Here is a 57,671-nt window from a genome sequence, read left to right on the forward strand (position 1 = left end):
TTTATTATGAATATAATAAAATTTATAATGTACAGTTAAGGAAATATTTATAGATATTTACATATAAATGTAAAATTGATATAATTAATATGTTTATCTATGTATTGGGGGGCGTCAAAGATGAGAAATCAGACGAGAAAAATAATTGTATTACTTGTTGCTATTGGTATTATCTTTTCACTAGGAGGATGTAAAAAATCTAATAGCATTGTAGGAAAATGGCAAGATAAAAAGGATATAGTTGAGTTTAAAAGTGATGGAAGCTTCAAATCACAGTATTATTGGGGTGGTGGGGCTTACACTGTAAGTAAAAATAAGCTTACATTGTCACCAACTATGCTTAATAAGGAAGATTATACATATGAAATTGATAATAATGGTGATTTAATTTTAAAGGGTAAACAATCATATCATTTTACAAGTGTTAAATAATGAGAACAAATGTATAATTAATGGTTTTTATTGATTTGGTAAAAATAACGATAAACTTATGTTTATTGTTATTTTTTTACCATAGGATATAATTATAAAATGTAATAGATTGAAAAGAAATGTTAATAAAATTTTGGGGGTGTAAAAGTGGACATAAAGGGAAAAAAGGTTCTATTAAAAACCTTAACAAGAGAATTATGCCATGAAATATACAAGAGCTATGTAGCAGATCCGATAAAAATTCGAGGTGAAGGTTTGAAGTGAAAAAGCCTATAGAAATTGATTTTAAATTTAAGCAATTAAAAAATTTCATAATAGGACTTCTAAAAGATTTGATAGTTACAATTATAATAATTTTATTGATATATGAATTTAGTCCTATGCTTGTTAATAGATTTATCCCTTCGGATTTGTGCTGGACATATTTAAGATATAACAACAAATTGTACGTAATATGCTCTCCTGCTGCTGCAGATCCACAAGAGCTAAAAGGTATTAGATTAACTAAAGCTGGCACTGTTAGGAAAGAGATATTATTTTTCTTAAAACCAAAAGCTAATGGGGTATCTAATGGGATAAAAAGAGGGACAGAAATATTTACTTCTAATAGTGGGAGGGTGGCTGTAAAATTTAAAAATAAATATTATATTTTAGAAGATACTGCAGAAGCTGACGGCTGGGGAAATGGGGCGTCATTGCGTTTAGAGTGACTGATTTTATCTATTCTTACAATTCTTCAAATGGAATGTCAAATCAAGTATTCAATATTGTAAAATCTTCAGCCCTTAGTATTGTTAGTGACTTTGATAAAAATGAAATAAAAGAAGTAAAGTGGATTTCTGTAAAAGAGATAAAAAGAGTGATAAGAGATAATGAGATAAAAGATGGACTGTCACTTACCGCGCTGCTGTTTTATTTATTGAAATTATAGTAAATCAAATGCTATTTATGGAGGATAAAATGATAAATATATCGCTAAGTAAGGTTACAGAAAATGAAAAAGATATTTTTTATAATTTGAATCAATTATTTGCTTATGATTTTAGCGAATTAAACAAGATGGATATAGACGATAATGGATTGTATCAACAATTAAAGGATGTTGATGAGTATTATACTAAAGATAACTATAGTTCATTTCTAATTAAAGTTGAAGGAAAATTGGCTGGTTTAGCAGTTATAAAATTTATGGATGAAGAAGGTGTTAATTATTTGAGACACTTTTTTATTATGAGAAAATATAGAAGGTTAAAGATTGGAGAAAGAGTTACAAATATGATTTTTGATATGTTTCCTGGCAAATGGAGGGTTTCTCAGTTTGATTTTAATGAACCTGCAATATGTTTTTGGAGAAAAATTATTGGAAGATATACAGAAGGAAATTATGTAGAAACGAGAAGACCAGATGACAAGGGTATCAAACAAGAATTTTTTTCAAAAGATATGCAGTATAATTAACAGCTATAATGAAGTGGAGATTAAGGAGATAAAATATGGATATAGCAGTTTTGTCAGATATTCCAGAAAAGTTTTGGAAACAAGCTGTAGGTGAACTGATAGGATTATTTTAAAGTAGTTGCTCCTTACCTAAGGTAATGGTGTAAATTAGTATTAGATTATATTTTTAGGGAAGGGGATTACTATGGAAAACATTATTATAAAAGATGGAATTGAAAAGATGGATTTTGAAAGGATAACAGAGATGCTTTCAAAGGCATACTGGAGTCCTCACATTAAAATTGAAGAAATAAAAAAAGGTGCTATTAATTCGGCATTAGTTGTTGGAGCTTTTGCGAGTGGTAGTGAACAAATTGGTTATGCAAGAGTGATTTCTGATAAAACAAGATTTGCATATATAACGGATGTATATATTGAAGAGAAGTTTAGAAAAAGGGGAATAGGTCAAAAAATTATAAATTATATATTACAGCATGAAGAATTAAGAGATGTGTATCAGTGGCTGTTAATTACAAAGGATGCTCATGGGGTTTATGAAAAGGCTGGTTTCAAGCCTACTTCTAGACCCATGGATTTGATGGAAATAAGAAATAGTAGACCACTAAGATGATGTTATATAGATAGGAGGCGTTGATTATGGATATTAAAGATGTTGCTACATGGGAGTTACTACAAAAGAAAATGACCTGGGAACAGTTAAAATGCATACATAATAAACGAATTTTGGATTTTGGAAGTGGACATGGTATAACAGCTAGTCATTTTGCTGTAGATAATGAGGTTGTTGCAATTGAGCCAAATGAAAAGATGCTCTGTGATAGATTTACAGAAAATGATTATACACAAATAAAAGGTGATGTGAAGGAACTTAAGAATTTTAAAGATGAATCCTTTGATGTGATATTATGTCATAATGTTCTTGAATACACACATGAAAGAAAAGAAATTATAACTGAATTTTCGAGAATATTAAAGAAAAATGGATATTTGTCTATTTTAAAGCATAATAGAGCTGGAAGAGTAATGCAGATGATGGTACTGTTAAATAACTTTGAACATGCAAATGAATTATTAGAAGGAAAAAGTGGACATGCACAGCAGTTTGGCACAATTAATTATTATGAGGATTCAGATATATTGGAATGGTCGGATAAGCTTAGAATAGAAAAAATCTTAGGAATGAAAGCCTTCTGGGATTTGCAGCAAAATCAAGAAATTCAAAAGGATAAAACGTGGCAGGAGCAAATGCTTAAAATAGAGTTAAAGGTAAGCGAATTGGAAGCGTATAAGGCTATAGCATTCTTTCATCATGTCATTTTGCGAAAAAATTAGTACTAGAGGGTAGATCAGATATGAAATTGAGAGGAGAATTAATTGTGAGGATATTGATTATAGGAGCAAGTGGATATCTTGGAAATACAATATACAAAAAGCTTAAAGAAAGCAGCAGTGATGAGATTTATGGAACTTGTTGCAAGTCTACTAGAAATGAGCTTATCCAAATTAATGTGCTAAATAAATTAGATGTTAAGAAGTTAATTTCATTAAAACCAGACATAATTATTTGGAGTATTTATGATCCAGAGCAAGAAATAGCTTTATCACAAATAGGGTTAAATGAAATTGTTAATAACCTCTCAAAGCATGTACGGTTAATTTATGTTTCTACTACAGTTGGACAAGGCAAGGATCAATCTGAAAATGTATTGCCGCATAAGCGTATTGAGGATGAATACTTTTATAAATATATTAATGGCAAAATTGAAGGTGAGAATATAGTAAAAAAACATAATAATCACTTGATAGTAAGACCAGGTAGTATATATGGGTATGATTATGATGGTAAAATGGATTCAAGAATGAAAGCATTACTGGATATTTCAAAAACTGGTAAGAAGTATTCAAGAACGGCTAATATGTACTCTAGCTATGTTAATGTAGAAGATTTAGCAGATGCCATAATTGAACTTGCGTATAAAGATATCACAGGCATAATGAATATCTCAGGTGAAGATCCAGTAAGCTATTATGATTTTTATAGGTGTTTAGCAAAACTGCAAGGAATTGATAGCAGCTTTATAATACCTGACTATAAAGAGGAAGATAAATACCACAATTTAAATAATGATAAAAGAAAACTATTATTAAATACAGTAATAAAAGAGATTGGCGATAATAAGTTGAAAGACTAAGATTGCTAATACTAGGTTTATCATAATAAACTAATACTTTACAATAAATTGTTTAAATGATGAAATATAAAGATTTTCGCTAAAATTCCGTAGGTACGGAGGAACTTTTTCCTTGCACTACCGTGGGAGCGAAGTAACAATGCTGAAGGAACGATTTAAAAAAAGCCTAATAAATCTTGGCTCAAAAATCTTAAAATGCTTAGATATTTCAATTTGTTTGAGCGATAGCGAGTTATTGAAAATCTTAGTGTTTTAAGATTTTTGAACCTTAGATTTATAGGATTTTTTTAACGTGACGAAGCATTGTTATTTCGTTGATCTTGTTGCATAAAAAGATGGAACATTGAATTCATGCAGTCTACCTACGTCATTTGTATCTTGATATATACCTGTGAGGGTAAAACCAGCTTGCAGTTGTCCACCAATTTGTTCTTCAATGGTATGTGAAAATTGAATTCCACAATCATTTTTTATCGAATCTTCATATAATTGTTTATCTTTTAAGGGATTAAATGGTAGCTTATGAATTACCGCTGTTTCTTCATCATTGAAAATATAATTAATACCGTTATCCAAGCCAGCTAATAAAATTCCTCCCTTTTTTAATACCCTGTAACATTCCTTCCAGACGGGAAGAACATCTTCTATGTAACAATTAGAAACTGGATGAAAAATTAAGTCAAAGGATTCATCCTCAAAAGGTAGAGGCTTTGTCATGTCGGCTCTAACTATATTAATATCATAATTTTCTCTTTTGGCTATTTCTTTTTCACTTAACAGTTGTTTTTCTGAATAATCAACTACTGTACAGTTTGCACCTAATGCAGCAAATATTGGCATTTGTTGACCGCCGCCAGAAGCTAAACCAAGTATATCAGCATTATTAAGTTCACAAAACCACTCCTTTGGTACAGGTTTCGTAGGTGTTAACAATACGAACCAATCATTATTTTTCGCTCTTTCAAAAACACTATGATTAATTGGTTGTCCCCATTCCCATCCACTGGTAGCCCATTTATCAAAAATTTTAGAATTTATTTCTGTATATTGTTTATCCATATTTATAACCTCATCTTTCACTAGAAAATATATTATAAACAACTCTTTATTTATCATATCAATTATTAAGATACAATTCCACTATTTTGCAAAACTGCATAAAATAATATATAATTTGAGGATATTTTTATGATAAGATGTATTAATTATGAGTGAAATGCTTTGGAATGAAAAGTTGGATTTTTTTAAAGCTATACGTACTGGAGGGTGTAATACTGATTAAATTGAATTTTTGGGTGAAAAGGTTTGGAAAATTAGCAGAGCAGTAAATTCAGTGGATTTTGGATTGCCTGATGTAGGAGTAAGTACTAGACATTATGATTATTCCTTCTATAATATCAATGTTGTTTGTAATCGGAAAAGATATAGATACTGTAGGCAGCTTTGGTTGTATACTCTGCTTTTCAAATTCGTTTATCAAGGTGATTTTGTTATTATTAATCTCAGCTTTCCATGTTGTCTATCTAAAATATGACATATAGTTGTCGTATTTTTTATTGTACAATACTTTGGAAAGGAAGTGTTAAAATGAAAAAAGAGGTACTTGTGTTTATTTTTGATGGATATGCAGATTGGGAAAGCTCATATATTTGTTCAGAGCTTAATGGAAATGGAGAAGAAACTGATTATGTTGTAAAAACGTTAGGTTTAGATAAAGAGTCTAAGATATCTATGGGAGGTTTTAGAGTACTTCCTGATTATTCTATAAGTGATTATCCTAAAAATTTCGAGCTGTTGCTTTTAATCGGCGGCTATGCTTGGCCGGAAAATAAAAACGATGGTGTTAAGCCTGTAGTTCAGTATGCCATTGAGCATCATATACCAGTAGGAGCAATTTGCAATGCGACTAATTTTATGGCTGAAAATGGATATCTCGATAAGATAAAACATTCAGGAAACACACTAGAGTATATGAAGTCACAAGCGGTGAACTACAAAGGTGATTGTAATTTTGTTGAGAAACAGGCAGTTTGTGATTCGGGCATAATAACTGCAAATGGTACAGGTTCTTTAGAGTTTGCTAGGGAAATTATGCTATATTTGAAGTTTAAACCTGTAGAAAAAATTAACGAATGGTATAAATTTAATAAGTTGGGTTTCTATAAGTATATAAAATTGTAATTTTTAAATAAACTTGCTCCTTACCTGAGGTTATGGTGTAAATTAGTATTAGATTATATTTTGATTAATTATTGGAAAAGAATCTAAAGGAGGAATTATGGAGAATATTGTTATAAAACCGCATCACTTATTAGATATCTTAAAGCTCTACGGAAAAGGAATAGAAAATTTTGTTCCAGATATTAACTATAACCATGACTTTTATTTGATTGGAAATATGGTTGTAAACGGAAAAGTAGAATTTATAAGGTTTACTCGAGATTGTGATGATATTTGCAGACCATGTAAGTATTGTAAAACAGAAAAATGTTCCGATGTTGTTGCTTTTTTAAGTGGATATAGCAAAGATGAGTACAATAAAGAAATAGATGACGAGCTGCTTAAGTTTTGGGGCTTGCGTTTTGATATGGATTATAGTTTTAACGATATTTTAGTGCTACTTTCAAAAGAACTAAATTATCATTTATTTAAAAAGGTATGGAAACATGAGCAGGAAGATGCTATTCAATTTAGAAATGCATTTACAATTATGGGCACATACAAGGTGCTTTTAAATTATGCAGGCAGTAAAGGTTAATATGGTATAATAAATCATAAAATTTAGTTTATAGGGGAAGATATTATGTTAAATCTCAAAGAAGCAGAAAGAGAATTAGAAATAGGGCAGAGCTAAATCCAGGACCATGGGTAAGACACAGCAGGTCAGTTGATTTAAACGCTAAATTGATTGCAAGGATATGTTTAACACATTCATAAGGCTATATAAAAGGCATTAGCTTATAGGAGAGTTGAAGGATGGATTTAAAGGATAGAGCAAGAAGATTAAAATCAGATATACCAGCTGTATTTATTGCTTTAAGGAAGAAGGAAACACCTGTAATTGCAAAAATTTTTGCGGGTATTACAATTGTATAATAATTAATAGAAGGTGAAAATCATGGAGAGTATCACGGAATTAGTTGAAAGCTTATTTTCTAAAGATAATAAAGCTGCATATCAAGCATTACAGATGTTAGAAACTGAAAGCGAAAAATCTAATGCTGTCTATAAGTTTTTTGATAGGTTTGCTGAAATGATTGAAAATAAAAATTCATATATAAGAAGTAGGGGCATTATTTTAATATCTGCTAATGCTAAATGGGATGTGGAAAACAAAATTGATGAAATTATAGAGGATTATTTAAAACATATTTTAGATGAAAAACCAATTACAGCAAGACAATGTATTAAGTCGTTACCGAATATTGCAAAATATAAATCAAGTTTAGTAGAATATATACAAGAAACTTTATTGAAAGCAGATGCTGCAATATATAGTGATAGTATGGAAGCCTTGGTATACAAAGATATTTCATCTACACTAAGACAAATTAAACGCTAAATTTAGAGTTATATAAAAGACAAAAATTTACTTATAATAAGGAGAGAGGTGGAAGACCATGGAAAACGGAAGATGCAAATTATCTAATAATGCAGAGAAGATGATTCTGCCAAATCGTGCAGCTAGTGCAATATACTATGCTTCAAATAAGCGTGATCCACAGACCATACGAATTATGGTTGTTATGAAAGATATAGTTGATGGTGATATATTTATACATAATGTTCAAAAAGCAATGGAGAGATACCCATATTATCATATTGCTGTTGCTCAAAATGGCGATAAATATATTAATATACATAACAGCAGACCTATCGTAGTAAAGCATACTGATAAACCAGCAAATCTCGGCAGTGCTGAAGTAAACTATCATATGATAGCCTGGTCATACAGTGAAAAAAACATCTATTTAGATGCTTCACATGGACTTCTTGATGGAATTTCTATGCTGGAAGTTTTAAAAACAGTACTTTTCTTTTATTGCAGTGAAAAATATGATGTAGATTTATCTCCAGATGGAATTATAACCACAGAAAATAAAATTGAGGATGAGGAATGGAAGGAACCATTTACAGATGACTTGATTTTACCAAACGATGATATTGGCGATTCTTATGAAGCTTATCAGCTGCCTGAAGTTTGGAAAGAAAGGGCCACGAGAATATCCTTTCTACTACCACAGGAGGAGTTTATGAATTATGTAAAAGAATATCATGGAACTCCTGGAATAGTGATAACAACCTTTTTTTCTGAAGTTATTAGTCGACTATGTGATGCTCAAAATCTGCCAATTGTTACTACAATGTATGTTAACAGTAGACCTATGCTTGGTAAGAATAAAGCGGGAGGATGCCTTGTTACCTCAGTAGATCTCCCACTTACAAAAGATATGAAAAAATTACAACTTGGTAAGCGGGCCTATGAGTATCGTAAAATGCAAAAAGAAAAAGCCTCCAAAGAGCAAATACTAAAAAAAGTTAGTAAACAGGTTAGAGAGTATATTGATAATGATAGAATTAAAAGTCTTCAAGAAAAACTTGATAAGCTTGGAAAAGCAGATTCGGTGTTTCAGGTTGGAACATTTTCAGTAAGCTCTACAGGCAGAGATCCATTTGGTTCAGTTGGTAAGTTTATTCGTGAGATCCATAACATAGTTATTCCTACTACTTATCTTATAGAGATGAATTGTGTTAATGACATGTTTACTATTGATTTTCTCCAGAGTTTTTCTGAAGCAAGGTATGTAGATGAATTTGAGAAAATTCTTAAGGAAGAAGAAATACCATATATTCGTCAGAAAGCAGAAATTTATAATACTTCTAGTGTTATTTATGACCAGATTGATGAAAGTGTGTAGGACATTTGAAGGTGATGCAAGTATGTGTGGAGCATGTACCAAAGAAGAAAATGTATAATAAAAAGTATATACTTTCTGATGAAGAGAGTTTAAGAATAAAGTTAGAAAAATTGTTTTAAATAAAGCGGCAAAATGTGCACTATTAGATAAAGTTACTTATAAAATATAATAAGTAGCTTTTTTATTTTTTTAAAATTATAAAAAGAGGTAATATTAATATGGAGAACTTTGTCTATAGTGTTTTAGGATTTGTTATAGGGCTTATAGTGCCACCAATAGTTGTAAAGGTAAGGGCTGAATTAAAATTAGCTAAAGATAAATTAGGTGATGAAAAGTATAATGAATGTAAGAATTTATTGATTGCATTGGCAAAATTGCATCCAGAAGATTTTGCAGAAAACAAAATTGTAGATTTATTAGATAAATTAGATAACAAGTATGGTGACCATTTGACAAAAGATCAAATAAAAGAAATTGTTGATTTTGCAGCTAAAACTATTGAAGCTGATGTAGCTAAAGAAATAACAAAATAATATTTCAAGCATCTTATCTTAAAATCCGTATACTATGTATAGTTATGTTGATTCTTTAAAAAATAATACGGCTCAAGGTGCAGGAAATTATTTGGATTTTAATGCTTGATTGCTAAAAGGTCTGTGTTTTAATCGACACAGACCTCTATTATTTTTATTAAAAGAATTTACTTTACATAAAAATAAATGTATGCTAAAATAGTTAAAACAATTTAATTAAATAAATTTAACTATTTTAGCATGGGGAGATAAAAATGATTGAAGATAGCATAGCTTTTATTGCAAATTATTTTTGGGAGAAGTCTATTAAAAATATTAATAATACATTATCTGATAAACAAGCAGGCAGTTTTAATATGAATGATTACTATTATCTTACTTCTATCCACCAGCTTGGTAGCCCTAAACTAGGAGAATTGGCTGATAAACTTAATTTAACTAAACCAGCAATTTCTGCTTTGGTTAAAAGACTGGAAAAAAATCAATTGATAATAAAAAAACAATCAGAGCAGGATAAAAGGGTTTTCCGTGTAAAGCTTACGGATAAAGGTATAAAAATTATTGAAGGGGACAACAAATTATATTTAGAACTGTCAAATATTATTAGTGAATTACTTACGAATGAAGAAATGGATGGTATTAACAATTTGTTGTTTCAAGTAGTAAGTAAACTTAAAGAAAAACAATTGTAAAATTTCAGTATGATTTTTATTTAATATGCGTTAGGAGGCAAGCATAATGAAAAAATTAAAAGCAATTTTTTTAATTACTGATATTGGTTTTATGTTTTATTGGTTTGTTACTTTATTTCATTTAATTCCACAAAATTTACTATTTAAGGATTATACGAATTCTATTTTGGTAGCATGGAATTGGTCATTTTTAACACTTGATATGTGTATTTCGATAACAGGATTTTTGAGCTTATATTTATATAGTAAAAGAAATGTATTGTGGCGAAAATTTAGTTTGATTTCACTGGTTTTAACTTTTTGTTCAGGTTTACAAGCTATTTCATTTTGGACAATAAGGCATGATTTTGACTTGCTGTGGTGGATTTTTAATTTGTACTTGATGATATACCCAATATTTTTTATAAAGAGGATATTATGTGATGGTTTGGATGGTGGTGTCAAAATATGAGTTTTATTTATTTATTTTTAGCAATAATTTTTGAAGTTTCAGGGACAACACTTATGAAACTATCAAATGGATTCTCTAATATTAAATATGCCGTAATTATGCTGATTTTTTATGTTCTTAGCTTGAGTACACTTACTTTGGCCTTAAAAAAGATACAAATAGGAATTGCATATGCTACCTGGTCTGGTATTGGTATAGTGCTGTTAACAATTATAGGACTTATAGCTTTTAAAGAACCCATAAACTTGCAAAAAGTAATATTTATAGGTTTTATTTTGGTTGGAACCGTAGGATTAAATTTAATTAAGTAATGTAATATTGCGTTATTTACATATAAATTAGGTGTATAATAAAAATTAATATTCGGCTTGTTAAACGAAAGTAATTATGATAAACAGGAATAGGTAAAGCGGGAGTGATTGTATGTCGGAAATTAAATTTGATATTATAAAAAATATTGGAATTCTATCTGAGGGAAATAAAGGTTGGAGGCGAGAATTAAACATTATAAGTTGGAATGGCAGAAAGGCAAAATTAGATATAAGAGATTGGGATGAGACTCATATTAAGATGGGAAAAGGTATTACTTTTAGTAAATTAGAATTAAAGCAGTTGAAGGATATTTTAAATGAAATTGATATTGATGAATTGGATATAGAATAAATGATTAATAATAGATGCTAAAATAGTATTTTGTAAGTTACTTTACTTATGGATAATGATGGAAAAAATATAATTTAAAATAAAACTAGTGTTAAAAAATAATGATTTTATAAGTTAGAAATATACAATTGTATCACATCATAAAAAAATAAGTCCTCTTGAGCATATAGCTGAGTATCTTAGAATAATGTTTAGGCTATTGGAAATACTAAATTATAAAATAGTCAAAATTAAAAGATATATTGGCAAAATTATTATGTTAGGAGGATGTTTTATTATGTTTCTATTTAATAGAAAATCAATTGTAAAAATCACAGGAGCACTTTCTTTGTTGTTTTTAGTAGGTTGCACAAATTCTCAAAAATCATCCTTAAATAGCGATGCGAATAAAGTTAAGAATGATGTTAATAATATATCAAGTAAAACTTATATAAATGGTCCTAAAAAGAATCAAAAAAATAATTCAGCACAAAATGTAGTTCTTGCAGACATTAGGACATATGCAATTCAAGGAAAAGTTATTAATTCGGATTATACTATTAAGAATACAAATATCACTAGTGTTCAAAAAATGTTAGGTAAACCTGATAGTTCAACATGGATAGCAAGTGCTAAAGGATTGTATTCAACTTATTCAAAGCATAATATTGTTTTTGGATCGAATAAGGGTGGGCAAATTTTCGAAATTAGATCTCTTGATCCAAAATTAAACAAAATTTCTCTTTCTATGGTAAAGTCAAACTTTGGAACTCCTAAGTACGATGTTAAAACTGGCGGACGAGAAACAATAGGTTATACTGCAGGAGATCAGTTTAAAATCTTATTTGTATTTCCAGAGCCTACAAAGAGTAATCCAGATCCTTTAATGACTAATTACTCTGTTTTGTATCCCGCAGGTACTGTTAATTCTATGGCAAATGACCGTGGAAGGCAGTGGTAATAAGTTTATTATATGAAAAACCGTGAATTTAAATGTTCACGGTTTTTCTATTCACTATATTATTATTGACAGTGCGAGTACAATGATATATATTTATAACATAAAGATATATAAATATATCTTTTCCAGGTGGTGAGTATGTGTTAAAGACAAAATTAAAAGAATATAGAGCAAAATATGATATGAATCAAGCAGAATTAGCTAAATTGGTGGGGGTTAGAAGAGAAACCATAGGGCATTTGGAACGTGGTGAATATAATCCTTCACTTAAGTTAGCTTCTGACATTGCTAAAGTGTTTAAGGTTACAATTGATGAATTGTTTAAATATGTAGATGATTAAGGAGGCGGTAAATATGGATGAAAGGCAATATAAACTGGGATTAAGAGCTTGCGCGGCTGCTGTTTTAGTAGCATATGTTTACCTATTAATTGAAATTTTTTATAAATTTATTTCTACAAAAAAAATTGAAAATTGTGCATGGGAAATTGGATTATTAGTTTTAATGTCTTTTATAATTATATTTGTTGGAAGAAAAGATGAAGCAATTTTACTTCCTAAAAAGGTATCTGGAAAAGAAATGCCTATAGAGTTAAGTAAAGCCTATAAAAGAGAGAGAATTAGAAATTATATATTTAATTCTATTCTGTTTAGCATTGCTATGATGGTATCTATTTCTTTTGTTTTACCGCTTATTGGGAAAATACCCTTAGACTTTTATTTGCCTATTGCAGATAAAGATAAGTGGCTTAACATAGTAATAAATTGTTCTGTTGAAATTATAGTTTTATTTTTTATTTCTTTCGTATTAGATTATAGTTTAGGTGAATGTCATATTCGAAGATATAATAAAAAACTTAAGGATTTGGAGGAGAATAATGGATAAGTATTATGAAAAGATATTAGAAATTGGTAAGGATGCTGATAGTATAATTCAAATGTTGAGAAGCAAAAAAATGAGTGCTTTAGAGAAGATTATAGATTTTATTTTTACAAATTCTGTTTCAGTAGTAGATGGATTAAGTACAAGAGGGGTCTATTATCTAGTTACTAAGGGGAATGTTTCTAAATTAGTTCATGTTTCATCAGAATTAGAAATTGAAGAATTTGACGTAACTACCGAAGTTCAAAGTAGCCCAAATCTTAGAAAGTTCGAATATAAAGGCAATTACTATAAAACACTTAAAAAATTTCGTTAGAGACCATATAAATTTCAAGTTTTAAGGCGGTTTATCTTTAATGGAGGAGTTGTATGAAATATAAGTATATATTGTTTGATGCAGACGATACACTTTTAGATTTTGGAAAGGCTGAATGGTTTGCTTTAAATAAAACGCTTGAGGATATTAAATTTAATTGTAATAAATACATTGCTGAGAAGTTTAGTAGCATATGTGATAAATTGTGGCATGAATTTAAATTGGATGAGCCGCTAAATAGATATGTACAGATAAATTATCATGATTTGTACTATAAATATTCTGTAGAAAGATTTAAAGATTTAAAAGAATTACTGGACATTAATATTTCTGCGCAGTTGCTAAGTGAAAAGTATCTTAATTCATTTTCAGAGTGCGGTTTTCTTGTTAAGGGTGCCGAGAATGTTTGTAAACAACTAAGTTTGCAATATAAAATTTTTGTAGTTACTAATGGCCTTTCACATGTTCAAAAATCAAGAATTGGAAATTCTAAAATAAAATCATATATAACAGATATTTTAATATCTGAAGATGCTGGCTGTGCTAAACCAGGTAAAGAATTCTTTGATTATTCAATAAAAAGTTTAGGAACATCAAATCTATCTGAAATGCTAATCGTTGGAGACTCCATTATAACTGATATATTTGGTGGAAATGAATATGGAATTGACACGTGTTTGTTTAATTCTAAAAGAAAAATTAATAAGCTTAAAATACAACCTAAATTTGAGATAAGAGAACTAAATGAATTACTAGGAATATTAAGAATTTAAAGTAAGAAAATTAAACTTACTTTTTTATTTTATATAAGTGAATATGTTATATAATATACCTATATTATGAAAAATAGGGGGATAAATCAAATGTTAAAAAAATTATTATTGGCAGTTTTTGTTAGTTCCTTGTTATTTATATCTTTAAATGCAAAGGCAGCAACTTTTATATATAATCAAGTGGTGGATAAAGGTAAAAATTGGACAATCCATTTTAATCAAGATGTAGGTTTTGATGATGCAACTAAAAACGCAATAGTTGTAACTGATAGCAGCGGGAATAAAGTAAATGTATCTGTAAATTTAGGAATTGATAATAAAACAATTGTAGTAGGAGCACCTAAAGATGGATATGAAGCTGGAGCAAAATATGAGCTTACAGTTGGAAATGGTGTACATAGTGTAAATGGAAAAGGAATAAGTGGGCAAGCTAAGATGGATTTTTCCATAAAGGATGATGTTGAGGAAAAAGGAAATACAAATGGCAATATTATTGATAATGGTTTATTTGCAGAGGATAATAGTTACATATACTATGATACTTTTTCCACTGATGATAAATTATATAAAATGAATAAGGATGGCAGTAATAAAGTTAAGTTAGCTGATGATAGTCCATCTTACATAAACGTTTATAATGGATATATTTATTATTCAAATGGTAATGATGGATATAAAATTTATAGGATAAAAACTGATGGAACCGGAAGAACAAAATTAAGTGATGATAAAATTTCAAGTTACATTAATGTTGTTGATGGTTTTATATATTATGCTGATAAAAATGGCTTTATGTATAAAATGAAACTTGATGGAAGTGGAAAAATCAAATTAACAGGAGACTGTGTTCAAGACATTAATGTATCAAATGGATGGATATATTATATGAATGATTCTGATAACGGAAATATGTATAAGATAGATATAAACGGTAGTAATGAAACTGAGTTGACTAAAGAAACTGTAGATGATGTAATAGTTGACGGGAATAGTATTTATTATACAAAGTGGAATAGTAACGGTGTTTTTAAAATGGATTTAAGTGGTAGAAGTGAAACTAAAATATGTGATAAAGGTGGAGCAATTAATGTTAATGGCAAGCATATTTATTTTTCACCAAGTAATGGTGGAATATATAGAATGGATTTAGATGGTGAAAATGTAATAAAGCTAGCGGAATGTAATCCAATGGATTATATAAATGTGATAGATGATTCAGTTTATTTTGTGGATTTAATTAATAAGGATAAGGCAAATCTCTATAAAATGAATATAGATGGAACAAATAAGATTATGCTGCAGTAATACAGTGAAATTAAGGAGCAAAAACATGATATGTGGTTAACTTATAACTAGGCATGCAGTTCATCAAATAAATCAGCTTTTTAATGTTTTTTTGTTACAGCTCAATATCAAAAGTAAACAAGTTTTGCTCAAAAGTGCTTTATGAAAAGCAAGTGACCAATGCAAAAATTAGGAGTATTTTTTAGACGGCATAGTTGAAATTAGTAATAACTGTGGAGAAAGAGAAACTAAAGCTTTTGTAATGCGACTAAAGAATTGGATCTTTTCAAATACATCTAAAGGTGTAACTGTGAGCACAGTTATTTACAGCGTAATTGAAACTATAAAAACTAATGCGCTTAGTTAATTTAGCGACATTTTTATTTTACATAATTATGTAGTATAATATACCAATACTGTAAAAAAATAGGGGGATGAATCAAATGTTGAAAAAAGTATTAGCAGCAATTTTTGTTAGTTCTTTATTATTTATATCTACAAATGCAAAGGCAGCAATTTTTACAAATAACCAAGTGGTAGATAAAAATAAAAGTTGGACAATTCATTTTAATCAGGAGCTAGTTTTTGATGATGCAACTAAAAATGCAATAGTTGTAACTGACAGCATGGGAAGCAAAGTGAATGTATCTGTAAATTTGGGTAGTGATAATAAATCAGTTGTAGTAGGTGCACCTGAAGTTGGATATGAAGCTGGAGCAAAGTATGAGCTTACGGTTGGAAATGGTGTACATAGTGTAAATGGAAAAGAAATAAGTGGACAAACTAAAATGGATTTTTCTATAAAGAATGATATAGAACAAAGTGGAAATACAAATGGTAATATATCTAATGGTGGAAAAACTTGTGAGAAAGATGGATTTATTTACTATGGTGGTGCTTGTAGCGGATTATATAAAATGAAAACAGATGGAACAGGAAAAGTTAAATTGCTTGATGATTCAGTTGCAGATATAAATGTAGTTGGGGGGTGGATATATTATTTAAATGTAAGGAATTATAATGAAAATCCAAACTCTAGAATATACAAAGTGAAAATAGATGGTACATGCAAAACTGAAATATATTCACAAGATGATATTTCTGATTTAATTGTTACAAATAAATATATATATTATAAAACTTTTACGTCTAATTCTGACTTAGAAGATTTAGATTATGCAATTTATAAAATGGATATAGATGGTACTGATAAAGTATTGTTAACTAATGAAAAATGGATATCCAATATTAATTATAAAGATAATTATATTTATTATAATACAAGTGATGGAATATATAAGATTAAAAATGATGGGACAGATAGAGTTAAGCTGCATAATTGTGACACTAGATTTATGATAGTCAATGACAAAAATATATACTTTCATTCGGAAGGCGAAAATTATTCTGTAAATAATGTATATAAGATGGATTTAGATGGAAAAGAGCTTCAGAAAGTAATTACCTTCAATTCTGATGCAAATGAATTATTTCAACCATTCTTTTTCAATGTTGATGGGGATTGGATTTACTATTCAACCATAGGTAAATTAGGTGACGGTGTATATGAAGTAAAAACAGATGGAACACAAAATACTAAATTAATAGGTGACTATTGCAAAAGTATAAATGTTACAACCAATATGCTGTTTTGTAATAAAATTGAATATGCATCTGGACATTATGATAGCCCAACATTTGATATGGAATTATATACTACAAATAAAGACGGTTCACAAAAACAAAGTATAGATTCAAGTATAGTTTCTGATAACTAAAGATATTGAAAAAGATAAGGAAAATTTCGATGAATATGATAAAAAAATCTATGTTTCCAGCTGAAATATTTGATGATTTAGATAAAAAAGATACAATAATAGCATTAATATTTATTCTGATATATATAATAGTAGATTTTGTGATTTTGTATCTAGTAAAGTTTTCATCTCTGTTTTATTTAATGAAAAATGATAAAAATAGAAGTTATAGATTATTGTTTGGCTTAATTACAGATATGCCTGCATTTTTAGCAGTGTTTTTGATTTTGAAGTGCAGAAAACAATATATATCAACTGTTGGAATTAGAAAAAAAGGATTAAAATCATCTATACTTGTAGGGATTATATTTTTATTATTAACGAGACTACAATTTATTAAAAATACCGGAATTAGTATAATATTTATGAATAAAACTTTATTTTATATATTTTTTGTTGGGTTTTACGAAGAATTGATTTGCAGAGGTTTTTTATGGCCAAGGCTAGTAGTAGGATTAGGCAGAATTTGGGGAACAGTTATAAGTGGACTATTTTTTGGAATGGGGCATGTTCCTATTGATATTGTGTTTAATAATAAGACTTTTTTTGATATTGTTATATTAGGAAACACTTCCAATACCAATATGGGGGGAGGATTATTAGGAGCCTTGTTTTTCATATATATTTATACTCGTAATGATAATATTTTGTTACCATCATTTATACATGGTATACTGGACTTAAAATGAGTTTATACCATAGAAACAAGGAGCAAAAACATGAACGGAACTATAAATAAACTTAAAATAAGTAGCTTTAATTGTGAAGTATATCTTCCTGCAAGTTATAATTTTTCAGATAATAATTACCAAGTAGTATATGTAAATGGCGAGGGTAATATAAGTGAGCTTATAGGCAAAATTGAACCACATTTTGATTATAATTGTCAGCCGTTTATACTTATAGGTATTGAACCACAAAATTGGAACAGCGATTTTACTCCGTGGCCGGCTCCTGCGTTAACAAAGAAAACAGAAGCTTTTAAGGGAGAAGCTGATAATTATTTGCATAAGCTTATTTATGAAATAAAGCCTTTTATAGATGAAAATTATAGAACAAAGGAGGAACCTAATAATACTGCACTTGTTGGTTATTCTTTAGCAGGTCTTGTGGCAGTATATGCCATGTACAAAACTTCAGTTTTTGGAAAAATTGCCAGCATATCAACTTCAATGTGGTACGATGGTTTTATAGAATTTTTGAAAAAAAACAAACCTGTAAGTAATGAAACCAAGGTGTATATGTCTCTTGGAAAGTCAGAGGAAAAAAGCCGCAATCAGCGTATGGCTATGGTTGGTGACTGTACTCGAAGGGCTTTTGATATACTTAAAAATCAGCTTTCGGTCAAAGCAAGTTTGACTCTTCAGTGGAATAATGGTGGGCACTTTACGGATATACCTGAGAGGTTTGAAAAGGCTTTAGTATGGCTAATGAGATAATACATAAAAGAGTTCAAGAAGTTAAAAATGATATTTTAGTAGAGGTGTAATCTATGACTTTACTAGAAATAGAAAATATTATAGTAGTATTTAATATGAAATTTAAATTAGGTTGTTATGCTAGACTTTAGCGTGACAACCTAATTTTTTACTAACGGTTAATTTATTAAGTACATAAAATATTAATCCAATATCTTTATTGATATAAGAATATGAATTGTTTGTTTATAAAAAATAATATAAGATCATCTAAGCAAGAAAATTTAAAAGATAATATGAGAATGAAGTTCAACGTAAAATTTTAAAATTATATAATATAAGAATAGTAAATAGCTTCAACATTTGCTATTCTTTTTTTTATTTTGATAACTTTAAAAATGTTATAATGTTTTTAATGGAATGTAGATGAACAATATGGAAACTTGAAATTTAAAAGTATAAATAAAATATGTATCCTGATAAACTGGAATTTGATATTAGTAATTTCGTCTTTTAATTTGTCATCTATATTAATGTTTTAAATATATCTTTAAACTGCCATCCACATCTTGTAAGTTCCCCCATTACCGTATCGATGCCAGCATCTGATTTAAACCAGCCTTCCTTGTTTACTCCCTGTGTTTCTGTAGGGCAAATAATAAAATCTGTTTCAGGATAATACAACTGATAATACATTAAAGCACGTCTTGCATGAAATGCCTTGCAGCATATAATGGCTTTTTTTATAGTTAGATTATGGGAGTCAGTAACTTTTTTTGAATTTACGGCATTTTCATATGTATTTTCTGATTCATCTTCTTTCAAAATAGCAGTTTCATCGACACCGTTTTGAACTAACACATCTTTTAAAAATTCCCATTCTGTTTTATATTGCCCAGTATATTTATCTGATTTTGACAAAGGACCAGGAAAGTATCCACGTTTTACACTATATTTTCCTGATGGAAGGATGATTTTTGAATATCCGCTGCACCAAAGTCTAGCAGCGTGTTCAGCAAGTTCGGCATAGGCACATCCAGGAATAAATATAATATCAGCCTTTTGTGGCTTGTCTTCTAGAAAAATAAAATTTGTAATATCATTTATAATTTTCATATTAACACCCCATAACTTTTATAGATATAGATAACTTCCAATTAGTAGGGATAAACTTGTAATTTATAATTTTCAAATTCCAAGATATCTATCTATAATTATACATATTTTTTATTCACAGTAAATATATGTTATAAAAATATTGAAGATGTAACAGAATATAGTATATAGTTAAGTATGAAAGGGATGAGTTTATATGATTTTATTTAATAAGAAATTTGTTATGAAAGTTTCAATTATTTCTTTATTGCTTTTTTTGGTGGGTTGCTCAAATATAAATAAAGTATCCAGTAATAATTCCGGTTCTAATACTAATAAATCATCAAATAATAATACAGGTTCTAGTACCAACCAATCATCAACAAATGAAACAGTAAAAAAAGATACTTCTAATAGTAATCCAAAACAAAATAACGAAGAGAATAATTCACAAAGTAAACTTCTTCAAGACATTAAAACACTAGCCGCAGAAGGAAGGGTGATTAATTGTGAGTATCCAGTTAAATTAACAAACCTTTATAGTGTAGAAGAAAAGTGGGGAAAGGCTGATAGTTCAAATTGGGTAGCAAGTGCTAAAGGAATGTACTCAACTTATTCAAAACATAATGTAGTTTTTGGTTCAAATAAAGGAGAACGAATTTTTGAGGTTAGATCTTTTGACAGTAGATTAAGTAAAATATCGCTTTCGATGGTGAAGAGAAATTTCGGAACGCCTCAGTATGATGTAAAAAGCAATGGTGAAGAAATAATAGGATATGTGGTAACTAAGGAATTTAAACTTTTATTTGTATTTCCAGAGCCTACAAAAAGTGTGTCCGATCCATTAATGCGTCATTATTCTGTTTTATATCCATCAGCTACTGCTAATTCTATGGCCAGCGATCCAGGAAGACAGTGGTGATAAATATTAAAAAGAGAGAAGATTAGTTTTTAGCTGATTTTCTCTTTTTTTAGATTATAAATTTTTGATGTATATAAAAAACAAATTAATAGAATAAGCAATAATACAAATAATACTTATGAAAGGAGAATTACATATGAGCCAATTGATTAATAACAGGGAATATAGACAAAAGATTTTAAAAGAGCTTATAATGGAGCTTCATAATGGAAAGAGCCCAGAAGAAGCAAAGGAAAGATTTCAAAAACTTATAGAAGGGGTAAGTACATCAGAAATATCGGAGATGGAGCAGAATCTAATAATGGAAGGTATGCCTATTGAAGATGTACAGAAATTATGTGATGTACATTCAGCAGTATTTAAAGGTTCCATAGAAGATATCCATAAACCTGAATCTTATGAGAATATTAAAGGCCACCCACTTAATATTCTTAAAATAGAAAATGATGCTATAAAAAATTTAATTGAGAACAATGTTAAAAAGCATATTGATGAATTTAGCCAAAATATCAGCGAAGAAAATATAAATAATCTTAGAAATGATTTTAAATTACTTCTTGATATTGATAAGCATTATAAAAGAAAAGAAAATTTATTGTTCCCGTACCTTGAAAAATACGGTATAACTGCTCCTCCCAAAGTAATGTGGGGGGTAGATGATGAAATAAGACAGGGAATAAAAGAAGTAAATAATAAACTTTTGAAGGTTGAAAATTTTAAAAATAAACTTGTAGAAGATATGAATAAAGTAATAGATAAAATAACAGAAATGATTTTTAAAGAAGAAAATATACTGTTTCCTATGGCTGTTGATAATCTTTCTGAAGATGAATGGATTAGTATTTATGATGAAAGTAATGAAATAGGGTATTCCCTAGTAAAACCGGAAGTAACCTGGAATCCAGAAAGAGTTGATGTAGACAGAAAGGAAGAAGAAAACATAAGAGAAGGCTATGTGAAATTTGATACTGGTGTTTTATCTTTTAGTGAGTTAAATAAAATATTTAATACTCTTCCAGTGGACATTACATTTATTGACCAAGATGATGTAGTTAAATATTTTTCTCAGTCCAAAGAGAGAATTTTTGCAAGAACAAAAGCAGTTATAGGCAGAACAGTTCAAAATTGTCATCCACCAGCAAGTGTTCATATAGTTGAAAAAATGCTTGAAGATTTTAAATCTGGAAGTAAGGAAAATGAAGACTTCTGGATTAAAATGGGTGAACTTTACGTTTATATTAGATATTTTGCAGTAAGAGGTGAAAATGGTGAGTATATTGGAACATTAGAAGTTACACAAAATATTAATCCAATAAAAGAAATTCAGGGAGAAAAAAGATTGATATCAGAATAAAGATAATCCACCTTAAAACCTTGAGATAAATTAAAAAATACAAGTGAGAAGGGATATTATGATAGTTTCAGAGAGTAAGAAGGAAAACTACTGTACAGAAATTTCAAATAAAAATGCTTTTATTATTGCTGATACAACAGGGAAATATTTTGCACCACATGATTTATTATGCGCTGGCTTTGCTTCTTGTCTTAATATTACGACGAGAATGGTACTAGATCGAAAAAATATAAAATATGAAAAAGTAATTGTTAAGGTAGATTTAGACAAGAGTGATGAAAGTAAAACTAAGTTTCTTTATTCTGTTGATATTTTAGGCGATATTACTGATGAAACAAAACAGCATATATTAGATATAGTTAAAAATTGTCCTGTAAGAAAAACCTTATCTAGAGAAATAGAATTTAAACCTGTTGACTTTTAACAAAATAATGATAAAATCAAGTTGTAGTATTAGATTGATAAAAAACAGCACTAAATTTTGATAAAGCGAATAATTATTCAATGCGATTTTAAGCTGTTTCTAGTTACGTATTTGAAGTTAAGATGGTTTTGCGCCAGCTTAACTTTTATTTATATTTGTACTTTGAATAAATATGTAAAGGAAAGGAATGTGTTATTATATGCATCTAACACCTAAAGAAATGGAAAAGTTAATGCTCCATTATGCTGGAGAATTGGCCAAGCAGAGAAAAGCTAGAGGGCTTAAATTAAACTATCCGGAAGCTATAGCACTTATAAGCTCGGAATTAATGGAAGCAGCAAGAGATGGGAAGAGCGTAAGTGAGCTCATGCAGTATGGCACTAAAATTTTAACAGAAGAGGATGTTATGGAAGGCGTAGCTAGTATGATTACTGAAGTTCAAATAGAAGCAACTTTTAGGGATGGTACTAAGCTTGTTACAGTACATAATCCAATTAAGTAAATTGTCGTTTGTTTCAAACTTTTGTGATAGGGGAGGATTATATGATACCTGGAGAAATTATAGTGAAAAATAAAGAAATAATTTGTAATGAAGGAAAAAGAACGGAAAAAATTACTGTTTCAAACACGGGAGACAGACCGATTCAAGTTGGTTCGCATTTTCACTTTTTTGAAGTTAACAAGGCACTTGAATTTGATAGAAAGGCTGCTTTTGGAATGAGACTCGATATAGCTTCTGGAACAGCAGTAAGATTTGAGCCAGGAGAAGAGAAGGAAGTTACTCTTGCTGAAATTGGTGGGAGAAAAGAAATACATGGGTTTAGTGGCCTTACTGAAGGAAATGTAAGTGATGATAAAGTGAGAGAAAAAAGCTTTAAAAAAGCTAAAGAATTAGGCTTTAAGGGGGTGGAATAATTGAGCTTTAAAATTTCAGGTGAAGATTATGTAAATATGTATGGACCAACTAAAGGAGACAAAGTAAGACTTGCAGATACAGAGCTTATAGTTGAGGTTGAAAAAGACTATACTGTTTATGGTGAAGAGTGCAAATTTGGCGGCGGAAAAACCTTAAGAGATGGTATGGGGCAATCAGCAGTTGCAGATAGGGATGAAGGTGTTCTTGATTTAGTTATAACCAATGCTCTTATAATAGATTACTGGGGAATTGTAAAAGCTGACATAGGAATAAAGAATGGGAAAATTATTGGTATAGGTAAGGCTGGAAATCCATCTATAATGGACGGTGTAACTCCTAATATGATAGTTGGAGCAGCGACAGAAGCTTTAGCTGGAGAAGGGCTTATAGTTACAGCAGGAGGAATAGATTCCCATATACATTTTATATCTCCACAGCAAATAGAAACTGCACTTTACAGTGGAATAACAACTATGATAGGTGGAGGAACTGGTCCTGCTGATGGAACTAATGCAACAACATGTACAACAGGTTCCTGGTATATTGAAAAAATGCTTGAAGCAGCAGAGGCTTTTCCTATGAATTTAGGCTTTCTTGGAAAAGGAAATTGCTCATCAAAAAAAGCACTAGAAGAACAAATAGAAGCTGGAGCTATGGGACTTAAGCTTCATGAGGATTGGGGAAGTACTCCAAAAGCAATAGATACATGTCTTACGGTTGCAGATAAATATGATGTTCAAGTTGCCATACACACAGATACTCTCAATGAAGGAGGATTTGTAGAAGATACTATGAATGCAATAAATGGAAGGACCATTCATACCTATCATACAGAGGGTGCAGGTGGAGGTCATGCTCCTGACATAATGAAGGCAGCAGCTTTCCCAAATGTGCTTCCATCTTCAACTAACCCAACAAGACCTTATACTGTAAATACCATAGATGAGCATTTAGATATGCTTATGGTATGTCATCATTTAGATAGCAAGGTTCCAGAAGATGTAGCTTTTGCAGATTCAAGAATTAGACCAGAAACCATAGCTGCAGAGGATATACTTCATGATATAGGAGTTTTTAGTATGCTTAGTTCAGATTCTCAGGCAATGGGAAGAGTTGGAGAAGTTATAATAAGAACCTGGCAGACAGCAGATAAAATGAAAAAGCAAAGAGGACCTTTGAAAGATGAAACAGGAGATAATGATAATTTTAGAGTTAAAAGATATATTGCAAAATATACTATAAATCCAGCTATAACTCATGGAATATCAAAATATGTTGGATCAATTGAAGCTGGCAAATTTGCAGATTTAGTTTTGTGGAAACCAGCAATGTTTGGAGTTAAGCCAGAAATGATTATAAAAGGTGGCTTCATAGCTGCTGCAAAAATGGGTGATCCTAATGCTTCAATACCAACACCACAGCCAGTATTTTATAGAAATATGTTTGGTGCTTTTGGAAAAGCTAAAGGAAAAACCTCAATTACTTTTGTTTCAAAAGAATCAATTAAAAATGGAAACATAAAAAAATTACAGCTTGATAAACTTATATATCCTGTACAGGACTGCAGAAATATAGGCAAAAAGGATATGATATTAAATGATAAGTGTCCTAAAATAGATGTAGATTCAGAAACCTATGAAGTAAGGGTTGATGGTGAAAAAATAACGTGTGAACCTATAGAAGAAGTAGCATTAGGACAGAAATACTTTCTTTTTTAAAGGAGTGGTTAAAATTTTGATAGTAGAAAAAATAATTGGTAATTTAAAAGATATAGAAGTGAAAGGTAGAAGTTTTGATACCGTTGATGTGGAATGGTATGAGGTGAATAAAAAGATATTAAAAAAGGATACTACTTCTGGAAAGGAGATAGGAATAAGGCTTTCAGAACATAAAAAAATAAATGATGGAGATATACTTTACATGGACGATAGCGAGATTATAGCTGTAAATATCCCTGAAAGTGAAGCTATATTAATTGAACCTAAAAATATGGTTGATATGGGAACCATGTGCTATGAAATAGGAAATCAGCATGTACCTCTCTTCTTAACAGAAAGCAGTATAATGATTCCATATGAAAAACCTTTAATGGAGCTTTTAGAGAAAAAAGGTTTTAACCCTAAAAAGGAAATGAGAAAACTTGTAAATGGAGTTGAATGTCACAAACATTCTCATCATCACCATGAGCATGAATAGTACTTTTTTTACACTGCTTCAGGTGGCTGATTCAATATTTCCTATAGGAGCATATACTCAATCTAATGGGCTTGAAACCTATGTTCAAAAGGGAATAGTTAAGGATGGCAAAACGGCTAAAGAATATCTCTCTAATATGCTTTTATATGGAATTAAATATACAGATGTTCTTGCACTTAAATTAGCTTATGAATATACCTTAGATAAGGATATTAGCAAGTTAATTGAACTTGATGAAATGCTTTATGCACTTAAGGCACCACGAGAAGTTAAAGAGGGAAGTGCTAAAATGTGTGCAAGATTTTTAAGAATTTCTGAAAAATTTGGCGAGAAAGAATTGCTTTTAAAGTATGCTGCACTTATAAAAGAAGGAAAGTGCATAGGTCAGCACAGCATTGTGTTTGGTATGTTTTGTGCAGAATATGGTATTGATAAAATGGAAAGTATCAGTGCGTATTTGTACAATTCTGCATCCTGCATAGTAAATAATTGTGCAAAGCTTATTCCACTTGGACAGATGGAGGGGCAGCTTATACTTTTTGAAAGTGGTGAGTTACTAAAAAATATAGCCGAGGAAATAATGGATTTAAGTATAGATGATCTTGGAAGATGTACTATTGGTTTTGATATAAAGGCAATGCAGCATGAAAATTTATATTCAAGGTTATATATGTCATAAAGGCAGAGTACAGTGAAGGTGGATTTATCGTCCTTGTGTCGGATAAATCTTTGAAATTGTAGAAGATTTTATGTTTGTCTAATCAATATTCATTGTGCACTGAATTAAGGAGGTAGAAATGAGTTACGTTAGAATTGGTATAGCAGGTCCTGTTGGTTCAGGCAAAACTGCTTTAATAGAAAAGTTAACAAGAGAAATGAGTAAAGACTATAGTATAGGTGTTGTAACTAATGATATATATACAAAGGAAGATGCTGAATTTTTAGTTAAAAACAGTGTACTTCCAGCTGAAAGAATAATAGGTGTTGAAACAGGCGGATGTCCACACACAGCTATAAGAGAGGATGCATCAATGAACCTTGAAGCTGTAGATGAGCTTGTAAAAAAGTTCTCAGACATAGAAATAGTATTTATAGAAAGCGGTGGAGATAATCTTTCAGCAACCTTTAGTCCAGAACTTGCAGATGCAACTATATATGTAATAGATGTTTCTGAGGGAGATAAGATTCCAAGAAAAGGTGGTCCTGGCGTTACACGTTCAGATTTACTTGTAATAAATAAAATTGACCTTGCACCTTATGTTGGAGCTAGTCTTGAGGTTATGGAAAGAGATTCTAAAAAAATGAGAGGAAATAAGCCTTTTATTTTTACTAATTTGAATGAGAAAAAGGGACTTCAAGAGGTTATAAACTGGATTAAGAAAAATGCATTATTAGAGGACTTATGATGAATCATTATAGTAAAGAAAGTGTACTTAAACTTGAAACAAAGGTAAAACATGAAAAAACAATATTAAGTGACAGTTATTTTACACCGCCATTTAAGCTTTTAAAGCCATTTTATGTAGAAAATAACATCATGAGATTATGTCTTGTAAATGTATCTCCAGGTATTCTTGAAGGTGATGATTACGAGATAAATATAAATATGAAAAAAGGGTCTCTTTTAGAGCTTTATTCTCAATCTTACAGTAAAATTTTTAAGATGAAAGATGGATTTGCAGCTCAAAAAGTGAATATCAATATGGAGGAAGGATGCAGCTTAGCATATATGTTAAAGCCAACTCTTCCTTATGAGGATTCTGATTTTAGAGGGGAAAACAATATAAGGCTTTCTAAAAATTGTAATCTTATATTTAGAGAAATAACTTCTTGCGGCAGGTACAAGAGAAATGAAGTATTCAGTTTTAAAAGTTTTAAATCAAGAACAAAAATATTTTATCAGAATAAACTTTTATTTATGGACAATACAGTTTTAATACCACAAGAGCAGCAGCTAAACAGTATTGGACTTTATGATAAGTTTACTCATCAGGCTAATATGATAATAGTAAGTGAAAAGGTAGACGAAAATGTTAAAACATCACTTGTAAAGTTGCTTTGCCAATTTCACGATATAGATTTTGGTGTAAGTATGAGCTTTAAATTTGGTATAGTAATAAGAATACTTGGAAAAGGTTCAGAAAAGTTAATTGATATTACAGAAAAGGTGTATTACAAATTAATTGAAAACATATTTGCATAATTTGACAAGCACGTAGGGTTTTACTATAATTATATAAAAGAATAGGTGGTCTTTTATGCAGGTATTGAAAGAGGAAGTTAGAAAAGATATTTTTGAAGCTTCAAAAAAATTATTTCTAGAATTTGGATTTCAAAATACTTCTATGAAAGCTATTGCTGAAAAAGCGAATGTGAGTAAGAGTAATTTATATAATTATTTTAAAGGTAAAGAGGATATTTTTTATTCACTTACAGATAATACAGCACATAATATTGAGAAAGCAACTGTATTTTTTGTAGGACATAAGTTTAGTGAAAGTTTTGGCAGTGAAGAATTTATTGTCATGATGTCTCAAAATTTATGTAATTTGATTTCAAATAATAGAGAAAATTTGCTACTTATTATGGATCATTCAAAAGGTACAAAATATGAAAATTTAAAGAAGAATATAATATATTCTGCAGAGGTTGATTTTGCAGAAGCTCTCAAAAACAATGGAGATGCAGAAGATTTGCTTATAGCACATATTATAGTTTTTAATTTAATAGAAGGATTACTTGAAATTGCAAGAAACATAACTGAAAAAGATAGGATGTATAGAAATATATATAGACTTATAGAATATCATGTTAAAGGAACTAAAATGCTGACTAATAATTAGTCAGCATTAAAAAAAGACTAATAAAGAATATACGGTCTTTATTATAAATAGGAGGAAAGAAATATGAATAAAGTTTATAAGAATTTTATGAAACAATTTAAAAAACCAGAAGGTAAAATGGGAAAACTAATTATAAAGGGAATGAATATATCACACTTTGAATTAACTAGTTGGGGACTTGAAAATATAAAATTTAAAGAAGAAAGTGATATACTTGATATTGGATGTGGAGGTGGAAGGACAGTAAATAGACTTGCTCATGCAGCTAAAAATAGTAAAGTTTTTGGTATGGATTATTCTTTAAATTGTGTAAATGAGGCTAAAAGTTATAACAAAAAATTGATTGAAGAGGGAAAGGTTAATATTTTGCATGCAAGTGTAGAAAAAATACCATTTGATGATAATAAATTTGATATTATAACAGCAGTGGAAACCATATATTTTTGGCCAGATATACTTTCAAATTTTATGGAAGTTAAAAGGGTTTTAAAACCATCTGGAAAATTTGTTGTGATAAATGAAGTGGTTGAAAATGAAAACTTTAAAAAGAGAAATGAAAGATATTCTAATGCTTGTGAAATGAAAATATACGCACCAGAACAAATGGAGGAACTATTTATCAAAGCAGGATTTTTGAATATAAAGGTTGATGTACTTAAGGATAAAAATTGGCTGCGTGTAGTAGGAGAAAAATAATGTTTTTATGAATAAAAGGTTATTAGTAAATAGAGTTTACGGGGGATGAGATTATGAGTGAAGATGAAATTGACAAAAGGACTGAATTGGCTTTGCTAAAGTTTGATAAAGCCACTTTGATAAAAAAACTTAAGAAAATTGAAAGCAGACTTGATGATATTTGTAAAGAAAATAAATATAATTATTTTGAAATGGACAGATATGCCTTGAAGGCATCTACAAATAATATGAAATTTTACATATCTGTGCGAAAGAATAAACTTAGGCTTAAGATTGGAGAGTTTAACAATGAAGTTTATTATTTAGACGAGCTTCTTGATTTGGAGTATGATAAGGCTTTATTAAAAGTATTGTTTGAATTATACAGTAATATTGATAGCATTTTTAGTTGCAATTTAAAAGTTTATTAAAGTAATTAAATTTTTATTTTAATTTAATAAGCGAAGTAATAGTGTTAAGAAATAATTAAAAAATTCAAATAAGATTTATTGGATTTTTAAATGTTCTAAAACACTTATTGCTTCGCTTTATTTTTTTATTTTAAAGAAATACTTGATTTTTTTTAGTAAGAGTATATAATCATTTATATATAATATGTTATATATAAATGATTATATAAAATTAATTATATATTTAAGGAGAAGTTTGAAATGTCTTTAAAGCATGCTTTACTTGGTTTTTTAAATTATGGTGGTATCACAGGTTATCAATTAAAAAAATTTTTTGATCACTCTGTAAGTGACTTCTGGAGTGCCAGTTTAAGCCAAATATATGTAACGTTAAATAAGATGTGTGAGGATAAGCTTGTAACTGTGAAGGAGATAGAATCTTCATCAGCAATGAATAAGAAAATATATTACATTACAGATAAGGGAAAAAAAGAACTTGTAGATTGGCTTAGGGAGCCAGCAAAAATAGAGAAAATTAGAATTGAATTTTTAGTAAAACTTTATTTTAGCTCCAACATAAATACAGAAGAGGCAATAGTTCAACTTGAAAAACTAATTGGAGTTTTAAAAATGCGTCTTCAATATTATAAGAAATGGGTTAAACACATTGAAAAGGAGCACTTGTTAAAAGAAAATATGAAAAAAGAAGCACTATTTTGGAGGCTTACTTGCAGCTATGGAATAATGGTTAGAGAAAATTCTATAGAGTGGTGCGAGGAATGCATAGAAGAAATAAAAAAATTTAATTTGGAGGGTTTCAAAAATGAGTAGTTATCCAATTATTACAAAGAAAAGCGTTAAAAGTAACGACAAAATAAAAAAAATTCAAAAGGAAGCTAAAAAGAAATATGGAAAAAGGAAGCTATTTGGTTATCCTAAAGCAAGTATACCAAAGATAATTGTGGAAAGTGGTTATGTTGATATAGTAGATAAGAAAGTTAATACAGGAGTAAAAATTAATGAATTAAATAAACTTTTATTAGCAATTGAGGAAAATGAGCTTACAGGTATGAGTGGCAATGGATTTCCAACATATAAAAAATTAAAGACGGCAGTGGAATCAGCAGCTCAAAACAAAGTACTTATTATAAATGGAGCTGAATGTGATCCAGGACTTGTTCATGATGCATGGTTAATTAGAAACAGACTAAAAGATATTATTTTTGGAAGCAAGTTAGCAGCGGAAATGATTAATGCATCAGAAGTATTTTTAGCAGCAAAATTGATGAAAAATGAATCAATTGAAGGCATAAATGTTAAGAATCTTCCTAATCGTTATCCAATAGGAGCGGAAAAAATTTTAATAAAAGAAGTACTTAAACTAGATATGGATAAAAAAGATATACCCGTTAAAAAGGGAATTTTGGTTTTAAATGTTCAAACAATAATTATGATTGCTGAAATAGCAAAAGGCGAATTTTTAAGGGGAAGCAGGTATATTACGGTTGCAGATTACACAAAGGGAGAAGCAAAGGTTGCAAAAGTTATCTATGACATGAAGTCAAAAGAAGTTTTAGAGAAAGTTTTGGGTAAGCAAGCTGGTAAAGTTATATATGCAGGTGGTGGAATTATGGGGGCCCATCAGATTAAAGGAGATGAGAGAATTACAGCGCTTACGAATTTTGTTGGTTATGCTGATAAAGTAGCTTATGACAATGATTCAAAATGTAAGAAATGTGGAAACTGCTCAAGAAATTGTCCAATGGGAATTAAAGTACATAAGGTTGTAGCTGATTATGCAAAAAATATAAGCTCCAATATGCAGCAATATGGAGTACAAAACTGTATAAACTGTGGAACCTGCACATATTTATGTGAGGCTGGGAAAAACACAATGGAAATTGTAAATATGTATTCAAATAAATAAATTATATAAACGTCTATTTAAATATAAAGATAGAAAGGATGAAGAGCTAATGGAAAATAACAATAGATTGATTATGATGGAAAAGGGAGAGGTGTGGAAAGTACTTTTAAAACTTGGAATACCTACTACCATAGGGATGTTTGTAGCTGCTTTATTTGTATCTGTTGATGGATATTTTGTTGGGAACTTAGGAAAATTGCAAATGGCTGCGGTTACTGTTGCTTCTCCACTAACTTATATTATAACAGGGATTGGCTCTCTTTTTGGTGGAGGTGGCTCAGTATATATTGCAAAGTTGCTTGGCGAGAAAAATTATAAAAAAGCAAATGATGCAGGTTCTGTAATTATGGACACTTCATTAATTGCTGGAGTTGTTTTTTCAGCTTTACTACTAATTTTTTTACAACCAGTACTTAAGATACTTGGAGCAACTAATGCAGACATGGTATATGCAAAACAGTACGGTTCAATTTTTGCAATTGCGCTATTCTTTAATCTTTTTAATGTAACCTTTAACAATATGTTTGCTTCTGAAGGTGCTACAATGTACAGTATGCTTGCAATGCTTGTAAGTGGAATTTCAAATGTTTTTCTAAATCCAATATTTATTTATACCTTACATATGGGGATAAAAGGTTCTGCAATAGCAACTCTTGTTGCAAATTTAATAACAACTTTTATGTACTTGTATTATATTATAGGTAAAAAAGGTGCTGTTAGGTATAATATTTTCAATTTTAAGCCGGTTAAAGAGTATTATGTAGAAACTGCAAAAGTAGGGATTACTCTTATGTTTTTTCAACTTTTGTATAGTTTATCATTAATTATTACAAATGTACTTGCTTCAAGCTATGGTACTGCATGTGTAGCTGCAATAGGAATTGAAACTAGAATAACTAGCTTAGGGTTTATGGCAATTTCAGGTTTTACAAAGGGATTTCAGTCTTTTGTTGGTTTTAGTTTTGGCGCGAAAGCTTTTGATAGAGTTAAATCAGCAAAAAATATATCTCTTATTTGGACAACAGGATTTTGTGTGCTTTGCAGCGTTTTAATGATTGCATTTGCAAAGCCTCTTGTTTCAACCTTTAATGGTGATGGGGAGGTTGTAGCAATTGGCACTACGGCACTTATATATTATTCAATTACTTTTATTGGAATGGGTTTTATAATGGTATATTCCTTATTATTTTTAGCAACAAATGAGGAAAAATATGGAGGGATTGTTTGTCTTGCAAGACAAGGAATTATTTTAATTCCAGGGTTATTTATACTTAAAATGGTAATTGGAATGCAAGGTATTCTTTTAGCACAACCTATAGCTGATGCATCAACAGTTGTAATCATCATACTTTTAGCGCTTAAAATATCTAAACAAGAAAAAGAAGTGGTTTTACAGAAGGCACAAAATCAGTAATAAAACTATAGATAAACCTCTTCAAATATTGAAATTCATTTGTACCAAAATGCCCAGAAGACGGCATTTTGGTACAAATAAATTTCAAGTTTCAAGGTGATTTATCTTTACTACTTGATTTTTTTAAATAAACCCATATAATTAGCTATATATAATGTGTTATATAGTGAAGCCACTACGAAACTTAAACTATTTATGTTCCAAAATACCAATATTAAAGGAATTGTGGTGCATATATAGTTTGTAGTTGAGTTGGTTTCACTATAGCTAATTATATTTGAAAAGGAGGAAGCTTACAATGTCGTTAAAACACGCTTTACTTGGTTTTTTAAGTTATAGAAATATGACAGGATACCAGCTTAAAAAATATTTTGATCAGTCTGTTGGCAGCTTTTGGAATGCCAGCTTAAGCCAAATATATCCAACCTTAAATAAAATGTGTGAGGATAAATTAGTAACAGTTAAAGAAGTTGAATCAACAACAGCAATGAATAAAAAAGTATATTATATTACGGATAAAGGTAGAGAAGAACTTGTAAAATGGCTTATGGAGCCTATGGAAATAGAGCCAATGAGAAGTGAATTTTTAGTGAAACTTTATTTTAGTGCTAACATAAGCATGGAAGAAGTAATAGTTCAACTTCAAAGGTTAATCGACCTATCCAAGCAGAGACTTGAAGAAAATTACAAGGGACTTAAACATATTGAAGAAGAACATGATATTAAAGGGGATATGAAGAAGGAAGCACTGTTCTGGAAATTAACTGCTAATTATGGAGTGAAATATAAGAAAAGCTTTATAGAATGGTGTGAGGAAAGCATAGAAGAAATAAAAAATCATATGTCAGAGGAAGAACATGATAGTTAGTGTAAGCAGGAGAACCGATATTCCTGCTTTTTATAGTGAATGGTTTTTTAATAGAATAAAAGAAGGCTTTGTATATGTAATAAATCCATTTAACAGAAAACAAATAAGTAAAGTTGAATTAACACCTAAAACAGTGGATTTATTTGTATTCTGGACTAAAGATGCAGAGCCAATGCTTAAAAGGCTAGATGAACTTAAAGAATTTAATTACTATTTTCAATTTACTATAACTTCTTACAGAAATGATATTGAAAAAGCTATTAGAAGAAAAAGCGATATTATTAAAACTTTTAAAAAATTATCTAAAATTATAGGTAAGGAAAAAGTAATATGGAGATATGACCCGATACTGTTAAATGAATTTTATACTAAAGAGTATCACTACAAGTGGTTTGAAAAATTTTGCATAGAACTTTCGGGATATACTGAAAAATGTATAATAAGTTTTTTAGACCTATACAGCAAAACGAAAAGGAATACTAAAAATTTAGGGTTAAAAGAAATTGACAAGAATGATATGTGTGATATTGCTGAAAAGTTTGCAGGTATTGCGTTAAAATACAATATAAAACTAGAAACTTGCTCTGAGGAAATTGATTTTTCAAAATTCGGAATTAAAAAAGGTAAATGCATAGATGATGAATTAATATCTAGAATAATTAAATGTCCAATTAAAGTAAAAAAAGATGATACTCAAAGAGAGGTATGCGGCTGCGTTAAAAGCATAGACATAGGAGAATATAATACCTGTAAACATAATTGTTTGTATTGTTATGCAAATTTTAATTATGATACAGTAGAAAAGAACTATTTAATGCATGATTCAAAATCAAGCATTTTAGCTTTACACTTAATTGGAGATGAAAAAATTACTATTAGGGACATGAAATCTATAAAGTGTGAAGTTAATCAATTAAAGTTTAAGGAGTTATAGATATGGATTTATCGCAGAATAAAACAATAAAAATAGAAAAAATATCATCTCAAAATAGGGAGGAGGTAAATGAATTTATTATTTCACATTGGTTTTCAAAAGATATGGTCGTTAGAGGCGAAGTAGTTAATATGACGATTTTAGATGGTTTGGTTGCTTGCAATAATGAGAGTATTATAGGACTTGTTACATATAGAATTATAAATGGTGAGTGCGAAATTATGTCTTTGGATAGTTTGAAAGAAAATAAAGGTATTGGGACTATGCTAATAAATAAAGCTGTGAATATAGCACGTCAAAATAAATGTATTAAAATCAAGTTGATTACAACAAATGATAATATAAATGCCATACGTTTTTATCAGAAAAGGGGATTTGATATGGTTCATTTATATTATGATTCTGTTGCAGCTTCAAGAAAATTAAAGCCTTCTATTCCTATGCTTGGAGATTTTGATATACCAATAAAGCATGAAATAGAATTTGAGATGAAACTTGATAAATAAAAATGCTTAATATCGGAGGGATTTATATGAATTTGATTAAAGAACAATTATTAAAGTTAGAAAATGATTTATTACAGCCAGAAGTAAGAAATTCAACAGAAAAATCAAATGAAATACTTGCAGATGATTTTATTGAATATTGTAGTTCTGGTTATGAATATCATCAGAATAAAGAAGAAACTATAAATGGGCCGATAATTTCAAATAAAGTGTATGGCAAAATAATTGATTTTGAAATAAAAAAACTTTCCGATGAATATGTACAAGCGACATACAAAATGATAAAAAATGATGAACCAAATGAAGATAGAAGATACTCTCTTAGAAGCTCAATATGGAAATATGTTGATGGAAGTTGGAAGATGATTTTTCATCAGGGGACGTTAGTTCCTAAATCAAACTGGTTAAAGATGGGAAAAAACAATGAATAAGATAATATCCAAATCAATTAAAAATTTTAAGGAAACTTCTAATTTTGAAGTTCCCTTAATTAATGTGTTCTGTTTTTTAAGAATCTATAGTAAATTATCTGAGCTTTTTCATAAATGTATCATACTAAGCGCTAATATCCTCCTTATATGAATTACTTTTTTTCTTAGAAATGTTTTTAATTGCAGCTGGCAATGCTATTAGTGCAGGTAAAAACAGAGGCAGTAATATAATTGAAAGAGCTATTAAGCCAACAACTACTGCTATGGCAAGCTGTGTTAAAAGTTTAACTCCTGCTGGAACCAGTGTTATGAAAGTACCCCCAAGAATTAAGGCAGCGGACATAACAACGGTGCCTATGTGTTTTGAAGCTAAAACTATGGCTTCTTTAGCATCAATATCTTTGTATTCTTTAAACCTCATCATTAAGAATATGCTGTAATCAACTCCTAGTGCTACAATCATTACAAAGGAGAAAAACGGTACATTCCAGGATACTCCATCTAACTTGAAAATATTAAACACTACAAAATTTAAAACTGAGGAAGATATGTAGTAAGCTGCCATTAATGCTGCAGATATATAAAATGAAATTAATGGAGATTTTATTACCACTAAAAGTATTACAAATATGCTGACCAAAACAATTACTTTCATGGTATTTAAATCACCTGTAGCCGTTTGGTTTAAATCATAGTCCGAAGCACTTGTTCCCGAGGTTCCAAATTTTGCATTTTTAAGTACAGTACCTTTAAGTACACTTGGAATTGTATCATTAATTTCCTTTGATGTATTCATGGCTTTTGCTGAATATGGATCAGCATCTAAAACAATTGTTAGTTTAGTTATTGTTCTGTTTTTGCTCATGTACATATCTAAGGCTTCTTTTATTGAGGCATTACTAAAAGTTTCTTTTGGTGCAAAAAAGTCATTAGAATTATTAAGTTCCTGCATATAATTGTTAGTTTTTGAAAGTCCGTTTGAAATTTGAGACAATCCATTGCTGCTTTTGTTTAAGGCATCCTTAAGCTCAGGAACACTTGATCCAAGCTTATTTAGCATGCTGTTAAGTTGTGTTTGCCCAGCTTTAACTTGACTTAAACCGGAGTTTAGTTTATCCATATTTTCAATTACCATGTTTTGACCGGCTGATCCTTTTTTTAGCCCATTACTTAGAGCAGCTGAGCCATTTTCAAGCTGTGCAAGACCATTTGATAACTCATTTTGTTTAGCATTTATTTGATTTAAATTTGATGTAACTTCACTTAAGCCGGAAGTAAGCCTTGTATAGTTTTGTTTAAAAGTGCTAAGACCAGAATTTAACTTTGAAAGACCAGCGTTTATATTGCTGTAGAAAGCTTCAACACCTTGAAAGCTCTTGTCGTTTGAAAATCCATAATTCTTTGATAATAAAACCATTAAATCATTCATTTGCCTTACAGCTTGCTGGAGTTCAGTAACATTAGGTATAGCATTTCCAAGATCACTATAACCTTTTTGAATTATTGCTAAGTTGTCAGATAATTGTTTTGTATATTTTGATATTGTATCTATACCACTTTTGGCTTTAACTATTCCAGCTGCTATTTTATCAGCACCATCAGCTCCGTTTGAAATACCAGAGTTTATTTGTTTAAGGACCGAGGTTACAGCATTTAGTCCATTTTGAACTTTACCTGTTCCTGTTACAAGAGCATCTGTTTTTGATAGATTATTTAAATTTACTGAATTTAAACTTTCATTAATTTTTCCTATACCAGTATTTATGGTGTCAACACCATTTTTAGATTTTGAAAGGCCACCTGACACGGTTTTAGTCTGACTTCCTAGATAAAGTGAGTCAATTGGATCAGATAGTGGCTGGGTAATGCTTGATACACTTTTAACACCTTTTATGTTTTTTAATTTATTTGTCAAGCTATCAATAACTGTAAATGCATTGTTATTATCCATAGGTTTACCATTGTCAATAACAACTGTTGTAGTAAGTGCTTCACCTTTTCCAAAATTGTTGGTGATTAGGTTAAAGCCTTTTACTGAATCCACAGAGCTTCCAAGCTCGTTTACTGTATCATAGGAAAATTTCTGCGTATTGAAACAAACTATTGGAATTAATATAAGAATTATAATACTGGAAACTAAAATAGGCTTTTTTACTGAAAATGCAGCTCCTTTAGCCCAAAGCTTGTTTTCACCATGACTGGTGATTTTTTTTGAAGGCCAAAAAAGTTTTTTGCCAAGAATTTTCATTATGATTGGCGTAAATGTAAGTATTTCAAGCAGCAAAACTATAACAGCAATAGCAACACAGTTTGCTGAACGATATAAACCAAATTTTGCAAGGGTTAAACTTAAAAAAGCTACAAATACTGTGAGAATACTAAAGGCTATGGTTTTTCCTGCCGTTTTATATGTGCTTATAATTGCTTCATCTATAGAAGCACTGTGTGACATTTCTTCTTTAAATCTGTTAAATAAAAGTATATTGTAATCTGTTCCAATTCCAAAAAGTATAAGTACAAGTACTAATTGTGTGAGTGAAGAAATAGGATAATCAAATCTATAAACAAGCTGTCCTACTATTGCATATGAAACTAAATAGGATATTCCAACTGCTAATAAAGATATAATCGGTGTTATTACAGATCTAAATAAAATTATTAGAACTATTAAAATAAAAAATATAGTCAGAAGTGCACTTTTATCAACACCAGTGGAGACTGTTCTCATATAGTCGTCGCTTATGAAATCTGTTCCTGTTAGATAATGACTTACTTTTACATTGCTTAACTTGTTATTAATTTCATTTTTTATGTCTTTTACTTCCCTGCCTTTTTTATTGAGCTTGAAAGTAATCATGAGGGTTTTTTTATCTTTGGATATAAGCTTTGATTTTATAGAAGGTATATTAAATGGGTCAATTAAATTACTTATTCCAAGAGAGCTTTTATGACTTTTTATACTGTTTATTCCACCTTCTATACTGTCCATGTTGCTGGAACTTAACTTATTTTTGCTGTTAAATACTATTATGTCTGTATTCCCAGAGGTTTTATCCATTTTTTTTAGTATGTTATCAGCTTTAACAGAGGGGGTATCGCTGCTTAGATACTGCTGACCTTTTGATCTAAGTACTTTGTTTAAATCTGGTGAGTAAGTTATGGATAATGCTAGGGAAATTATCCATACAACAAATAGCAGCCACCTCATTTTTAATATTTTACGCATAAATTTTCCTCCTTAATGTAATATTTATTATTTTAGTGAACGGAAGTTCATTATTAACCTCAAATAAAATGCAGTTAAAACTGCAAGTGAACTAGCGTTCATTATTATAGTAAAAAAATAAATGTTGATTGTGAACAATCGTTCATTATTACCGTATTAATAAAGATAAACTATCTTGAAACTTGAAATTTATTTGTAACAAAATGCTTCTTCTGGTTATTATGGTGTACATCAATTTCAATAGTGAAACGGTTTATCTATAATGATATATATTGTAAAACCTTATATTAAACCTTAGGACTAAATAATCTATTCATATCTGTAATATAAAAATGCAAAAGTTTATTAATTAGAATTTTTATTTTGTCTCCATCATAGTCCTGCTCTAATATAAAAGAAATTCCTTCAATTAAATCATGTGATACTGTATAAACTATTATTTTTGTATTTTCATCTGTTGCTTCCGCTGTTGGATATTTAATAAATATATCGTTAACTAAAGATATTAATTCTTTTTTAAAGTTTTCAAATTTTGAACCTTTACTTTTGTTGAATATAATGAGTAGTTCATTATTTGATTCTTTTACGAAGGATGTTATATTATTTAATATCTCTGTTATGTATTTTGAAATTTCAGGGCAGTTTTCATTTGTACAATTATTTACTTGTACTTGTATTTTAACAACATATAGAAGAAGTTTATTATATACAGGTTCTATTAATGTATTAAAAAGCTCTTCCTTGTTTTTAAAGTATCTATATGTACTTCCTAAAGCTATTCCTGATTTTGATGCAATATTTCTCATTGATGCATCTAAATATCCATTGTTTTTAAACTCTATCAAAGCTGATGAAAGTATTTTTTCTCTTACCTCATCTTTTAAATATTGCATTTGCGAACCTCCGTTCATTTTTACTTAATTGTATATCACTTTTGGAAAAATGTAAATAGTTTTTTATAGTTTTGTGATTTTTAGCATTGTTTAAAAGTATATAATTAGAATAACAAAATATAGATAAAAGGTGTGATTAACATAATTATAAAAAAGGATAAAAAGATTTACTTAATTTTATGTGTAATATGCATAATTATACTTACGGATTGCGGAAAGGACAATAAGTATGTTGATATTTACAGTGTAGTACAAAAAGCTTTTACTACGGATAAGGAATATTCTAATGAATTATCGAAACATATATCAGAAAAGGTATTTAATCATATAAATGTGTACAAGGTCTATGCAGTAAATGATAAAAAATATAAAAAACCTTTTAAGGTGGATTTTAAACTTAAGGAAAATTCACAAAGTAAAATAGCAAATATAGTATATGTTAAAATGACATATTCTCTAAATATAAAGGATTCAGAAAATAAAGAAGTTGGTGGCTCGTGGAATATACCTATAAAATTTACGGTTAAAAAGGTGAATGGTGTTTGGTATATTACTGATAAGTATGAAGAACCATAGAGAGTAATTTGATAGAGGTGATTTTTTATGTGTGAAATTCGTTATGCTAATGTACATGATGCAAATGTTTTGGGTGAGATTCATTCTAGTTCCTGGAAGGCTGCATATAGGGGGATAATACCGGACAAAGTATTAGATAATATTACTGCTGAAAAAAGAGAAAAATATTTTAAAAAGGCATTAAGAGAAGCAATTGAAGAGGATGCAATAATATTTGAAGGCAGTAAGGCAGCTGGGTTTATATGCATTGGAAAGTGTAGAGATAAGGATAAGGATATTTCTTATGGTGAGATATGTGGATTATATTTGCTGCCAGACTATTGGCATAGAGGTTTAGGGCTTAAATTAATAAATTGGGGACTAGTTGAGCTTGAAAAAAGAAATTATAAAAAGATTACATTGTGGGTGCTTGAGGAAAATTTAAATGCTAGAAGGTTCTATGAAAAAGTTGGATTTAAGTTTGATGGAACGGTTAACGAAATTAATATTGGGAAAAAGCTTAATGAAGTTAGGTATGTTAAAAAATTGATAAGTGAAGATGGTGAACATTTATGATAAATTACGAAGGCACAGTGTACAGACCACCAAGTGAAGCTTATAGCCTTATAATTCAAGTTACTATAGGCTGTGCTCACAATAAGTGTAGTTTTTGCAGTATGTATAAGGATAAAAAGTTTAAAATAAAAAATCTTAAACAAATATATGAAGATTTATATGAGGCCAGAAAGCTTTATAAAAGCGTAAAACGTATATTTTTAGCAGATGGTGATGCATTTGTACTGCCATTTGAGCAGCTTAAAGATATTTTAAATAAAATAAAGGAGCTTTTTCCAGAGTGTGAAAGAGTAACCTCTTATGCAGCACCAAATGATATTTTAAGAAAATCAAAGGAAGAAATTACAGCTTTAAATAAGCTTGGGCTTAAAATGCTTTACATGGGAATAGAAAGTGGAAGTGATTCTATATTAAAGGATATAAATAAGGGAGTTAATTCTAGAGATATTATAGAGGCTGGTAAAAAAGCTAAGGATGGCGGAATGAAGTTGTCTGTCACTCTTATTTCTGGCATAGGGGGAAAAGATAAATGGATGGAAAATGCAGTTGAGTCTGCAAGAGTTATAAATGCTATAGAACCGGACTATTTAGGTACATTAACTTTTATGGTTGAACCTAATACACCAATGCATCAAGCAGTGAAATCAGGAAAGTTTCAAATTTTAAATCCAGATGAAGCTATGCTTGAAATGAGGGAACTTATAAAAAATATAGATGTTAAGAACTGTATTTTTAGAAGCAATCATGCATCAAATTATATGCCAATCGGAGGAAACTTGTCTAAGGATAAGGAGAAACTAATAAAATTAATTGATGATGTACTTAAAGGAAAGTATGAATATAAGCCAGAGGGATTTAGAAGATTATAGGTAAAAAGTTTAATTAAAGGTTATTTCCAATATATTAATTTTATAAATTGTTAATACATTCATCCCAAAATGAAAATAATATTACTTGAAGGGAGGAATGGATATGGAAGGAGATAGATTAAAGGATAGTTTTATGGAAATACCAATTGAAAACCACAATACTGCAGCTTGGGCAAATGTTGAAAAATTAAAGCCGGTTTCTAAAGTATCTATACCAAGCGAATTTGATATGAAAAACGCTAAAGAATATGTAGATTCTAATGAAAAGTAATTTTAATAAAAAAGTCTAACCGATGTGGTTAGACTTTTTTATTAGTGTTTTATTTCTGAAAGCTTTTTATATAAATCATATCTTTCATGAGCATTAATTTCAGAATTTTTAAATGCTGCTTCAGCTGCATCAGGGAAAGTATTTTGTAATGATGAATAACGGATTTCACCTTTTATGAAGTCGATATAAGAAGCAGCGGGTTCTTTAGAATCAAGAACAAATGGGTTCTTACCTTCTAACTTTAACAGAGGATTATATCTATATAAATGCCAGTAACCAGATTCTACTGCCTTCTTTTCTTCAGCTATACTAGTTCCCATACCAGTTTTTATACCATGACTTATACAAGGTGCATAGGCAATTACTAGTGAAGGACCCTTGTAAGCTTCTGCTTCTGTTATAGCTTTAACAGCATGATTCATGTTTGCACCCATAGATATTTGAGTTACATAAACATTTCCGTAGGTCATAGCCATTAAACCTAAGTCTTTCTTTCTGGTCTTTTTACCAGCTGAAGCAAACTTTGCAACGGCACCAGTAGGAGTTGATTTTGAAGATTGACCGCCTGTATTTGAGTAGATTTCTGTATCCATAACGAATATGTTTACATCATCACCCAAGGAAAGAACTTGATCTAATCCTCCAAAGCCAATGTCGTATGCCCATCCATCGCCTCCAATTAGCCAATGAGATTTTTTTACTAAATAATCCTTTTTAGTGAATATTTCATTTAAAATATTATTTTGAGCGTAATTTTCCTTTTGCAATAATTCAAGTATTCTTGCTGAAGCCTTTTTAGAAGTATCTGCATCATCAAAACCATCTAGCCATTCTTTAAAGACTTCTTTAAGCTCTGGTTTAATATCAGGAGAGTTTAATCCTTGAGTCATTAGTTCGGCAAGTCTTTCTCGCATTTGTTTTACAGCAAGAAACATTCCATAACCATATTCAGCATTATCTTCAAAGAGAGAATTTCCCCAAGAAGGACCTTTGCCGCAGTTGTTTGTGGTATATGCTATTGCAGGTGCACTTGCTCCCCAAATTGATGAACATCCTGTAGCATTAGCTATCATCATCCTATCACCATAAAGTTGTGTTAAAAGTTTTATATAAGGAGTTTCACCGCAACCAGGACAAGCGCCATTGAATTCTAGTAAAGGTCTTGCAAATTGACTGCCTTTTACTGTATGAAGGCTCATAAGTCCTTCTTTAGGAGTTATTTTTAATGCATATTCAAAGTTTTCTGACTGCTCTTCAATTTCTTCTTGAGCTGGCTTCATTATTAAAGCTTTGCCAGGAGCAGGGCATATATCAGCACAGTTTCCGCAGCCAGTACAATCAAGTGGACTTATTTGAATACGATAGTGGAGCCCAGTAAATTCCTTTCCTGTAGGAGCTTTAGTTAAAAATTTCTCTGGAGCTTTTTCTTTTTCAGCTTCATTTAAAAGACAAGCTCTTATTACTGAGTGAGGGCATATAAAGGCACATTGATTACATTGAATACATTTATCAATTTGCCATTCAGGAATATTAACTGCAATGCCACGTTTCTCATAAGCAGTTACTCCAAGAGGAAATCTTCCATCTTCCATACCATTAAATGCACTAACAGGAAGTTCATCACCTTCATGCCTTGCCATAGGTCTTTCAATTCTTTTAATAAAGTCAGGAAGCTCTTTAACCTGTGTGTGTTCATCTTTAGGATTTTTCCAAGCTTCAGGCACAGTAACCTTATGAACAGCATTTGCACCAGCATCTATAGCAGCTTTATTAGCATTTACTATGTTTTCACCCTTTTTACCATAGGTATACTCTACTGAGTCTTTTAAGTATTGCAGAGCTTTGTCTACAGGTATTATATTGGCTAATTTAAAGAATGCTGATTGCATTACCATGTTTATTCTAGAGCCCAAGCCTACCTTTTGTGCTATTGAAACAGCATCTACTGTATAAAATTCAATATTATTTTCTGCTATATATCTCTTCATTGATGCAGGAAGTTTTTCTTCTAATTCTTGATCGCTCCAAGGGCAGTTTAGTACGAAGGTTCCACCTTTTTTAAGGCCTTTAAGCACATTTATATTATATATAAAGGACTTGTTGTGACAAGCAATGTAATCTGCTTCATAAATTAAGTAAGGTGATTTTATTAGTTTATCACCAAATCTTAAATGGGATACAGTGCTTCCACCGGATTTTTTACTGTCATAAGAGAAATAAGCCTGACAATACATGTTTGTGTTATCACCTATTATCTTAACAGCACTTTTATTTGCTCCAACTGTACCATCAGAACCTAAACCATAAAATTTGCATCTTTTTGTTCCTGCTGGCGAAGTGTCTATTATATCTTCTTCTGGAAGCGATGTATTTGTAACATCATCGACAATTCCAATAGTAAATCTATTCTTTGGAGCATCGTTTTTAAGATTTTTGAAGACAGCAAGTATTTGTGAGGGTCTTGTGTCCTTAGAGCCTAAGCCGTATCTTCCACCAACTATAATAGGTTTATTTGGATTATTGTAAAATACATTAACGACATCAAGGTAAAGAGGTTCTCCAACGGAACCTGGTTCCTTTGTTCTATCTAATACTGCAATTTTTTTAACAGAGGTAGGGAGATATTTAAAGAAGTATTCAGGAGAAAATGGTCTATATAAATGTACTTTAAGAACTCCAACTTTTTCTCCTTTTTGTCTTAAATAGTCTACAGTTTCCTCTATAGTGTCACAAACGGAACCCATAGCAATGATTACTTCCTCTGCAGCAGGATCTCCATAGTAATCAAATGGGTGATATACTCTTCCAGTAATTTTTTCTATTTCTCTCATATAGCTTTCTACAATATTTGGAATATCATCGTAGAATTTATTTGAGCCTTCTCTTTGCTGAAAGTATATGTCTGGATTTTGAGCTGTTCCACGAACAGAAGGATGTTCAGGGTTAAGAGCTCTATCTCTAAATCTTTTTATTGCCTCATAATCAACTAATTTTGCAATATCTTCATAATCAATAACTTCAATTTTTTGATATTCATGAGAGGTTCTAAAACCATCAAAAAAGTGTAGGAATGGCAAGTTAGCTTTAATAGCAGATAAATGAGCTACATTTGCTAAATCCATAACCTCTTGAACACTTGAAGATGCTAAAAGTGCAAAGCCTGTTTGTCTTGTTGCCATAACATCCTGATGGTCGCCAAAAATTGATAGTGCGTGAGTTGCAATGGCACGTGCAGTTACATGGAGTACCCCAGGAAGCATTTCTCCTGCCATTTTATACATATTAGGTATCATAAGAAGTAAACCTTGAGATGCAGTGTATGTAGTTGTAAGTGCACCTGCGACGAGTGAACCGTGAACAGTTCCAGCGGCACCAGCTTCAGACTGCATTTCAACAATTTTAACGGGCTGACCAAATAGATTTTTTTTGCCATGAGATGACCAGTTATCTACAAGTTCGGCCATTGGGGTTGATGGTGTTATAGGATAAATAGCTGCAACATCTGTATAAGCATAAGAAGCATATGCAGCAGCTTCGTTTCCATCCATAGTTTTTAATTTTTTTGCCATAATTATTTCCTCCTTAAAGGTTTAACTTAAACCTAATTTTTTTCTTTTTGCCATAATATGAGCTTCAATATTATTAGATACTTCTTTAGGATCATCACCCAAAGCTATTTTTCCACCTGTAACATCCTCAGCTTTACTAGTTAAAAGATCAACTAATTGTGGAGCTCCAGTCATAAATGGAGTAGGAGAAAGATGAGTATAGGTTCCATAAGCAAGGGCGAAAATTCCATCTATAGTAGCTTTTTGTTCCATCCATTCTGGTGCAGTAACAGCTATAGGGAGATCTGGTACATCTACATTTAAATGTTCAGCAAGAGCTGTAACAAGCATTGAAATTCTTCCTGTGTCAGTGCAGGTTCCAAAGCTGAGTACTGGTGGAATTTTAAGAGCATTACATATTTCCTTTAATCCATCACCGGCAATTGTGTTTGCAGCTTCAAGTGTGCAGAGTCCAGCAACTTCAAGAGCATGGTTTCCGCAGCCTCCAGCTACAACTAAAATATCCTTTTTTATAAGTTCTTTTGTTAAGTTTACTGTTACCCAGTCTTGAGGACCATTTCTTAAAGTTGAGCAGTTAGCAAGAGCTACAACTCCTTTGATTTTTCCTTTTGCTATTACATCAACTAATGGATCAAGCTTATTTCCAAGTGCTCCAAGTACTGCTTCTGTTGAAAAACCTGCTACAGCTTTTTGGATTTTTTGTGGAACTACAGCTTCTATATTTCTCTCTTTTCTCTTTTTAAAATTTTCTATTCCAAGTTCAATTAGTTTATCTGCTATGGAATCAGCCTCAGATGGATCATATGGAAATTTATATTTAATTCCAGGTAAATCGATTATAGTGCTGATTGAAGCTAAGGTTACCTGATATTTTTCAGCATACATATCAATAGCAGGAGGAGAGCAGTTTTCTTCCATTGCAAATACATCTACTGTTCCTGTTGCAAGTAATGGTTCTATAGCAAGCCAATTTCCCATGTGACCTACAAAAACATCATCTATTGGAAATCTCTGGGCTAGTTCTTGACCTGTTTCTATTGAGCCTACGATTCTAAGACCCTTGGCTCCAGCTTTTTTCGCTTTTTCTTGAATTTCATTTTTATGTGCTTTTAATAATGTGGCAACGCCAATCCATGGTTGGTGACCATTAAATACTATATTTACGTAATTTGGGTCCATAATTCCTAAATCTGTATTAATCTCATGAGGAGTTGGAGTTCCAAAGAGTATATCCTGAACCATTTCAAGACCAATTTGTGTATTGTATATAGTAGCAATTCCAAGTCTAAGAGCCTTCATGGCTAGGGATACATGGCTTCCATCAACATTTGTAAGGCAGCTTGCAACGCAATTTTGTTCTTCATGTACAGTACCAGCAGGATATATATTTAACTTTTTCCAAGCTTCTTTTCTTTTTGTTGGGGCAAAAGCTTCTACCATTATATTGTCCTTCTCTACCCCAATTTTCTGTTGGTCTTCAAGAAGGGTGGCAAGTTCTATTGCCATATCATTAAGTTCCTGATTAGTACTTATACCAACTTTTTCACACATCCATTTAAGTTTGTTTACATCTGTAATTTTAAAAGGTGTTTTACCCTCAGCAGTTGCTTTTAATGTTCTGAAGGCTTCATAAGCATGGTGGCTATATGTACCTGCACCCATTATGTTTTTTAAAAGAAAATTTCTCATGGCCATGGCATCTGGGCCTATTCCACAAACTCCTTTATCCTGACCAGATTTTTCACTTATTCTGCAAGGTCCATTAGAGCAAAGCTGACAGCTTAAACCTTGAAGACAAAATTTACACCTTATTTTTTCTTGAAGAGCATATCTATCAAAGACATTAGACATTCCATCTTTTCTTATTCTTTTTACCATTTCTTCTACGGAATCATGATAGCTTACTCTTCCTTCTGATTTTTCCATTATGGTTTCACTCATAAAAAATATCACTCCTTGTTCTTTAGGGTATTATTAGTAAGTTTTCCTATTATTCATTTAATTATGTATAATGAATTTATACAAATAAAAAAAGCAAGTTCTAGGACTTGTTTTTTTATTTGTAGACCTTGATTTTTATATTTATTTAAAGTAAAAACTTTTGATTTTTGTGGGATTAGGTTATATTTTAAATTTAGATACAAGTTTTGTCATAAACTTTTCTATTTGTCGTGTGCTGGTAGAAAAATCTATAGACAAAATATAAATACTTCCAGCATTGATCTTGTGTTTTTTTAACCATTGTTGTGATTTAATTACAATCATTTATTACGTGCTTATCTACAAATTCTAATAGTTTAGGTGGACTCTTAGAAAGTTTAGTTTGTCACTTCTTATAGTTGTTTTAAGTACTTGTATGAAAAAAAGGTTTATTTAAAATTGGAATAATATTATTATTAATTATAATGATTATTTTTGCATTATTAAAAAAATATAAAAAGGAAAGTGAATTATATGGATAATAAATTTTTACTTATAGAAAAAATGCTTGTAGATGGTAATAATCGTTTTGTTACAAATAAATTAAAGGATAATAGTAATGTAATAAAGCTGAGGGAAGAGTTATATGAAAATGGTCAATCTCCAAAAGCAGTAGTGATTACATGTTCTGATTCACGAGTTGTGCCAGAATTTATATTTGATGTTAAGCTTGGTGAATTATTTGTCATAAGAAATGCGGGAAATATCGTAGATGAAAATGTTATAGGAAACGTGGAATTTGCAGTAAGTCATCTAAACGTAAACTATATTTTGATTATGGCTCATGAAAAATGCGGAGCTGTAGCCGAGGTTGTAGAAAAGTTTAAAGCTAATGAAAAAATTCATGGATTTATAAAACCAATAGGTGAAATTATAAAAGATAAGGTTTTGACAGGGGAGAATTTAGCTTCAAGGCTTGAAGAGGAAAATGCAAAAGAGTGTGTAAAAAAGCTTTTATGCAGTGAAATGTTAAGTAAACTTTATAACGAAAAAAAGATAAAAATAGTTGCAACTAAATATCTTTTGAAGACTGGTGAAGTTAAGAAATTGCCAAGTAACAATGCTTCGTCCCGTTAAAAAAATCCTATAAATCTAAGTGGTGATTCTAAGCGAGTGCTTGCTTTTGGGTATAGAAGGATAAAGGGCAAAGCCCATGCCCCATGCATGTTTACTCGCTTAAAAAATGCTCAGACAGATTGAATATCTAAGTATTTTATGATTTTTGAGCCAAGATTTATTAGGATTTTTTTAAATCGTTCCTTCAGCATTGTTACTTCGCACTCACGGTGGTACAAGGAAAAAATTCCTCCGTTCCTACGGAATTTTAGGTGTAAATTTTTGCGACTATTTAAATTTTTATAATACATTAGTTAAATAAAGTTGATTACAATGTTGACAAATTTTACAATTAGGACTAACATAGTAAGTGTACATACGGTATGTACACTTACTATGTTAAAGAGGTGATTTATAACGTGGAGATACAAGATGTTTTAGGGTACTTACTTGGTGTAAGTTCAAGATTTATTAAAAGAAAAATGGATAAGGAACTATTAAAATACAATCTTACAACCTCTCAATGGGCAGTGATAAAGCTTTTGTCACAGGAAGATTGCTTAACTCAGGTAGAAATTGCACAAAAATTAAAAGGTGACAAAGCAACTGCGGGAAGTATCATTTTAAACTTATACGAAAAGAAATTTGTTGATAAAATGCTGGGACAAAATGATAGAAGGGCTTATGTAATTAGTTTAACTAAAAAAGGAAGAGACGCAGTAGAGGAAATTAATTTGATAGCAGATAAGGTTACTAGAGAAGCTTTGGAAGGTATTAGTGAGGGTGATCAAAAAATATTAAAATCTTCACTTGAAAAAGTTATAAGTAATTTATCAGAGGCGAGATGAAGATGACGTGGAAGCAGGAAATATTTAGGACTTTCTTGTTGGCTTTTGGTACAATGGAAATTATTTTGAATTTTAAATTTTTACTTAAGGAAAATGGAATAAAGCTTGCAAGAAAATGGCATCAAGAAATACCTCATAATTTACCTGATAAAAATATGAGAGCTAAAGTTATATGTATGCTTTTATCCGGAATCATGTTTTTCACCGTCTCTTCAATTTCATTTATAATGCATAAGTATTTTGATTGGATGATTCTTGGTTCATTAATTATTTTTTCAGCATATGCAATTGTAGAAGCATTATATTATAGGTATTTGAATACTTTTGGTTTTGCTTCTGTTACAATTGCACTTATTATAATTTATGTTCTAGTTTAAAAATTTAATATTTCTCCGTCTTTTGGAATAATTACAGATGCTTTAATATGATTTTTATCTATATAGTACTTTAAATCTTTTCTGGAGAAGCTGCAGTGGTTCCAAGAATCCATGTGGACAGCAATAATTTTTATATCAGGAAAACAATTTGATATTTCACTTATATCTTTTCCTGTCATAGTTATTGGTTTACCAAAGGAAAAATGTGCACCGCCGCAGTTGCAAACCATTATTTCGGGCTTAAACTTTTCAATTGCGTCCTTTAGTTTTCTGCACCATACTGTATCACTAGCAATATAAATAGAAGGTTCTTTTTTACAGGAAAGAACAAATCCAGATACAGGTGCCATTTTAATTGCAAGTTCTCCATGACCATGCTCACCGCTGGTTTTATTTATAGTTATTTCACTCCAGTTATAAAAATCGCAAATCTCATGTATATTTGAAAAACCTAAAGCTTCAAGCTTTAATTTATCTTCCGGCTGACAAAACATAAGAATGTTTTTTGGAAGTATATTTGCAGCATTGCTATCAAAGTGATCTTCGTGAGTGTGGGTTATAATAACAGCATCACAGTTAATAATATTATCAATTTTTATGGGCAAATCAACCAGCGGATTGAAATTTTGATTTTCAACATCTAGAATTGGTGGCATAGTATTCTTAGGACTTAATACAGGATCAATGAGTATTTTTTTATTGTTTAAATAAATAATTACTGTTCCATGGCGTATTAATTGAATTTTCATATATAATCACTCCTCGATTTTCGTATATATTTAGTATATAATAATCATTAATTGTCTCGTTAAAGAATATTAGTGAAAAAAGTTTAATCATGAAAGGATTTAAATGAATATGATTGATAAAACTGATACAGAAATTTTAAACTTACTTATAGAAAATTCACGTGCGCAGTGGCAAGAAATCGGTGATAGGGTTCACTTAACAGGACAGGCAGTTAAAAATAGAATAAATAAAATGGAAAAACTCAATATTATAGAGGGTTATACTTTGAAGGTAAATTTACATAAGCTTGGTAAAAGTTTAATTGCTTTTATAACTGTTTTTATGAAATCATCTAATCATAGTGAATTTAAAAAATATATTCTAAATAATTCTCTTATAATTGAAGCAACCAGAATAAGTGGAGATGGTTGCTATATGCTTAAAGCGGCTGTTTTAGATGACAAAGAGCTTACTAAGCTTTTGGATGAGATTTTGGAGTATGGTAATTATAAAGTGAATTTGGCTATAGAAAATGTGAAATAATTGTAGATGAGTTTGGTAGTACTGATTTTAAACTTTCAAGTTGTACATTTATTTTAAAGGGGGGTAGCAAAGTGATTCTTAAGAGTGGTGATAAAATAGGTATAGTTGCATGCTCTAATGCTCAATTATTATCATATAAGCCTAAAATAGAGAATTTATTAAATGAAATTTCTAACATAGGATTAATTCCTATATGCAGTGAGTTTATTTTTGAAAGATATTCTGTGTTTAGTGGCACACCTTGTGAACGTGCAAATGCATTACTTAAATTTTATGCTGATAATGAAATTAAAGCTATATTTGATATATCTGGCGGTGATGTTGCAAATGAAATACTTGAGTATTTAGATTTTGATTTGATTAAGAAAAATCCTAAGCCATTTTTTGGCTACAGTGATTTAACTACTGTAATAAATGCACTATATACAAAAGTTGGTGCAGTATCATATCTATATCAGCTTCGAAATTTAATATATGATTGTAAGGAAGTTCAAATACATAGGTTTGTAAACTCACTTTTATATGGAAAGAAAGATTTATTTCATATTGATTATTCCTTTATACAGGGAAGCAGCATGGAAGGCATTGTTGTTGGCGGTAATGTAAGGTGTTTGCTCAAATTGGCTTGAACTACTTACTTGCCAAACTTTCAGAATAAAATATTACTTTTAGAGGCTTTCGGTGGAGATGCAGCTCTTATGACAACATTTTTTAATCAATTAAAGCAAATGGGAGTGTTCTCACAAATTAATGGAATACTCCTTGGCACTTTTACAAAAATGGAGGAACTTAATATTGAGCCAACAGTTCAAAGTATACTTAAAAGTGTTATAAACAACGAAAAACTTCCTATCGCTAAAACAAAGGATATAGGACATGGAACTGATTCAAAGTGCATAGCAATAGGAAAATTTATATCATTAAAATAATGTGAATTAACAATGTTTCGTCACATTAAAAAAATTTCTCTGTATATACGGAATTTTAGATATAAATTTCCGTAATTAATTAAATTTTTATAATATTTATTATTATTAAATTCTATTGATTAATCATATTTACAGTATATTTTTCGTAGGGAAAAGGAGAAAAATATTCCTTAAACTACTGTGTAATGTTAAGTAAGTGTATTGCAGGATGATTTAAATAAAATTGTATAAATCTTAGGCAAAAAACTTTAAAAGACTTAGATGTTTCAATTGTCTGAGCGTCTTTCAGCGAGTTATTGAAACTTCTTAGGCTTTTAAAGTTTTTTATCTTAGATTTATTAATTTTATTTAATATCCTGTGATGCACTTGCTTAGCATTATTGTTATTTCGCTAGAAGTTCTCCAAGCTTTTCTGCCTTTTTCATTTCTTCCGTACTTGGAGATTCATTAACAGCAAGACTGCCAATAATGTTAAAGCCATAATCATCCATTAAGTTTTTAAACTTATTCATAAATTCACCATTATCCCATCCATAAGAACCAAACAATACAACAGGTTTATTATTATTAAGGGTTAATTTGAATTCTTCTAAAAATGGAGCAAGTTCTTGTTGATCGATATTATTACCGTTTTTTGATGGACTTCCAAAAGCAAGTGCATCGGCAGATAGAACATCTTCTTTAGTAGCTTCAGAGACAAGTTTTATTGAAACATCTGCTCCGGCTTTTTTTGCACCATTAAATATTTCATTTGCTAAAACTTCGACATTACCACTTTGACTTTGATAAATTATGCAAACTTTTTTCATATTAAAACCTCCAATTAATAATTATAATTATGGAAAAATTCTTATTAACAATTAAATTATATCATATTTTTTATATTTTGTATTATATTCTAAATAAAATACTTGCAAATTAGTTGACTAAGTCAATTAATTTTAGTATTATATTTATAATAATTTATGAAAGTGAGGAGTAGCATGTGGAAGGTAATGTTGCATATGAAGTTAGGAAATTTAGCAGATTTTATACAAATATTTTAGGATTACTAGATCAATGTATATTAGATAGTTCTTATTCTTTAACTGAAGCACGTGTTCTTATTGAAATTTATAAAACTAATAGATGTACTGCTAACTGGTTAATTGAGAATCTTAATATTGATAGAGGATATATGAGTAGAATTTTAAAAAAATTTGAAAACAATGATTTAATATTAAAAGAAAAATCTTTAGAGGATGGGCGCATTATATTTCTAAACTTGACTTTAAAGGGCGAAGAGGTGTTAAGTGAACTTGAAAAAAAATCAAATAATCAAGTAGAAAAGCTTATAAGGCACTTGAATCATAGTGAAAAAGAAAAGTTAGTGAAAGCAATGAATTGTATTGAAGCCTTATTACGCAAAGAAGAAAATAATGTTATCATAAGAAGTTATACTGAAGATGATATAGACTACATAATAAAAAGACATAGAGAATTGTATAATGATGAATATGGATTCTCAGGAGAATTTGCAAACTATGTTGAAAAATATGTATTTGAATTTAATAAAAGCCATGATGAAAGCAGAGAAAATATATGGATTGCAGAATGTAACGGCAAGCAAGTGGGAGTAATTGCTGTGGTTAGAGGAGATAATGATTATACAGCCCAGCTTAGATGGTTTTTGATAGAGCCGGAAATGAGAGGTAAGGGGCTTGGGCATAAACTGGTTAAAGTAGCTATTGAATTTTGCCACGAAAAAGACTATAAACAAATTTTTTTGTGGACAGTAAATATATTAAAGGCTGCAAGACATATTTATGACAGTCATGGTTTTAAGCTTACTGAAAAAGTTGAAAACACACAATGGACAGATAAAAAGATCATAGAAGAAAAATGGGAAGTGAATTTATAAGAAGGACTTTTTTACAAACCATTAAGCTATTAATTTCAATAGTTGAGCTAGTTTTATTATATAGTAAAAAAACTGGCTCCTGTTTAATGCAGGAGCCAGTTTATAGTTACTTAGTTTTTGGTTTGATTATTTTTTTCTTGGCTCTAAATTTTAATATTGAAAACAAGCCAATTCCTGCTGCGGCAAGTACAGCAATAATTGCATATAAAGGAGTATTGCCATTTGCTGCTTTGGCACTTGGAATGATTTTTTTTACAATATTGCTTATTTGTGCAGTTACGGGTTTTTTATCACTTGCAATTGAGAAGTTAATTCTTTTTGTTGTTTTATTTCCTGCAAAATCTTTAGTTGAAATAACTAATTCATGGTTTCCAACAGTAGATATTTTATCATTTAGATTATATGGTTTTTCATCTAAGGTTGCAGTGGTTTCAGATTCAACAGCATCCTTTGAAAAGGAAATTTTGGGGGTTACAGAGCCAGTGTAAGTTTTTCCGTCATCAAGACCTGACACATATATTTGAGGAGGAGCAGCCTTTATAAAGAAACTGATTGCCTCTTTTCTTATGTTACCAGCTTTATCTACAGCTTCTATTAGTAAAGTATGCCTCCCATCCATTCCAATAATGCCTCCATGATAATCTTCTCCATCAATCATAAGTAATGACATATATGAATTTGGGTCGGTTATATATATATATGGATTTATGTAATGATTAAATATACCACCATTTGTTAATCCTTTAAGCAAAATTGAAGGTGCAGTTTTGTCTATAACAAACCTTATAATTTTTTCCGAAGAGTTTGAGGCTTTATCTGTAGAAGTGATTACTAACTCATAATTTCCTTCAGCAGAAATAATACTATTATTATAACTTGAGCCATTTAAAGTCATTGTAAATAAGTATGGATTTATATCTGTACTCGTTATTAAAGGCGTTACTGAACTATTATAGTAGTAATCATCAGTTAAGTTAGAAACATTTATAATAGGAGCAATAGTGTCTATTGTGAACCTTAAATGTGATACAGGGCTAAAATTACCAGCTCTGTCTTTACCAACAGCAGTTATTTCATACACATTATTTGCTAAAAAATCTGGAATATCATTTGGAGAATATTCAATACCGTTTATAGTTAGCTTGTCTATAAAATCATCACTATTTTCTGTTGTGATAATTGGTCTAAACGACCTATTAAAATATTGGTTGTCTGAAAAATTAAAATTAAGTACTGGTGCGGTCCTGTCAATTACAAAGCTTATAGGTTCAAGAGTAGATTCATTGCCAGCTTTATCATAGGCAGTTGCTGTAATAGAATATGTACCTTCATCATAGATGGTAAAATAATATAGTCCACTATCATCTCGCATTATATCAACTGGTATTTCAACACCATCTTTTTTTACAACAAAGCTTGTCTTAGTAGGATCAAAATTTGCATCTTGAATGTTAATGTAAGGTGTTACAGAACTGCTATTTAAATAATCATTATTTTTCACACCAGATATACTTATACTTGGAGCAGTATTATCAATTACAAAAGACTTACTGAAGGTAGAAGTATTACCTGCATCATCTTTTACAGTTACTTTTAAAGTGTAATTACCATCTTGAGCAATTTTACTTCCAGCAAATGTTATGTTCCCATTAATATTTTCATTAGCATATCCTTTGTATGCTTCTCCATTTAAGGTTATTGAATAGCTAGCAATGTGGTAATTGTCAGACATAGTTATAATTGGACTAACTGTCCCGGTGTAATTACCACCATCTTGTATGTTTCTTCCATATACTTCGTTAAACGAAATAGTTGGTGAAATTGAATCTATCGAAAATTGAATTTTTGTACTTTTAGTACATGAACTTGAATATGGGTAGGTTTTATCAGGAGCATATACTATAAGAGTATTCTTCTCACCCTTTGGTGTATCATCGGCAATTGTGTCACCCTCTAAAGTTAATATATCATTATCTTTACTTATAAATTTTAGATTATATGGTTTACCGTTCAATGTGGCATGTACTAAGTTATTATCACCAATATAATTTTTATCTAGTAATGAATTTTTAATTTTTATTATTGGCTTTACTGGCTTAGATGAAGCAGAATTATTACTTATTCCTATTATAAGCGGTGTACCATCATCTGGAATATCAGAAGGTTTATCGCTTGAATTTTTGTTTATAGATGAATTTATACTTTGATTATTGCTTGTACCTACAGCCAGTACAGTAGACTGTGTAAAAACATTTGAAATAAACAATGAAGCCAAAATTACTGAAAAAATTTTTTTACGATTCAATGATTTACTCCCCCTTACATATAAAATGTACTAGATTACATAATATACCAAGCAGCCCAAAAATTCAACTAAAAAATTAAAAAAGTTTAATAATAGTTTTAAATGAATTAATTTTTGAATTTAATAAACTGGAATATTATGCTGAAAAGTGATATTATATTATTGATTTTTATATATGGGGTGTTTTACTTGAAATTGGAAAATGAAATTTTTGATAATAAATATAAGATTGTAGATGTCCTTGGCAAGGGCGGTATGAGTATAGTATACCTTGCTAAGGATATTAAACTTGAAAAGTTTTGGGCAATTAAGCAAGTGAAAAAAAGCCTTAACTCATCTATTGATTTACTTGCCGAAACTAATATACTAAAAAATCTTGACCATCCGGCCCTTCCAAGAATAGTTGACATTATTGAAAAAAATGAAAGTGTATATTTAGTTATGGATTTTATAGATGGGATTTCACTTGATAAGCTTATTATAGAATCAGGAATGGTTGATGAAAAAACTGTAATTGATTGGGCTAAGCAGATATGTGATGTTTTAAATTATTTGCATTGTCAAAAGCCAAATCCAATAATATACAGAGACATGAAGCCGGGAAATTTAATGCTTACAAGCAGAGGTCAGATAAAGCTTATAGATTTTGGAATTGCAAGAAAGTATAAGAAAAATGTTTCTAAAGATACAACTTATATAGGTACAAGAGGGTATGCTGCTCCAGAACAATATGGAGATTATCAAAGTGATGCTAGAACAGATATATATAGTCTGGGTGTTACCCTGTATCATTTAATTACTGGTAAAAGTCCAAATGATCCACCATTTGAGATAAAGCCAATAAGAAAATTAAATCCATCACTTTCCGAAGGGATGGAATTTATTATAGAGAAATGTACAAAACAAGATCCTAACTTGAGATATCAGTCAATAAAGGAAATGCTTAATGATTTAGAAAATATACACAAGCTTAATTCTAAGTATAAAGTGGAAGTAAGAAAGAGATATATCAAAATATTCGTTAGTATTATAATGTTTATTTTTTCTGTATTTTTGATTACTTCTGGAATTTTTGGGATTAAGGCTGAAAGTATTAAAGAATATAATAATATGATTGAAAATGGTGATAAACAAGGAAGCTTGAAAAATACAAATAAAGCTATTGATAGTTTTAAAGCTGCAATAAATAAAAATGAGGAAGATTCAAAAGCATATATAAAAGCTATTAACACGTATCTTGAAAATGGGCAGTATGATCAGTGTGTAGATTTTGTTGAAACATACGTAACATCTAAGAATTCAAGTTTGATTAAAGATGATAATCTTAAATTTGTGGTTGGAATGGCATATTTTGATTATG

The 57,671-nt window shown here is 30.1% G+C and carries 64 protein-coding genes and 2 pseudogenes (1 of these 66 only partly in view); 57 read left to right on the forward strand and 9 right to left on the reverse strand.

Translation table 11 applies throughout. The features are described 5' to 3' along the window. Positions 1-120: 120 nt before the first annotated feature. From ACJDT4_RS09520 to ACJDT4_RS09550, 7 genes are all read left to right on the forward strand, one after another. Positions 121-432 (forward strand): hypothetical protein, encoded by a 312-nt coding sequence (locus ACJDT4_RS09520; protein ID WP_406787327.1) that lies wholly within the window; start codon positions 121-123, stop codon positions 430-432. Between the two features lie 260 nt (positions 433-692). Next, positions 693-1,142 carry a hypothetical protein gene (locus ACJDT4_RS09525; protein WP_406787328.1) on the forward strand — a complete coding sequence of 150 codons (450 nt, stop codon included), beginning with the start codon at positions 693-695 and terminating at the stop codon, positions 1,140-1,142. Beyond that, positions 1,139-1,363 carry an NUDIX hydrolase gene (locus tag ACJDT4_RS09530; RefSeq protein WP_406787329.1) on the forward strand — a complete coding sequence of 75 codons (225 nt, stop codon included), beginning with the start codon at positions 1,139-1,141 and terminating at the stop codon, positions 1,361-1,363. The genes ACJDT4_RS09525 and ACJDT4_RS09530 overlap by 4 nt, the downstream gene beginning before the upstream one ends. Positions 1,364-1,392: 29 nt before the next feature. Beyond that, entirely contained in the window at positions 1,393-1,890 is a 498-nt protein-coding gene (locus tag ACJDT4_RS09535) for a GNAT family N-acetyltransferase (RefSeq protein ID WP_406787330.1), read from the forward strand. Positions 1,891-2,074: 184 nt separating this feature from the next. Then, the gene (locus tag ACJDT4_RS09540; RefSeq protein ID WP_406787331.1) at positions 2,075-2,500 is read left to right on the forward strand and encodes a GNAT family N-acetyltransferase; all 426 of its coding nucleotides are present in this window, start codon (positions 2,075-2,077) and stop codon (positions 2,498-2,500) included. A gap of 26 nt (positions 2,501-2,526) precedes the next feature. Further along, positions 2,527-3,222: a class I SAM-dependent methyltransferase gene (locus ACJDT4_RS09545; protein WP_406787332.1), complete on the forward strand. Its 696-nt coding sequence runs from the start codon at positions 2,527-2,529 to the stop codon at positions 3,220-3,222. Between the two features lie 44 nt (positions 3,223-3,266). Continuing rightward, positions 3,267-4,082: a sugar nucleotide-binding protein gene (locus ACJDT4_RS09550; protein ID WP_406787333.1), complete on the forward strand. Its 816-nt coding sequence runs from the start codon at positions 3,267-3,269 to the stop codon at positions 4,080-4,082. Positions 4,083-4,388: 306 nt separating this feature from the next. Here the strand turns inward: ACJDT4_RS09550 and ACJDT4_RS09555 are convergent, their stop codons facing one another. Further along, the gene (locus ACJDT4_RS09555; RefSeq protein ID WP_406787334.1) at positions 4,389-5,141 is read right to left on the reverse strand and encodes a class I SAM-dependent methyltransferase; all 753 of its coding nucleotides are present in this window, start codon (positions 5,139-5,141) and stop codon (positions 4,389-4,391) included. A gap of 528 nt (positions 5,142-5,669) precedes the next feature. On the opposite strand from ACJDT4_RS09555, the gene ACJDT4_RS09560 reads away from it, so the two are divergent. The 19 genes and pseudogenes from ACJDT4_RS09560 (at position 5,670) to ACJDT4_RS09650 (ending at position 18,791) form a co-directional block, all read left to right on the forward strand. Beyond that, a complete protein-coding gene (locus ACJDT4_RS09560; protein ID WP_406787335.1) occupies positions 5,670-6,263 on the forward strand; it encodes a type 1 glutamine amidotransferase family protein in 594 nt (197 codons plus the stop codon). Positions 6,264-6,360: 97 nt separating this feature from the next. Next, positions 6,361-6,840 carry a hypothetical protein gene (locus ACJDT4_RS09565; protein ID WP_406787336.1) on the forward strand — a complete coding sequence of 160 codons (480 nt, stop codon included), beginning with the start codon at positions 6,361-6,363 and terminating at the stop codon, positions 6,838-6,840. 360 nt (positions 6,841-7,200) lie between these two features. After that, positions 7,201-7,644: a SufBD protein gene (locus ACJDT4_RS09570; protein ID WP_406787337.1), complete on the forward strand. Its 444-nt coding sequence runs from the start codon at positions 7,201-7,203 to the stop codon at positions 7,642-7,644. Between the two features lie 58 nt (positions 7,645-7,702). Continuing rightward, entirely contained in the window at positions 7,703-9,001 is a 1,299-nt protein-coding gene (locus ACJDT4_RS09575) for a condensation domain-containing protein (RefSeq protein ID WP_406787338.1), read from the forward strand. A 218-nt stretch (positions 9,002-9,219) separates the two neighbouring features. Next, positions 9,220-9,534 (forward strand): hypothetical protein, encoded by a 315-nt coding sequence (locus tag ACJDT4_RS09580; RefSeq protein ID WP_406787339.1) that lies wholly within the window; start codon positions 9,220-9,222, stop codon positions 9,532-9,534. Positions 9,535-9,788: 254 nt separating this feature from the next. Continuing rightward, the gene (locus ACJDT4_RS09585) at positions 9,789-10,226 is read left to right on the forward strand and encodes a MarR family transcriptional regulator (RefSeq protein WP_406787340.1); all 438 of its coding nucleotides are present in this window, start codon (positions 9,789-9,791) and stop codon (positions 10,224-10,226) included. A 46-nt stretch (positions 10,227-10,272) separates the two neighbouring features. After that, positions 10,273-10,677 (forward strand): YvaD family protein, encoded by a 405-nt coding sequence (locus ACJDT4_RS09590; RefSeq protein ID WP_406787341.1) that lies wholly within the window; start codon positions 10,273-10,275, stop codon positions 10,675-10,677. Further along, the gene (locus ACJDT4_RS09595; RefSeq protein WP_406787342.1) at positions 10,674-10,988 is read left to right on the forward strand and encodes a DMT family transporter; all 315 of its coding nucleotides are present in this window, start codon (positions 10,674-10,676) and stop codon (positions 10,986-10,988) included. The genes ACJDT4_RS09590 and ACJDT4_RS09595 overlap by 4 nt, the downstream gene beginning before the upstream one ends. Before the next feature lie 112 nt (positions 10,989-11,100). Continuing rightward, a complete protein-coding gene (locus tag ACJDT4_RS09600; RefSeq protein WP_406787343.1) occupies positions 11,101-11,340 on the forward strand; it encodes a YdbC family protein in 240 nt (79 codons plus the stop codon). A 277-nt stretch (positions 11,341-11,617) separates the two neighbouring features. Continuing rightward, positions 11,618-12,280 carry a YjgB family protein gene (locus ACJDT4_RS09605; protein ID WP_406787344.1) on the forward strand — a complete coding sequence of 221 codons (663 nt, stop codon included), beginning with the start codon at positions 11,618-11,620 and terminating at the stop codon, positions 12,278-12,280. Positions 12,281-12,420: 140 nt separating this feature from the next. Beyond that, on the forward strand, positions 12,421-12,621 hold the full coding sequence (locus ACJDT4_RS09610) for a helix-turn-helix transcriptional regulator (protein WP_406787345.1): 201 nt from the start codon (positions 12,421-12,423) through the stop codon (positions 12,619-12,621). A 13-nt stretch (positions 12,622-12,634) separates the two neighbouring features. Then, a complete protein-coding gene (locus ACJDT4_RS09615) occupies positions 12,635-13,165 on the forward strand; it encodes a hypothetical protein (RefSeq protein ID WP_406787346.1) in 531 nt (176 codons plus the stop codon). Continuing rightward, on the forward strand, positions 13,158-13,478 hold the full coding sequence (locus ACJDT4_RS09620) for a hypothetical protein (protein WP_406787347.1): 321 nt from the start codon (positions 13,158-13,160) through the stop codon (positions 13,476-13,478). Before ACJDT4_RS09615 ends, ACJDT4_RS09620 begins: the two co-directional genes overlap by 8 nt. Before the next feature lie 53 nt (positions 13,479-13,531). Then, positions 13,532-14,251 carry a YjjG family noncanonical pyrimidine nucleotidase gene (locus ACJDT4_RS09625; protein WP_406787348.1) on the forward strand — a complete coding sequence of 240 codons (720 nt, stop codon included), beginning with the start codon at positions 13,532-13,534 and terminating at the stop codon, positions 14,249-14,251. A 90-nt stretch (positions 14,252-14,341) separates the two neighbouring features. Next, entirely contained in the window at positions 14,342-15,556 is a 1,215-nt protein-coding gene (locus tag ACJDT4_RS09630) for a DUF5050 domain-containing protein (RefSeq protein ID WP_406787349.1), read from the forward strand. A gap of 187 nt (positions 15,557-15,743) precedes the next feature. Then, positions 15,744-15,902, forward strand: a pseudogene (locus ACJDT4_RS09635) (IS66 family transposase); the annotation flags it as partial. 76 nt (positions 15,903-15,978) lie between these two features. Further along, positions 15,979-17,313, forward strand: coding sequence for a DUF5050 domain-containing protein (locus ACJDT4_RS09640; protein WP_406787350.1), 1,335 nt, complete (start codon positions 15,979-15,981; stop codon positions 17,311-17,313). A gap of 29 nt (positions 17,314-17,342) precedes the next feature. Beyond that, positions 17,343-18,041 (forward strand): CPBP family intramembrane glutamic endopeptidase, encoded by a 699-nt coding sequence (locus ACJDT4_RS09645; protein ID WP_406787351.1) that lies wholly within the window; start codon positions 17,343-17,345, stop codon positions 18,039-18,041. Positions 18,042-18,071: 30 nt separating this feature from the next. Then, positions 18,072-18,791, forward strand: coding sequence for an alpha/beta hydrolase (locus tag ACJDT4_RS09650; RefSeq protein WP_406787352.1), 720 nt, complete (start codon positions 18,072-18,074; stop codon positions 18,789-18,791). Positions 18,792-19,295: 504 nt separating this feature from the next. Here the strand turns inward: ACJDT4_RS09650 and ACJDT4_RS09655 are convergent. Beyond that, positions 19,296-19,886: a YdcF family protein gene (locus ACJDT4_RS09655; RefSeq protein ID WP_406787353.1), complete on the reverse strand. Its 591-nt coding sequence runs from the start codon at positions 19,884-19,886 to the stop codon at positions 19,296-19,298. A gap of 196 nt (positions 19,887-20,082) precedes the next feature. On the opposite strand from ACJDT4_RS09655, the gene ACJDT4_RS09660 reads away from it, so the two are divergent. The 20 genes from ACJDT4_RS09660 (at position 20,083) to ACJDT4_RS09755 (ending at position 35,685) form a co-directional block, all read left to right on the forward strand. After that, positions 20,083-20,787, forward strand: a complete 705-nt coding sequence (locus tag ACJDT4_RS09660) for a YjgB family protein (RefSeq protein WP_406787354.1) — start codon at positions 20,083-20,085, stop codon at positions 20,785-20,787. Positions 20,788-20,923: 136 nt separating this feature from the next. Further along, positions 20,924-22,141 (forward strand): DUF438 domain-containing protein, encoded by a 1,218-nt coding sequence (locus ACJDT4_RS09665; protein WP_406787355.1) that lies wholly within the window; start codon positions 20,924-20,926, stop codon positions 22,139-22,141. 58 nt (positions 22,142-22,199) lie between these two features. Then, positions 22,200-22,565 carry an OsmC family protein gene (locus ACJDT4_RS09670; RefSeq protein WP_406787356.1) on the forward strand — a complete coding sequence of 122 codons (366 nt, stop codon included), beginning with the start codon at positions 22,200-22,202 and terminating at the stop codon, positions 22,563-22,565. A gap of 199 nt (positions 22,566-22,764) precedes the next feature. Continuing rightward, complete coding sequence (ureA, locus tag ACJDT4_RS09675) at positions 22,765-23,067, forward strand: urease subunit gamma (protein ID WP_406787357.1); 303 nt, start codon at positions 22,765-22,767, stop codon at positions 23,065-23,067. 41 nt (positions 23,068-23,108) lie between these two features. Continuing rightward, the gene (gene ureB, locus ACJDT4_RS09680; protein WP_406787358.1) at positions 23,109-23,480 is read left to right on the forward strand and encodes an urease subunit beta; all 372 of its coding nucleotides are present in this window, start codon (positions 23,109-23,111) and stop codon (positions 23,478-23,480) included. Next, the gene (ureC, locus tag ACJDT4_RS09685) at positions 23,481-25,199 is read left to right on the forward strand and encodes an urease subunit alpha (protein ID WP_406787359.1); all 1,719 of its coding nucleotides are present in this window, start codon (positions 23,481-23,483) and stop codon (positions 25,197-25,199) included. A gap of 16 nt (positions 25,200-25,215) precedes the next feature. Continuing rightward, entirely contained in the window at positions 25,216-25,677 is a 462-nt protein-coding gene (gene ureE / locus ACJDT4_RS09690; protein WP_406787360.1) for an urease accessory protein UreE, read from the forward strand. After that, positions 25,628-26,356 carry an urease accessory protein UreF gene (locus ACJDT4_RS09695; RefSeq protein ID WP_406787361.1) on the forward strand — a complete coding sequence of 243 codons (729 nt, stop codon included), beginning with the start codon at positions 25,628-25,630 and terminating at the stop codon, positions 26,354-26,356. Before ureE ends, ACJDT4_RS09695 begins: the two co-directional genes overlap by 50 nt. 118 nt (positions 26,357-26,474) lie before the next feature. Continuing rightward, on the forward strand, positions 26,475-27,083 hold the full coding sequence (ureG, locus tag ACJDT4_RS09700) for an urease accessory protein UreG (RefSeq protein ID WP_406787362.1): 609 nt from the start codon (positions 26,475-26,477) through the stop codon (positions 27,081-27,083). Continuing rightward, positions 27,083-27,880: an urease accessory protein UreD gene (locus tag ACJDT4_RS09705; RefSeq protein ID WP_406787363.1), complete on the forward strand. Its 798-nt coding sequence runs from the start codon at positions 27,083-27,085 to the stop codon at positions 27,878-27,880. The genes ureG and ACJDT4_RS09705 overlap by 1 nt, the downstream gene beginning before the upstream one ends. A 55-nt stretch (positions 27,881-27,935) precedes the next feature. Beyond that, the gene (locus ACJDT4_RS09710; RefSeq protein ID WP_406787364.1) at positions 27,936-28,520 is read left to right on the forward strand and encodes a TetR/AcrR family transcriptional regulator; all 585 of its coding nucleotides are present in this window, start codon (positions 27,936-27,938) and stop codon (positions 28,518-28,520) included. Between the two features lie 63 nt (positions 28,521-28,583). Then, on the forward strand, positions 28,584-29,216 hold the full coding sequence (locus ACJDT4_RS09715) for a class I SAM-dependent methyltransferase (protein ID WP_406787365.1): 633 nt from the start codon (positions 28,584-28,586) through the stop codon (positions 29,214-29,216). 53 nt (positions 29,217-29,269) lie between these two features. After that, the gene (locus ACJDT4_RS09720) at positions 29,270-29,626 is read left to right on the forward strand and encodes a hypothetical protein (RefSeq protein ID WP_406787366.1); all 357 of its coding nucleotides are present in this window, start codon (positions 29,270-29,272) and stop codon (positions 29,624-29,626) included. Positions 29,627-29,866: 240 nt separating this feature from the next. Further along, positions 29,867-30,436, forward strand: coding sequence for a PadR family transcriptional regulator (locus ACJDT4_RS09725; protein ID WP_406787367.1), 570 nt, complete (start codon positions 29,867-29,869; stop codon positions 30,434-30,436). Then, positions 30,429-31,532, forward strand: coding sequence for a 4Fe-4S dicluster domain-containing protein (locus tag ACJDT4_RS09730; RefSeq protein WP_406787368.1), 1,104 nt, complete (start codon positions 30,429-30,431; stop codon positions 31,530-31,532). Before ACJDT4_RS09725 ends, ACJDT4_RS09730 begins: the two co-directional genes overlap by 8 nt. Positions 31,533-31,581: 49 nt before the next feature. After that, a complete protein-coding gene (locus ACJDT4_RS09735) occupies positions 31,582-32,946 on the forward strand; it encodes an MATE family efflux transporter (RefSeq protein ID WP_406787369.1) in 1,365 nt (454 codons plus the stop codon). Between the two features lie 298 nt (positions 32,947-33,244). Next, the gene (locus tag ACJDT4_RS09740; protein ID WP_406787370.1) at positions 33,245-33,814 is read left to right on the forward strand and encodes a PadR family transcriptional regulator; all 570 of its coding nucleotides are present in this window, start codon (positions 33,245-33,247) and stop codon (positions 33,812-33,814) included. After that, entirely contained in the window at positions 33,804-34,748 is a 945-nt protein-coding gene (locus tag ACJDT4_RS09745; RefSeq protein WP_406787371.1) for a DUF1848 domain-containing protein, read from the forward strand. Before ACJDT4_RS09740 ends, ACJDT4_RS09745 begins: the two co-directional genes overlap by 11 nt. Positions 34,749-34,750: 2 nt before the next feature. After that, positions 34,751-35,254, forward strand: coding sequence for a GNAT family N-acetyltransferase (locus tag ACJDT4_RS09750; protein WP_406787372.1), 504 nt, complete (start codon positions 34,751-34,753; stop codon positions 35,252-35,254). A 26-nt stretch (positions 35,255-35,280) separates the two neighbouring features. Then, on the forward strand, positions 35,281-35,685 hold the full coding sequence (locus ACJDT4_RS09755) for a nuclear transport factor 2 family protein (RefSeq protein WP_406787373.1): 405 nt from the start codon (positions 35,281-35,283) through the stop codon (positions 35,683-35,685). Positions 35,686-35,809: 124 nt separating this feature from the next. Here ACJDT4_RS09755 and ACJDT4_RS09760 read toward each other — a convergent pair whose 3' ends face one another. Together ACJDT4_RS09760 and ACJDT4_RS09765 are read right to left on the reverse strand one after the other, a co-directional pair. Next, complete coding sequence (locus ACJDT4_RS09760; protein ID WP_406787374.1) at positions 35,810-38,911, reverse strand: MMPL family transporter; 3,102 nt, start codon at positions 38,909-38,911, stop codon at positions 35,810-35,812. 287 nt (positions 38,912-39,198) lie between these two features. Further along, on the reverse strand, positions 39,199-39,804 hold the full coding sequence (locus ACJDT4_RS09765) for a TetR/AcrR family transcriptional regulator (RefSeq protein WP_406787375.1): 606 nt from the start codon (positions 39,802-39,804) through the stop codon (positions 39,199-39,201). Positions 39,805-39,936: 132 nt separating this feature from the next. Between ACJDT4_RS09765 and ACJDT4_RS09770 the strand changes: the two genes are divergently transcribed. The 4 genes from ACJDT4_RS09770 to ACJDT4_RS09785 all read left to right on the forward strand — a co-directional run bounded on the left by ACJDT4_RS09770 (position 39,937) and on the right by ACJDT4_RS09785 (position 42,075). Then, positions 39,937-40,380 (forward strand): hypothetical protein, encoded by a 444-nt coding sequence (locus ACJDT4_RS09770; protein WP_406787376.1) that lies wholly within the window; start codon positions 39,937-39,939, stop codon positions 40,378-40,380. A gap of 27 nt (positions 40,381-40,407) precedes the next feature. Then, the gene (locus tag ACJDT4_RS09775) at positions 40,408-40,935 is read left to right on the forward strand and encodes a GNAT family N-acetyltransferase (protein WP_406787377.1); all 528 of its coding nucleotides are present in this window, start codon (positions 40,408-40,410) and stop codon (positions 40,933-40,935) included. Next, complete coding sequence (locus ACJDT4_RS09780; protein ID WP_406787495.1) at positions 40,935-41,804, forward strand: radical SAM protein; 870 nt, start codon at positions 40,935-40,937, stop codon at positions 41,802-41,804. Before ACJDT4_RS09775 ends, ACJDT4_RS09780 begins: the two co-directional genes overlap by 1 nt. Positions 41,805-41,907: 103 nt before the next feature. After that, positions 41,908-42,075, forward strand: coding sequence for a CDIF630_02480 family spore surface protein (locus tag ACJDT4_RS09785; RefSeq protein ID WP_406787378.1), 168 nt, complete (start codon positions 41,908-41,910; stop codon positions 42,073-42,075). A 41-nt stretch (positions 42,076-42,116) separates the two neighbouring features. Here ACJDT4_RS09785 and nifJ read toward each other — a convergent pair whose 3' ends face one another. Further along, positions 42,117-45,644 (reverse strand): pyruvate:ferredoxin (flavodoxin) oxidoreductase, encoded by a 3,528-nt coding sequence (gene nifJ, locus ACJDT4_RS09790; RefSeq protein WP_406787379.1) that lies wholly within the window; start codon positions 45,642-45,644, stop codon positions 42,117-42,119. A 21-nt stretch (positions 45,645-45,665) separates the two neighbouring features. Beyond that, the gene (gene cooS, locus ACJDT4_RS09795; protein WP_406787380.1) at positions 45,666-47,585 is read right to left on the reverse strand and encodes an anaerobic carbon-monoxide dehydrogenase catalytic subunit; all 1,920 of its coding nucleotides are present in this window, start codon (positions 47,583-47,585) and stop codon (positions 45,666-45,668) included. A 513-nt stretch (positions 47,586-48,098) separates the two neighbouring features. Here cooS and ACJDT4_RS09800 point away from each other — a divergent pair. The 3 genes from ACJDT4_RS09800 to ACJDT4_RS09810 all read left to right on the forward strand — a co-directional run bounded on the left by ACJDT4_RS09800 (position 48,099) and on the right by ACJDT4_RS09810 (position 49,905). Beyond that, a complete protein-coding gene (locus ACJDT4_RS09800) occupies positions 48,099-48,701 on the forward strand; it encodes a carbonic anhydrase (RefSeq protein ID WP_406787381.1) in 603 nt (200 codons plus the stop codon). Between the two features lie 398 nt (positions 48,702-49,099). Continuing rightward, entirely contained in the window at positions 49,100-49,528 is a 429-nt protein-coding gene (locus ACJDT4_RS09805; protein WP_406787382.1) for a MarR family winged helix-turn-helix transcriptional regulator, read from the forward strand. A 2-nt stretch (positions 49,529-49,530) separates the two neighbouring features. Then, positions 49,531-49,905: a hypothetical protein gene (locus ACJDT4_RS09810; RefSeq protein ID WP_406787383.1), complete on the forward strand. Its 375-nt coding sequence runs from the start codon at positions 49,531-49,533 to the stop codon at positions 49,903-49,905. Here ACJDT4_RS09810 and ACJDT4_RS09815 read toward each other — a convergent pair. Then, positions 49,902-50,654 carry an MBL fold metallo-hydrolase gene (locus tag ACJDT4_RS09815; protein ID WP_406787384.1) on the reverse strand — a complete coding sequence of 251 codons (753 nt, stop codon included), beginning with the start codon at positions 50,652-50,654 and terminating at the stop codon, positions 49,902-49,904. The genes ACJDT4_RS09810 and ACJDT4_RS09815 overlap by 4 nt on opposite strands. 103 nt (positions 50,655-50,757) lie before the next feature. Between ACJDT4_RS09815 and ACJDT4_RS09820 the strand changes: the two genes are divergently transcribed. Then, positions 50,758-51,177, forward strand: a complete 420-nt coding sequence (locus ACJDT4_RS09820) for an Lrp/AsnC family transcriptional regulator (RefSeq protein ID WP_406787385.1) — start codon at positions 50,758-50,760, stop codon at positions 51,175-51,177. A gap of 74 nt (positions 51,178-51,251) precedes the next feature. Further along, a pseudogene (locus ACJDT4_RS09825) lies at positions 51,252-52,106 on the forward strand (S66 family peptidase). 383 nt (positions 52,107-52,489) lie between these two features. Here ACJDT4_RS09825 and ACJDT4_RS09830 read toward each other — a convergent pair. Then, the gene (locus tag ACJDT4_RS09830; RefSeq protein WP_406787386.1) at positions 52,490-52,915 is read right to left on the reverse strand and encodes a flavodoxin; all 426 of its coding nucleotides are present in this window, start codon (positions 52,913-52,915) and stop codon (positions 52,490-52,492) included. A gap of 176 nt (positions 52,916-53,091) precedes the next feature. On the opposite strand from ACJDT4_RS09830, the gene ACJDT4_RS09835 reads away from it, so the two are divergent. Then, positions 53,092-54,006 (forward strand): bifunctional helix-turn-helix transcriptional regulator/GNAT family N-acetyltransferase, encoded by a 915-nt coding sequence (locus ACJDT4_RS09835; protein WP_406787387.1) that lies wholly within the window; start codon positions 53,092-53,094, stop codon positions 54,004-54,006. A 106-nt stretch (positions 54,007-54,112) separates the two neighbouring features. Here the strand turns inward: ACJDT4_RS09835 and ACJDT4_RS09840 are convergent, their stop codons facing one another. Beyond that, a complete protein-coding gene (locus tag ACJDT4_RS09840) occupies positions 54,113-56,311 on the reverse strand; it encodes an Ig-like domain-containing protein (protein WP_406787388.1) in 2,199 nt (732 codons plus the stop codon). Positions 56,312-56,491: 180 nt separating this feature from the next. Between ACJDT4_RS09840 and ACJDT4_RS09845 the strand changes: the two genes are divergently transcribed. Next, on the forward strand, positions 56,492-57,671 hold the 5' portion of the coding sequence (locus ACJDT4_RS09845; RefSeq protein ID WP_406787496.1) for a protein kinase domain-containing protein. 752 nt of this gene lie beyond the right edge of the window; 1,180 of the gene's 1,932 nt are visible here — the first part of the coding sequence; its start codon is at positions 56,492-56,494; its stop codon lies off the right edge, out of view.

Origin of the sequence: Clostridium neuense (assembly GCF_045310695.1) — a bacterium.
GTDB classification, from domain to species: domain Bacteria; phylum Bacillota; class Clostridia; order Clostridiales; family Clostridiaceae; genus Clostridium_S; species Clostridium_S neuense.

What these genes read in the sequence shown, in the direction of transcription:
- ACJDT4_RS09590 (WP_406787341.1), top strand. Translation starts at nt 10,273, where the DNA reads ATGAAAAAATTAAAAGCAATTTTTTTAATTACTGATATTGGTTTTATG.
- ACJDT4_RS09775 (WP_406787377.1), top strand. Translation starts at nt 40,408, where the DNA reads ATGTGTGAAATTCGTTATGCTAATGTACATGATGCAAATGTTTTGGGT.
- ACJDT4_RS09720 (WP_406787366.1), top strand. Translation starts at nt 29,270, where the DNA reads ATGAGTGAAGATGAAATTGACAAAAGGACTGAATTGGCTTTGCTAAAG.
- ACJDT4_RS09600 (WP_406787343.1), top strand. Translation starts at nt 11,101, where the DNA reads ATGTCGGAAATTAAATTTGATATTATAAAAAATATTGGAATTCTATCT.
- ACJDT4_RS09605 (WP_406787344.1), top strand. Translation starts at nt 11,618, where the DNA reads ATGTTTCTATTTAATAGAAAATCAATTGTAAAAATCACAGGAGCACTT.
- ACJDT4_RS09650 (WP_406787352.1), top strand. Translation starts at nt 18,072, where the DNA reads ATGAACGGAACTATAAATAAACTTAAAATAAGTAGCTTTAATTGTGAA.
- ACJDT4_RS09740 (WP_406787370.1), top strand. Translation starts at nt 33,245, where the DNA reads ATGTCGTTAAAACACGCTTTACTTGGTTTTTTAAGTTATAGAAATATG.
- ACJDT4_RS09830 (WP_406787386.1), bottom strand. Translation starts at nt 52,915, where the DNA reads ATGAAAAAAGTTTGCATAATTTATCAAAGTCAAAGTGGTAATGTCGAA.
- ACJDT4_RS09745 (WP_406787371.1), top strand. Translation starts at nt 33,804, where the DNA reads ATGATAGTTAGTGTAAGCAGGAGAACCGATATTCCTGCTTTTTATAGT.
- ACJDT4_RS09730 (WP_406787368.1), top strand. Translation starts at nt 30,429, where the DNA reads ATGAGTAGTTATCCAATTATTACAAAGAAAAGCGTTAAAAGTAACGAC.
- ureG (WP_406787362.1), top strand. Translation starts at nt 26,475, where the DNA reads ATGAGTTACGTTAGAATTGGTATAGCAGGTCCTGTTGGTTCAGGCAAA.
- ACJDT4_RS09670 (WP_406787356.1), top strand. Translation starts at nt 22,200, where the DNA reads ATGATAGTTTCAGAGAGTAAGAAGGAAAACTACTGTACAGAAATTTCA.
- ACJDT4_RS09570 (WP_406787337.1), top strand. Translation starts at nt 7,201, where the DNA reads ATGGAGAGTATCACGGAATTAGTTGAAAGCTTATTTTCTAAAGATAAT.
- ACJDT4_RS09560 (WP_406787335.1), top strand. Translation starts at nt 5,670, where the DNA reads ATGAAAAAAGAGGTACTTGTGTTTATTTTTGATGGATATGCAGATTGG.
- ACJDT4_RS09625 (WP_406787348.1), top strand. Translation starts at nt 13,532, where the DNA reads ATGAAATATAAGTATATATTGTTTGATGCAGACGATACACTTTTAGAT.
- ACJDT4_RS09820 (WP_406787385.1), top strand. Translation starts at nt 50,758, where the DNA reads ATGAATATGATTGATAAAACTGATACAGAAATTTTAAACTTACTTATA.
- ACJDT4_RS09565 (WP_406787336.1), top strand. Translation starts at nt 6,361, where the DNA reads ATGGAGAATATTGTTATAAAACCGCATCACTTATTAGATATCTTAAAG.
- ACJDT4_RS09585 (WP_406787340.1), top strand. Translation starts at nt 9,789, where the DNA reads ATGATTGAAGATAGCATAGCTTTTATTGCAAATTATTTTTGGGAGAAG.
- ACJDT4_RS09765 (WP_406787375.1), bottom strand. Translation starts at nt 39,804, where the DNA reads ATGCAATATTTAAAAGATGAGGTAAGAGAAAAAATACTTTCATCAGCT.
- ACJDT4_RS09545 (WP_406787332.1), top strand. Translation starts at nt 2,527, where the DNA reads ATGGATATTAAAGATGTTGCTACATGGGAGTTACTACAAAAGAAAATG.
- ACJDT4_RS09660 (WP_406787354.1), top strand. Translation starts at nt 20,083, where the DNA reads ATGATTTTATTTAATAAGAAATTTGTTATGAAAGTTTCAATTATTTCT.
- ACJDT4_RS09640 (WP_406787350.1), top strand. Translation starts at nt 15,979, where the DNA reads ATGTTGAAAAAAGTATTAGCAGCAATTTTTGTTAGTTCTTTATTATTT.
- ACJDT4_RS09595 (WP_406787342.1), top strand. Translation starts at nt 10,674, where the DNA reads ATGAGTTTTATTTATTTATTTTTAGCAATAATTTTTGAAGTTTCAGGG.
- ACJDT4_RS09630 (WP_406787349.1), top strand. Translation starts at nt 14,342, where the DNA reads ATGTTAAAAAAATTATTATTGGCAGTTTTTGTTAGTTCCTTGTTATTT.
- ACJDT4_RS09615 (WP_406787346.1), top strand. Translation starts at nt 12,635, where the DNA reads ATGGATGAAAGGCAATATAAACTGGGATTAAGAGCTTGCGCGGCTGCT.
- ACJDT4_RS09620 (WP_406787347.1), top strand. Translation starts at nt 13,158, where the DNA reads ATGGATAAGTATTATGAAAAGATATTAGAAATTGGTAAGGATGCTGAT.
- ACJDT4_RS09710 (WP_406787364.1), top strand. Translation starts at nt 27,936, where the DNA reads ATGCAGGTATTGAAAGAGGAAGTTAGAAAAGATATTTTTGAAGCTTCA.
- ACJDT4_RS09555 (WP_406787334.1), bottom strand. Translation starts at nt 5,141, where the DNA reads ATGGATAAACAATATACAGAAATAAATTCTAAAATTTTTGATAAATGG.
- ACJDT4_RS09810 (WP_406787383.1), top strand. Translation starts at nt 49,531, where the DNA reads ATGACGTGGAAGCAGGAAATATTTAGGACTTTCTTGTTGGCTTTTGGT.
- ACJDT4_RS09695 (WP_406787361.1), top strand. Translation starts at nt 25,628, where the DNA reads ATGGAGTTGAATGTCACAAACATTCTCATCATCACCATGAGCATGAAT.
- ACJDT4_RS09750 (WP_406787372.1), top strand. Translation starts at nt 34,751, where the DNA reads ATGGATTTATCGCAGAATAAAACAATAAAAATAGAAAAAATATCATCT.
- ACJDT4_RS09655 (WP_406787353.1), bottom strand. Translation starts at nt 19,886, where the DNA reads ATGAAAATTATAAATGATATTACAAATTTTATTTTTCTAGAAGACAAG.
- ACJDT4_RS09785 (WP_406787378.1), top strand. Translation starts at nt 41,908, where the DNA reads ATGGAAGGAGATAGATTAAAGGATAGTTTTATGGAAATACCAATTGAA.
- ACJDT4_RS09755 (WP_406787373.1), top strand. Translation starts at nt 35,281, where the DNA reads ATGAATTTGATTAAAGAACAATTATTAAAGTTAGAAAATGATTTATTA.
- ACJDT4_RS09705 (WP_406787363.1), top strand. Translation starts at nt 27,083, where the DNA reads ATGAATCATTATAGTAAAGAAAGTGTACTTAAACTTGAAACAAAGGTA.
- ACJDT4_RS09815 (WP_406787384.1), bottom strand. Translation starts at nt 50,654, where the DNA reads ATGAAAATTCAATTAATACGCCATGGAACAGTAATTATTTATTTAAAC.
- ureB (WP_406787358.1), top strand. Translation starts at nt 23,109, where the DNA reads ATGATACCTGGAGAAATTATAGTGAAAAATAAAGAAATAATTTGTAAT.
- ACJDT4_RS09520 (WP_406787327.1), top strand. Translation starts at nt 121, where the DNA reads ATGAGAAATCAGACGAGAAAAATAATTGTATTACTTGTTGCTATTGGT.
- ACJDT4_RS09540 (WP_406787331.1), top strand. Translation starts at nt 2,075, where the DNA reads ATGGAAAACATTATTATAAAAGATGGAATTGAAAAGATGGATTTTGAA.
- ACJDT4_RS09535 (WP_406787330.1), top strand. Translation starts at nt 1,393, where the DNA reads ATGATAAATATATCGCTAAGTAAGGTTACAGAAAATGAAAAAGATATT.
- cooS (WP_406787380.1), bottom strand. Translation starts at nt 47,585, where the DNA reads ATGAGTGAAACCATAATGGAAAAATCAGAAGGAAGAGTAAGCTATCAT.
- ACJDT4_RS09715 (WP_406787365.1), top strand. Translation starts at nt 28,584, where the DNA reads ATGAATAAAGTTTATAAGAATTTTATGAAACAATTTAAAAAACCAGAA.
- ACJDT4_RS09580 (WP_406787339.1), top strand. Translation starts at nt 9,220, where the DNA reads ATGGAGAACTTTGTCTATAGTGTTTTAGGATTTGTTATAGGGCTTATA.
- ACJDT4_RS09575 (WP_406787338.1), top strand. Translation starts at nt 7,703, where the DNA reads ATGGAAAACGGAAGATGCAAATTATCTAATAATGCAGAGAAGATGATT.
- ureA (WP_406787357.1), top strand. Translation starts at nt 22,765, where the DNA reads ATGCATCTAACACCTAAAGAAATGGAAAAGTTAATGCTCCATTATGCT.
- ACJDT4_RS09800 (WP_406787381.1), top strand. Translation starts at nt 48,099, where the DNA reads ATGGATAATAAATTTTTACTTATAGAAAAAATGCTTGTAGATGGTAAT.
- ACJDT4_RS09665 (WP_406787355.1), top strand. Translation starts at nt 20,924, where the DNA reads ATGAGCCAATTGATTAATAACAGGGAATATAGACAAAAGATTTTAAAA.
- ACJDT4_RS09645 (WP_406787351.1), top strand. Translation starts at nt 17,343, where the DNA reads ATGAATATGATAAAAAAATCTATGTTTCCAGCTGAAATATTTGATGAT.
- ACJDT4_RS09760 (WP_406787374.1), bottom strand. Translation starts at nt 38,911, where the DNA reads ATGCGTAAAATATTAAAAATGAGGTGGCTGCTATTTGTTGTATGGATA.
- ACJDT4_RS09735 (WP_406787369.1), top strand. Translation starts at nt 31,582, where the DNA reads ATGGAAAATAACAATAGATTGATTATGATGGAAAAGGGAGAGGTGTGG.
- ACJDT4_RS09725 (WP_406787367.1), top strand. Translation starts at nt 29,867, where the DNA reads ATGTCTTTAAAGCATGCTTTACTTGGTTTTTTAAATTATGGTGGTATC.
- nifJ (WP_406787379.1), bottom strand. Translation starts at nt 45,644, where the DNA reads ATGGCAAAAAAATTAAAAACTATGGATGGAAACGAAGCTGCTGCATAT.